The 57,671-nt window shown below is 53.6% G+C and carries 48 protein-coding genes (1 of these 48 running past the window's edge); 21 read left to right on the top strand and 27 right to left on the bottom strand.

From position 1 onward, the window contains the following. The first annotated feature begins 192 nt into the window (after positions 1-192). From ruvB to M3090_RS11120, 9 genes are all read left to right on the top strand, one after another. The gene (ruvB, locus tag M3090_RS11080) at positions 193-1,230 is read left to right on the top strand and encodes a Holliday junction branch migration DNA helicase RuvB (RefSeq protein WP_249056237.1); all 1,038 of its coding nucleotides are present in this window, start codon (positions 193-195) and stop codon (positions 1,228-1,230) included. Between the two features lie 333 nt (positions 1,231-1,563). Beyond that, a complete protein-coding gene (locus M3090_RS11085; protein WP_249056240.1) occupies positions 1,564-3,024 on the top strand; it encodes a lipopolysaccharide biosynthesis protein in 1,461 nt (486 codons plus the stop codon). 30 nt (positions 3,025-3,054) lie between these two features. Further along, the gene (locus M3090_RS11090; protein WP_249056242.1) at positions 3,055-5,193 is read left to right on the top strand and encodes a S46 family peptidase; all 2,139 of its coding nucleotides are present in this window, start codon (positions 3,055-3,057) and stop codon (positions 5,191-5,193) included. 331 nt (positions 5,194-5,524) lie between these two features. Then, positions 5,525-6,340, top strand: a complete 816-nt coding sequence (locus M3090_RS11095; RefSeq protein WP_249056245.1) for a MotA/TolQ/ExbB proton channel family protein — start codon at positions 5,525-5,527, stop codon at positions 6,338-6,340. Between the two features lie 87 nt (positions 6,341-6,427). Then, complete coding sequence (locus M3090_RS11100; protein ID WP_249056247.1) at positions 6,428-7,039, top strand: ExbD/TolR family protein; 612 nt, start codon at positions 6,428-6,430, stop codon at positions 7,037-7,039. Positions 7,040-7,056: 17 nt separating this feature from the next. Next, a complete protein-coding gene (locus M3090_RS11105; protein WP_249056249.1) occupies positions 7,057-7,707 on the top strand; it encodes an ExbD/TolR family protein in 651 nt (216 codons plus the stop codon). A 25-nt stretch (positions 7,708-7,732) separates the two neighbouring features. Beyond that, complete coding sequence (locus M3090_RS11110) at positions 7,733-8,545, top strand: energy transducer TonB (RefSeq protein WP_249056252.1); 813 nt, start codon at positions 7,733-7,735, stop codon at positions 8,543-8,545. A 15-nt stretch (positions 8,546-8,560) separates the two neighbouring features. Then, positions 8,561-9,508: a PstS family phosphate ABC transporter substrate-binding protein gene (locus M3090_RS11115; RefSeq protein ID WP_249056254.1), complete on the top strand. Its 948-nt coding sequence runs from the start codon at positions 8,561-8,563 to the stop codon at positions 9,506-9,508. A 24-nt stretch (positions 9,509-9,532) separates the two neighbouring features. Beyond that, positions 9,533-10,984: a tetratricopeptide repeat protein gene (locus M3090_RS11120; RefSeq protein ID WP_249056256.1), complete on the top strand. Its 1,452-nt coding sequence runs from the start codon at positions 9,533-9,535 to the stop codon at positions 10,982-10,984. 238 nt (positions 10,985-11,222) lie between these two features. Here the strand turns inward: M3090_RS11120 and M3090_RS11125 are convergent, their stop codons facing one another. The 4 genes from M3090_RS11125 to M3090_RS11140 all read right to left on the bottom strand — a co-directional run bounded on the left by M3090_RS11125 (position 11,223) and on the right by M3090_RS11140 (position 16,049). Further along, a complete protein-coding gene (locus M3090_RS11125; RefSeq protein ID WP_249056258.1) occupies positions 11,223-13,064 on the bottom strand; it encodes a DEAD/DEAH box helicase in 1,842 nt (613 codons plus the stop codon). A 71-nt stretch (positions 13,065-13,135) separates the two neighbouring features. Continuing rightward, the gene (locus M3090_RS11130; protein ID WP_249056259.1) at positions 13,136-14,212 is read right to left on the bottom strand and encodes a tyrosine-protein phosphatase; all 1,077 of its coding nucleotides are present in this window, start codon (positions 14,210-14,212) and stop codon (positions 13,136-13,138) included. 305 nt (positions 14,213-14,517) lie between these two features. Continuing rightward, on the bottom strand, positions 14,518-15,453 hold the full coding sequence (locus tag M3090_RS11135) for a carbohydrate kinase family protein (RefSeq protein WP_249056262.1): 936 nt from the start codon (positions 15,451-15,453) through the stop codon (positions 14,518-14,520). Then, positions 15,441-16,049 (bottom strand): SIS domain-containing protein, encoded by a 609-nt coding sequence (locus M3090_RS11140; RefSeq protein ID WP_249056263.1) that lies wholly within the window; start codon positions 16,047-16,049, stop codon positions 15,441-15,443. Before M3090_RS11140 ends, M3090_RS11135 begins: the two co-directional genes overlap by 13 nt. A 137-nt stretch (positions 16,050-16,186) precedes the next feature. Between M3090_RS11140 and M3090_RS11145 the strand changes: the two genes are divergently transcribed. The 3 genes from M3090_RS11145 (at position 16,187) to pfkA (ending at position 19,411) form a co-directional block, all read left to right on the top strand. Further along, positions 16,187-17,428: a M16 family metallopeptidase gene (locus M3090_RS11145; protein WP_249056265.1), complete on the top strand. Its 1,242-nt coding sequence runs from the start codon at positions 16,187-16,189 to the stop codon at positions 17,426-17,428. A 664-nt stretch (positions 17,429-18,092) separates the two neighbouring features. Then, entirely contained in the window at positions 18,093-18,284 is a 192-nt protein-coding gene (locus M3090_RS11150) for a hypothetical protein (RefSeq protein WP_249056267.1), read from the top strand. A 140-nt stretch (positions 18,285-18,424) separates the two neighbouring features. Continuing rightward, a complete protein-coding gene (gene pfkA, locus M3090_RS11155) occupies positions 18,425-19,411 on the top strand; it encodes a 6-phosphofructokinase (protein WP_249056269.1) in 987 nt (328 codons plus the stop codon). On the opposite strand, the gene M3090_RS11160 is transcribed toward pfkA, so the two are convergent. Continuing rightward, the gene (locus M3090_RS11160) at positions 19,404-19,994 is read right to left on the bottom strand and encodes an epoxyqueuosine reductase QueH (RefSeq protein ID WP_249056270.1); all 591 of its coding nucleotides are present in this window, start codon (positions 19,992-19,994) and stop codon (positions 19,404-19,406) included. The genes pfkA and M3090_RS11160 overlap by 8 nt on opposite strands. 189 nt (positions 19,995-20,183) lie before the next feature. On the opposite strand from M3090_RS11160, the gene M3090_RS11165 reads away from it, so the two are divergent. Then, on the top strand, positions 20,184-22,406 hold the full coding sequence (locus tag M3090_RS11165) for a glycoside hydrolase family 3 C-terminal domain-containing protein (protein WP_249056272.1): 2,223 nt from the start codon (positions 20,184-20,186) through the stop codon (positions 22,404-22,406). Positions 22,407-22,574: 168 nt separating this feature from the next. On the opposite strand, the gene M3090_RS11170 is transcribed toward M3090_RS11165, so the two are convergent. The 4 genes from M3090_RS11170 to dapB are packed head-to-tail and all read right to left on the bottom strand — an operon-like array spanning position 22,575 to position 26,502. Continuing rightward, the gene (locus M3090_RS11170; RefSeq protein ID WP_249056273.1) at positions 22,575-23,243 is read right to left on the bottom strand and encodes a WbqC family protein; all 669 of its coding nucleotides are present in this window, start codon (positions 23,241-23,243) and stop codon (positions 22,575-22,577) included. A gap of 19 nt (positions 23,244-23,262) precedes the next feature. Further along, positions 23,263-24,189, bottom strand: a complete 927-nt coding sequence (gene lepB, locus M3090_RS11175; RefSeq protein ID WP_249056275.1) for a signal peptidase I — start codon at positions 24,187-24,189, stop codon at positions 23,263-23,265. Between the two features lie 2 nt (positions 24,190-24,191). Continuing rightward, positions 24,192-25,718, bottom strand: a complete 1,527-nt coding sequence (locus M3090_RS11180) for a S26 family signal peptidase (protein ID WP_249056277.1) — start codon at positions 25,716-25,718, stop codon at positions 24,192-24,194. A 19-nt stretch (positions 25,719-25,737) separates the two neighbouring features. Continuing rightward, positions 25,738-26,502, bottom strand: coding sequence for a 4-hydroxy-tetrahydrodipicolinate reductase (gene dapB / locus M3090_RS11185; RefSeq protein ID WP_249056279.1), 765 nt, complete (start codon positions 26,500-26,502; stop codon positions 25,738-25,740). 373 nt (positions 26,503-26,875) lie between these two features. Here dapB and M3090_RS11190 point away from each other — a divergent pair, with 373 nt between their 5' ends. From M3090_RS11190 to M3090_RS11200, 3 genes are read left to right on the top strand one after another with little or no spacing between them, the layout of a single operon-like run. Beyond that, positions 26,876-28,144 (top strand): DUF2851 family protein, encoded by a 1,269-nt coding sequence (locus M3090_RS11190; protein WP_249056281.1) that lies wholly within the window; start codon positions 26,876-26,878, stop codon positions 28,142-28,144. A 40-nt stretch (positions 28,145-28,184) separates the two neighbouring features. Continuing rightward, complete coding sequence (locus M3090_RS11195; protein ID WP_249056283.1) at positions 28,185-29,270, top strand: phosphotransferase enzyme family protein; 1,086 nt, start codon at positions 28,185-28,187, stop codon at positions 29,268-29,270. Between the two features lie 16 nt (positions 29,271-29,286). After that, positions 29,287-29,937: a carbohydrate-binding family 9-like protein gene (locus tag M3090_RS11200; protein ID WP_249056285.1), complete on the top strand. Its 651-nt coding sequence runs from the start codon at positions 29,287-29,289 to the stop codon at positions 29,935-29,937. A 145-nt stretch (positions 29,938-30,082) separates the two neighbouring features. Here M3090_RS11200 and lpxA read toward each other — a convergent pair whose 3' ends face one another. From lpxA to M3090_RS11220, 4 genes are all read right to left on the bottom strand, one after another. Next, positions 30,083-30,850, bottom strand: coding sequence for an acyl-ACP--UDP-N-acetylglucosamine O-acyltransferase (gene lpxA / locus M3090_RS11205; RefSeq protein ID WP_249056287.1), 768 nt, complete (start codon positions 30,848-30,850; stop codon positions 30,083-30,085). An 18-nt stretch (positions 30,851-30,868) separates the two neighbouring features. Beyond that, complete coding sequence (locus tag M3090_RS11210; protein ID WP_249056289.1) at positions 30,869-32,251, bottom strand: TolC family protein; 1,383 nt, start codon at positions 32,249-32,251, stop codon at positions 30,869-30,871. A 111-nt stretch (positions 32,252-32,362) separates the two neighbouring features. Continuing rightward, positions 32,363-35,791 carry an efflux RND transporter permease subunit gene (locus tag M3090_RS11215; RefSeq protein WP_249056291.1) on the bottom strand — a complete coding sequence of 1,143 codons (3,429 nt, stop codon included), beginning with the start codon at positions 35,789-35,791 and terminating at the stop codon, positions 32,363-32,365. Between the two features lie 122 nt (positions 35,792-35,913). Continuing rightward, complete coding sequence (locus M3090_RS11220) at positions 35,914-37,089, bottom strand: efflux RND transporter periplasmic adaptor subunit (RefSeq protein WP_249056293.1); 1,176 nt, start codon at positions 37,087-37,089, stop codon at positions 35,914-35,916. Between the two features lie 414 nt (positions 37,090-37,503). On the opposite strand from M3090_RS11220, the gene M3090_RS11225 reads away from it, so the two are divergent. Further along, the gene (locus M3090_RS11225; RefSeq protein ID WP_410553241.1) at positions 37,504-39,465 is read left to right on the top strand and encodes an Ig-like domain-containing protein; all 1,962 of its coding nucleotides are present in this window, start codon (positions 37,504-37,506) and stop codon (positions 39,463-39,465) included. After that, positions 39,392-40,306 carry a DUF3108 domain-containing protein gene (locus M3090_RS11230; RefSeq protein ID WP_410553242.1) on the top strand — a complete coding sequence of 305 codons (915 nt, stop codon included), beginning with the start codon at positions 39,392-39,394 and terminating at the stop codon, positions 40,304-40,306. Before M3090_RS11225 ends, M3090_RS11230 begins: the two co-directional genes overlap by 74 nt. 51 nt (positions 40,307-40,357) lie before the next feature. On the opposite strand, the gene M3090_RS11235 is transcribed toward M3090_RS11230, so the two are convergent. Further along, complete coding sequence (locus M3090_RS11235) at positions 40,358-40,765, bottom strand: hotdog fold thioesterase (RefSeq protein WP_249056298.1); 408 nt, start codon at positions 40,763-40,765, stop codon at positions 40,358-40,360. Between the two features lie 4 nt (positions 40,766-40,769). Further along, a complete protein-coding gene (gene cysS, locus M3090_RS11240; protein WP_249056300.1) occupies positions 40,770-42,245 on the bottom strand; it encodes a cysteine--tRNA ligase in 1,476 nt (491 codons plus the stop codon). Positions 42,246-43,080: 835 nt separating this feature from the next. On the opposite strand from cysS, the gene M3090_RS11245 reads away from it, so the two are divergent. Further along, complete coding sequence (locus tag M3090_RS11245; protein ID WP_249056301.1) at positions 43,081-43,788, top strand: dihydrofolate reductase family protein; 708 nt, start codon at positions 43,081-43,083, stop codon at positions 43,786-43,788. Between the two features lie 48 nt (positions 43,789-43,836). Here the strand turns inward: M3090_RS11245 and M3090_RS11250 are convergent, their stop codons facing one another. The 3 genes from M3090_RS11250 to M3090_RS11260 form a co-directional block, all read right to left on the bottom strand. Then, positions 43,837-46,128: a sensor histidine kinase gene (locus tag M3090_RS11250; protein WP_249056303.1), complete on the bottom strand. Its 2,292-nt coding sequence runs from the start codon at positions 46,126-46,128 to the stop codon at positions 43,837-43,839. Between the two features lie 158 nt (positions 46,129-46,286). Then, positions 46,287-47,219 (bottom strand): DMT family transporter, encoded by a 933-nt coding sequence (locus tag M3090_RS11255; protein ID WP_249056305.1) that lies wholly within the window; start codon positions 47,217-47,219, stop codon positions 46,287-46,289. Next, on the bottom strand, positions 47,216-48,742 hold the full coding sequence (locus tag M3090_RS11260) for a GH3 auxin-responsive promoter family protein (protein WP_249056308.1): 1,527 nt from the start codon (positions 48,740-48,742) through the stop codon (positions 47,216-47,218). The genes M3090_RS11255 and M3090_RS11260 overlap by 4 nt, the downstream gene beginning before the upstream one ends. Before the next feature lie 125 nt (positions 48,743-48,867). Here M3090_RS11260 and M3090_RS11265 point away from each other — a divergent pair, with 125 nt between their 5' ends. Beyond that, a complete protein-coding gene (locus M3090_RS11265; protein WP_249056311.1) occupies positions 48,868-49,878 on the top strand; it encodes an ATP-dependent 6-phosphofructokinase in 1,011 nt (336 codons plus the stop codon). Here M3090_RS11265 and M3090_RS11270 read toward each other — a convergent pair. The 4 genes from M3090_RS11270 to M3090_RS11285 are packed head-to-tail and all read right to left on the bottom strand — an operon-like array spanning position 49,837 to position 52,594. Then, positions 49,837-50,172, bottom strand: coding sequence for a hypothetical protein (locus M3090_RS11270; RefSeq protein ID WP_249056313.1), 336 nt, complete (start codon positions 50,170-50,172; stop codon positions 49,837-49,839). The two genes, M3090_RS11265 and M3090_RS11270, sit on opposite strands and share 42 nt — an antisense overlap. 39 nt (positions 50,173-50,211) lie before the next feature. Then, entirely contained in the window at positions 50,212-51,066 is an 855-nt protein-coding gene (gene rnc / locus M3090_RS11275) for a ribonuclease III (RefSeq protein WP_249056337.1), read from the bottom strand. A 4-nt stretch (positions 51,067-51,070) separates the two neighbouring features. Next, entirely contained in the window at positions 51,071-52,336 is a 1,266-nt protein-coding gene (gene fabF, locus M3090_RS11280; protein ID WP_249056315.1) for a beta-ketoacyl-ACP synthase II, read from the bottom strand. A gap of 21 nt (positions 52,337-52,357) precedes the next feature. After that, complete coding sequence (locus tag M3090_RS11285; RefSeq protein ID WP_249056317.1) at positions 52,358-52,594, bottom strand: acyl carrier protein; 237 nt, start codon at positions 52,592-52,594, stop codon at positions 52,358-52,360. Positions 52,595-52,743: 149 nt separating this feature from the next. Between M3090_RS11285 and M3090_RS11290 the strand changes: the two genes are divergently transcribed. Next, positions 52,744-53,319, top strand: a complete 576-nt coding sequence (locus tag M3090_RS11290; RefSeq protein ID WP_249056318.1) for a phosphoribosylglycinamide formyltransferase — start codon at positions 52,744-52,746, stop codon at positions 53,317-53,319. Between the two features lie 771 nt (positions 53,320-54,090). Here M3090_RS11290 and M3090_RS11295 read toward each other — a convergent pair. The 5 genes from M3090_RS11295 to dinD form a co-directional block, all read right to left on the bottom strand. Continuing rightward, positions 54,091-54,993 (bottom strand): ATP-binding protein, encoded by a 903-nt coding sequence (locus M3090_RS11295; protein ID WP_249056319.1) that lies wholly within the window; start codon positions 54,991-54,993, stop codon positions 54,091-54,093. 139 nt (positions 54,994-55,132) lie between these two features. Continuing rightward, a complete protein-coding gene (locus tag M3090_RS11300) occupies positions 55,133-55,777 on the bottom strand; it encodes a GIY-YIG nuclease family protein (RefSeq protein WP_249056321.1) in 645 nt (214 codons plus the stop codon). 22 nt (positions 55,778-55,799) lie between these two features. Then, positions 55,800-56,381: a hypothetical protein gene (locus M3090_RS11305; RefSeq protein WP_249056323.1), complete on the bottom strand. Its 582-nt coding sequence runs from the start codon at positions 56,379-56,381 to the stop codon at positions 55,800-55,802. 21 nt (positions 56,382-56,402) lie between these two features. Continuing rightward, positions 56,403-57,512, bottom strand: a complete 1,110-nt coding sequence (locus M3090_RS11310) for an HNH endonuclease family protein (RefSeq protein WP_249056326.1) — start codon at positions 57,510-57,512, stop codon at positions 56,403-56,405. Between the two features lie 3 nt (positions 57,513-57,515). Then, positions 57,516-57,671, bottom strand: the 3' end of a protein-coding gene (gene dinD, locus M3090_RS11315; RefSeq protein ID WP_249056328.1) for a DNA damage-inducible protein D. It continues 702 nt past the right edge of the window; the window shows 156 of its 858 coding nt (coding positions 703-858); its start codon lies beyond the right edge, outside the window — the gene reads right to left on this strand; its stop codon occupies positions 57,516-57,518.

The raw sequence follows: 57,671 nt of genomic DNA on the forward strand, positions 1-57,671 counted from the left end.
TATAAGCAGAAGTGTTTTCTTGCTATATTGTTTGGAATGGCGGTTGTTGTTACATGACCGCCATTTGATGTGTTGAGGCTATGGGAAGTTCTAAAGCTTTCTTTTCCTGACCGGGAATCTGCCAAAATGCTTGCCTGCATGATACGAATATGAAAATAAATTCGTTATTTTGCAGGCAAAGTAGACCAACGAATGGAAGAAGAGAATTTCGACATACGCAACCAACATCCTTTGACCGGGCGTGAACGTGACTTTGAGAACGCCTTGCGTCCATTGCGCTTCGAGGATTTCAGCGGGCAGGACAAGGTGGTGGACAATCTGCGCATCTTTGTCAAAGCGGCCCGGTTGAGGGGAGAGGCACTGGATCATGTGTTGTTGCACGGGCCTCCCGGGCTGGGAAAAACGACGCTGTCAAACATCATAGCCAATGAGCTGGGGGTGGGTTTCAAGGTGACTTCCGGGCCTGTATTGGACAAACCCGGTGACTTGGCAGGTATCCTGACGAGTTTGGAGACGAATGATGTTTTGTTTATCGACGAGATACATCGCTTGTCGCCCGTGGTCGAAGAGTATTTGTATTCGGCCATGGAAGATTATCGGATTGACATCATGATAGACAAGGGGCCTTCGGCACGCAGCATCCAGATAGACTTGAATCCCTTTACACTGGTGGGGGCTACGACGCGCAGCGGGTTGCTGACTGCACCGTTGCGGGCGCGTTTTGGCATCAACCTGCATCTGGAGTATTATGATGACGAGGTGTTGACGGGCATCATCCTGCGTTCGGCGGGCATCCTTGATGTGCCTTGCTCGCGTAAGGCGGCTCAGGAGATTGCCTCGCGCAGCCGGGGAACGCCCCGTATAGCCAATGCCTTGCTGCGCCGCGTGCGTGATTTCGCTCAGGTGAAGGGGTCGGGCAGTATTGATACGGAGATTGCTATCTTTGCCCTTGAAGCCTTGAACATCGACCGTTATGGGTTGGATCAGATAGACAATAAGTTGCTGACAACGATTATCGACAAGTTCCGTGGCGGGCCGGTGGGACTGACAACCATCGCTACGGCTTTAGGTGAAGACCCGGGTACGCTGGAAGAGGTTTATGAGCCGTTTCTCATCAAAGAGGGCTTCTTGAAGCGCACTCCCCGAGGACGTGAAGTGACAGAACTGGCTTACCGCCATTTGGGCAAGAACAGGTATGAGGAGCACAGGGATTTGTTCGGTAACTTCTGAACGTATATATATGGATGTGGATATTTGGTTGGCTTAAATGGAAATTAGTGGCACACAGATGACGCAGGTGGAACAGATTTACACCGTTCTTTCTAATCTGTCTGTTAGAGCTTGTCGTTTAAAAAATCGCTCTCTTTGTCATGTTGAGCGAAGCGGAGTCGAAACTTCTCCTGAATACTTTTATCGCATCGGGAGATTCTTCACTTCGTTCAGAATGGCGGTGCAAATGAATATTTAAACAAGTTCTTAAAATCTGCGGTCATCTGCTCTATCAGCGTCATCTGTGTGCCATCGTGATAAATTATCAGTTATTTGCTTAGATAATAAAAAATTATGGCTGGTTTGAAATCGCTGGCAAAAGATACTGCCGTGTATGGCCTGAGCAGTATCGTAGGCCGTTTCTTGAACTATTTGTTGGTGCCTGTCTATACGTTGGCACTGCCGGCACAAACGGGTGGATATGGCGTGGTGACCAATATCTATGCTTGGGTCGCGCTGGTGTTGGTACTGTTGACTTGCGGTATGGAGACGGGCTTCTTCCGTTTTGCCAATCGTGAGGGAGAGGAGCCGATGCGTGTCTATTCTACCACTTTGTTGGCTGTGGGCGGTGGCGCGCTGGTTTTCCTGGTTTTGGGATTGGGATTCTTGCATCCCATTGCCGGTTGGTTGGGATATGCCGAGCATCCTTGGTATGTGGGTATGATGATGCTCGTCGTGGCCATGGATGCGGTGCAGAGCATTCCTTTTGCTTATTTGCGTTACCAACGGAGGCCCTTTCGGTTTGCCGCCCTGAAGTTGCTGTTCATTCTTCTGAATATTTTGCTTAACTTGGTATATTATGTAGTGTTGGACGGCGACGACGTGGCTTATGCCTTTTTGTTCAACCTGGTGTGTACGTCGACAGTGATGATTTGCATGTGGCCTGAGCTTCATGGCTTCCGCTACGTTTTGGATCGTGCTTTGCTGCGACGCATGCTGGGCTACTGCCTGCCTCTGTTGGTGCTGGGCCTGGCCGGCATATTGAACCAAGTGGCCGATAAGATTATTTTCCCTTATGTTTACCCTGACCCGGAGGCTGCCCCCGTGCAACTGGGTATCTATGGCGCTGCTGCCAAGATAGCCATGATTATGGCCATGCTGACACAGGCTTTCCGTTATGCCTACGAGCCTTTCGTTTTCGGGAAAAGCCGTGATAAAGACAATCGCGAGGTTTATGCTCAGGCCATGAAATTTTTCATCATCTTCACCTTGCTGGCTTTCCTGGCTGTTATGTTCTACCTGGATGTGCTTAAATACCTCATTGGTCCGGATTATTGGGAGGGGTTGCGCGTGGTGCCCATCGTTATGGCTGCCGAAATATTCATGGGAATTTATTTTAATTTGTCGTTTTGGTATAAACTGATAGATCAGACCCGCTGGGGGGCCTGGTTCTCGTTGGCGGGCTGCGTGGTGTTGGTGGCCGTCAATGTTCTGCTGGTACCGCGTTACGGCTACATGGCCTGTGCCTGGGGTGGCTTTGCCGGCTACGGGGTGGCCATGCTGCTGTCTTATTTCGTGGGGCAGCGGAAGTATCCTATCCGTTATGACCTGAAATCTATCGGTGGCTATGTCCTGCTGGCCGCCGTGCTGTATGCGGCGGGCGAGTATCTGCCGGTGGACAATGTGGTGTGGCGTCTGGTTTGGCGCACATTCCTGTTGCTGCTCTTTATGGCATTTGTGATGAAGCGTGACCTGCCATTGTCGCAGTGGCCGGTGATAGGAAGCCATTTCAGGAAAAAGTCCGGCCGGGAATAGCTTGATGTACAGAAATCAAATAAATCATATATGAAGTTGAGGAAAACGTTGGTGGTTTTGTCTTGTCTGTTGTTGGCCGTAGGAAGTCGGGCCGACGAAGGCATGTGGATGCTGGGCAACCTGAACAAAGAAACGCGCCGCACCATGAAAGAGCTGGGCTTGCAGTTGTCGGCCAAGCAATTGTATCACCCTCGCCGTCCCTCGTTGAAGGATGCCGTGGTCAGTTTTGGCGGTTTCTGTTCGGGTGTTGTCGTGAGCCACGAGGGGTTGGTGCTGACTAATCATCATTGTGGCTTTAGCAGTATCCGTCAACGCAGCACCATGGAGCATAATTACCTGAGAGACGGTTTCGTGGCGCATAACCGGGACGAAGAAATTCCTTGCCCTGAGCTGTTCGTCCGTTTCTTGATTCGGCAAGAGAATGTGACCCGCCGCGTGCTTTCTGTTGTGAAACCCGGCATGGATGAGGCTGAGCGTTCATTGGCTATTGATTCTGTGATGTGGACTATCGGGCGTGAGGTGATGATGCATGATTCGACCACGGTAGGTGCTGTCGATGCCTATTATGGCGGCAATGAGTTTTGGTTATCTGTCTATCGGGATTATTACGACGTAAGACTGGTGTTTGCACCGCCTTCGTCGGTCGGTAAGTTCGGCTGGGAAGAAGATAATTGGGAGTGGCCGCGTCATACAGGAGATTTCAGTGTCTTCCGTATCTATGCCAATCAGGAAAACTTGCCTGCCGAGTATTCGGCCGATAACGTGCCTTATCGGCCTGCCTATGTCGCTCCCATTTCGTTGGGCGGTTATCGCGAAGGTTCGTTTTGCATGACATTGGGCTATCCGGGTACGACAGAACGATATTTGTCTTCTTTTGGAATTGAAGAGATGATGCTGGGGGCCAACCAGGCACAGATAGATGTGCGTGGCGTGAAGCAGGCTATCTGGAAGCGTGAAATGGAGCGTAATGACAGTATCCGTCTGATGTATGCTTCTAAATATGACGAGAGCTCGAACTATTGGAAAAACAGCATTGGAATGAACCAGGCCATCCGTCGCCTGCATGTGTTGGATAAGAAAAGAGCGATGGAAAAGGAACTGCGCCGTTGGATAGAAAATACGCCACGCGAGCGCAAAAAATTGTCTACTCTTTTTACGGATTTGGAAACAAATTATAAGGAACGGAGAGAGGCTGACCGGGCGAACGCTTATTTTACGGAGGCTTTTTTCAATGCTCCTGAACTGGTACAGTTGGCACTTTCCATCCTGAATTTCGATTTCGAGGGAGAACGTGATGCCGTAGTAGCCGGTCTGGAGAACATCGTGGAGCAGTATGCCAATTTGGACGTGGATATTGATAAAGAGGTGTTCGCTTCCATGATAGACGTTTATCGTGCGCGGGTGGATTCGACCTATTGGCCTGTGTTCTTCCAAGAGATTGACACATTGTATGGAGGCAACTCGCGTGCTTATGTGGACACGCTTTATGCCCGTTCGGATTTGACTTCGCCCCGAGGGTTGAAACGTTTCTTAGAGCGGGACACTACTTATCATATTTACGAAGACCCGGCCATTACGTTGAGTATCGATTTGTTGGCACAGCTTTTTGAAATGAATTATCAAGTCCGTGAACCTTCGCGCGAAATCAGGCGGGGTGAACGTCTGCTCAATGCAGCCGTACGGCGTATGTATGATGAGCGCAATTTTTATCCCGATGCCAATTCTACCCTTCGCCTCAGTTTCGGCACCGTAAGTGGCTACCGTCCTCAAGATGGAGTCGAGTATGATTACTATACTACCGTGCGGGGGATATTGGAAAAGGTAAAGTCGCATGCCGGTGATACCGATTTTGCTCTTCAGCCCGACTTGTTGAAACTGTTTTTGTCCGGTCACTTCGGACGCTATGCTGATAAAGATGGGCAGATGAGGGTATGTTTTATTTCTAATAATGACATTACCGGTGGCAACTCTGGCAGTGCAATGTTCAATGAACACGGTGAACTGTTGGGGTTGGCTTTCGACGGTAACTGGGAGGCAATGAGTGGAGATATCTGCTACGAACCTCAGTTACAGCGGACAATCGGAGTGGACATCCGCTATGTCCTTTTCATTATTGAGAAATATGCACATGCCTCCCATTTGATTCATGAACTGCTTTTATCCGACTGAAGTAAATTTTCTTACATGAAGCAGGTTGGTGTACACTCTTAATCTCACCTCGTAACAAAGCAGAAAAGCATGCGGAGAGCTTGGATTCTTTGTCTCGAAAGGGTGTTGGTAGCGTTAAAATATCCTATAATAACAGATTTTATGCAATACTTTGTTTGACATATATGAATTAATAGGTTAAATTTGTCGCGTTTTTAGATGCTGTATATGCCGTTTCCTCATGCCTGGCAAGTATTGCACACTATAAGCATTTGTTAAGAGGAAATGTCAAAGAGTGAAAAACAAAAGTTCCTATATTTATTTATTAATTAATTTCATTATCTTATTTGTTATGGAAACAAAAAACAAAAAAAAGAACGTGGGCTTCAGAGGTATTAAGTCTGCGTGGATTGTAATCGTTTGCTGCTTCATCGTAGCCGTTTTGATTTACACTCAGGTGTTGGGTAACCCTGCCAACTTTATGAACAACGACCCGAACAACCACCCGCTGCCCGGTAACTTCCTGGGAACTATCTATAAAGGTGGTGTGATCGTGCCTGTGATCCAGACTCTGTTGCTGACAGTTATCGCTTTGTCTATCGAGCGTTTCTTCGCTATCCGTGCCGCTTTCGGTCATGGCTCTTTGGCTAAGTTCGTTGCCAACATCAAGGTGGCTTTGGCTAACAACGATATGGTTCAGGCTCAGGCTCTGTGCGACAAACAACGTGGTTCTGTAGCTAATGTTGTAGGTGCAACTCTGCAGAAATATTCTGAAATGGAAAACAATACCGTGCTGTCGAAAGACCAGAAGCAATTGGCTATCCAGCAGGAATTGGAAGAAGCTACTGCATTGGAATTGCCTATGATGCAGGAAAATCTGCCTATCATTGGTACTATCACTACGCTGGGTACGTTGATGGGTCTGCTCGGTACGGTTATCGGTATGATTCGTTCATTCGCTGCCTTGGCTGCCGGTGGCTCTGCTGACTCTATGGCTCTGTCACAAGGTATTTCTGAGGCCTTGATCAATACGGCCTTCGGTATCTTGACTGGTGCATTGGCTGTAATTGCTTATAACTACTACACGAATAAGATTGATAAACTGACATTCGCTCTCGACGAAGTAGGCTTCTCTATCGTACAGACATTTGCCGCTACGCATAAGTAAATTGTAAAGGAGAGGCCGGAAGACGCATCTTTTGCTGTGTCTTTCGCCGACTTCCAGTCTTAGTTTCTCATTTTTTAATTTACAATTATGGGTAGAGTCAAAATCAAAAAGAAAAGCACATTCATCGACATGACCGCGATGAGTGACGTGACAGTATTGTTGCTGACATTCTTCATGTTGACTTCTACATTCGTTAAACCGGAACCCGTCAAGGTCAATGTGCCGGGCTCTGTGTCCGAAATCAAGATTCCTGAAACCAATATTCTTCAGATCTTGATTGCACAGGATGGAAAAGTCTTCATGAGCCTGGATAAACAGGGCGACCTGGAGCAACTGCTGGGTGCCATGGGACAGGAATATGGAGTGCAATTCTCGGCTGAGGAGACTAAGAAATTCATGGTGGCAAGCACTTTCGGTGTGCCCATGAAGAATATGAAAGCCTTCCTTGCCCAGCCGGAAGAAAAGCAAAGCGAATTGTTGAAGAGTGCCGATGCGGGTATTCCCACTGATAGCTTGGACAACCAGTTCAAGGCGTGGGTACGCAATGCACGGGCTATCAATAAAGATTTGCGAATCGCCATTAAAGCGGATGCCACCACTCCTTATTCAGTTATTAAAGATGTTATGAACTCTCTTCAGGATCTTCGCGAAAACAGGTATAACCTGATCACTACGCTGAAGACAACTTCTGAAGAATAAATTGGAAAGGATCGAATATGGCAGAAATACAAGAAAGTGGCGGTAAGAAGAGCAACAGCAAACAGAAAAAGATGACCGTCCGCGTGGACTTTACGCCGATGGTGGACATGAACATGTTGCTGATAACCTTCTTCATGCTGTGTACTACGCTGAGTAAGCCTCAGACAATGGAAATAAGCATGCCGAGTAACGACAAGAATATCACCGATGAGCAGCGTTCGAAAGTAAAGGCTTCGCAAGCCATTACGCTCTTGCTGGCGGGTGAAGACAAGTTGTATTACTATGAGGGGGAACCTGATTACAAGGACTTCAACTCGTTGAAGCAAACTTCGTATCAGGCTGATGGCCTCCGTGCCATGCTTCTCCGTCGTAATCGCGTTGCTGTGCAGAAGGTGAATGAATTGAAGCAACAAAAAGCTGATTTGAAAATATCGGAAGATGATTACAAGAAACAACTCTCTGATATCAAAAGCGGTGATGATACGCCTACGGTTATCATCAAAGCCCAGGGAGAGGCTTCTTATAAGAATCTGATCGATGCGCTGGATGAAATGCAGATTTGTAATATCGGTAAGTATGTAATCGCTGACATGGCTGATGGTGACGAGTTCCTTATTAAGAATTTCGAGAGCCAAGGTGCCTATGGTGCGGAGAATCTTGCCCAATAATGTGTAACACCTAAAGAAGTAGATTATGGCAAAAATAGATTTGACCTCTCGCGAATGGTGTGACCTCATTTTTGAAGGCAGAAATAAGGAATACGGTGCGTATAAGATGCGTGCCCGTGCACCGAGACGTTTGACGTTCTCCGTCATATTGGTTGTTGTGATTGCATTGGTTGGGTTCTCCATCCCGAAGTTGATTACGATGGTTACTCCTGAGAAGAAGGAGGTTATGACCGAAGTAACTACACTTTCTCAGTTGGAAGAACCTGAAGTGAAACAAGAAGAAGTACAGAAAGTACAGCCTGTGGCTCCTCCTCCTCCTGCATTGAAGAGCTCCATCAAGTTTACGGCTCCTGTCATCAAGAAAGATGAGGAAGTGGCTGATGAAGATGAGATGAAGAGCCAGGAAGAACTGACGGAAAGTAAAGTGACTATCTCTATTGCGGACGTGAAAGGTACTGACGAAGAAGGCGGCGTGGATATTGCTGACCTGAAGCAAGTGGTTACTGAAGCTCCCGTGGAAGAGGAAGTGTTTGATATGGTGGAACAAGCTCCACAGTTCCCCGGTGGTCCTGCTGAATTGATGGCTTATCTGAGCAAGAATATCCGTTATCCGGTTATTGCACAGGAAAATGGTATTTCGGGCCGTGTTATCTGTCAATTCGTCGTAGGTTCTGATGGTAGCGTGCGCGACATTAAGGTGATGCGTGGTGTTGACCCCTCCTTGGATAAGGAAGCCGTGCGTGTGATTCAGTCCATGCCGAAGTGGATTCCGGGCCGTCAGAATGGTAAGGCAGTTTCTGTAAGATATACGTTGCCTGTAACGTTCAGATTGCAGTAAATTAGGCGTATGCATATGAAAAGAGGTAGACAGTTTGGACTTTTGTTCCTTGTGTTGGCTGTGTCGTTTGCCGCTTGCAGGCAAGCACCGAAAGACGGACGCACGGATACTTATACGTCTGGGACAGTAGCTATTGCTGCTGATGAGAGTTTTCAACCCATAGTGGAGGAAGAAATCTTTGTCTTCGAGTCCCTTTATCCGTTGGCTGATCTTGTCCCGCACTACGTGACTGAGGTAGAGGCTGTCAACCTCTTACTCAAAGACAGCCTGCGACTGGCCATAACCAGTCGCAGGCTGACACCTGAGGAATTGTATTCTTTCAATAGCCGTAAATTTTTCCCTCAACAGATTAAGATCGCAACGGATGGATTGGCTTTGATTTCCAATCTGAGCAATCCGGACACTTTGATTAGTGTAAGTGCTATCCGTGATATATTGACCGGAACAAAGACCCGATGGAAAGATATTTATCCAAACTCCCGGCTGGGTGATATCCAACTGGTGTTTGATAATAAAAATTCAAGTACGGTGCGGTTTGCCATAGATTCCATTTGTCATGGTAAAGAGCTGGCTGGTAATGTAAGTGCTTTGAAGACAAATAAGGAGGTTATTAATTTCGTAGCAAAGACGCCGGGTGCCATAGGCATTGTTGGTGTGAATTGGCTGAGCGACCGGAATGACAGCACGGGGCTTTCTTTTAATAAGGAAGTGCACGTTATGTCGGTCAGCCACTCCACACAGCCGACGGTACTGAATAGCTTCAAGCCCTACCAGTATTATCTGTACAATGGCGACTATCCGTTGGCGCGTGACTTGTATGTGTTGGTGAATGACCCGCGTAATGGGTTGTGCTGGGGATTTTCGGGCTTCCTCACTTCTTACCGGGGGCAGTTGATTATTCAGAAATCGGGCCTGCTGCCGGCAACGCAAGCGGTGCGGGTGGTGAACGTGAAAGATGAATGAATTGTTTTTTTATAAGAGAGAAATATGAAGATTAAAAGTAGATTTGTGTTGTGCTGCGTAGGTTTACTGTTCGCAGGTATGGTTTCCGCGCAGACGCCGGCTGCCGAGTGGCAGGCTGGTGTGAATCAGGTGAAAGAACTGATTAAAACTGACCCGAAACAGGCGTGGGATATGACCGAGGATTTGGTGAAGGGCAAGAACAAGAAGAATGTCGACTTGATTCTGGCTTTGACGCAGGTGTATCGGGAAGCACAGAAGGATGAGCAAATGAATGAACTTCTTGAAAAGGCCAAGAAGGCTGATAAGCAAGACCCGCGTATCTCTTTGTTGGAAGGTGATATTGCTTTGGACAAGAAAGACGTTGGTAAGGCTTGCCAGTTGTATGAACAGGCTATTTATTTCGATCCCAACTGTTACGAGGCATATTTGAAGTATGCGAGAGCTTATAAGTCGGCCAGCCCGTCTCAAGCTATTGCCAAGTTGCAAGAGCTGAAGCAGATTGCTCCGGATAATTTGGAGGCTGATAAGGCATTGGCAGAGGTCTATTATGCGAATAACCGTTTCGGTGACGCTGTGAAGGCTTATGCTAATTTTATTCACACGGATCTCGCTACTGAGAACGATATCTTGAGCTATGCATTTGCTCTTTTCTTGAATCATGATTTTGAGGCTTCTCTGGAGATTGCACGCAAGGGCTTGGAGCAGAACCCCAATCATACTGCTTTCAACCGCTTGGCCATGTATAACAACATCGACCTGAAGCGTTATGACGAGGCTGCTACTTATGCAGACGTATTCTTCAATAAGCTGAAAGATGTTAACTATTCCGGTCTGGATTATCGTTATTATGGTGCTTTGTTGAATGCACAGCAGAATTACGAGGGTGCCGTGGCTCAGTATGAGAAGGCTTATGAACTGGATTCGGCGTCGGTTGAGCTGTTGCAGCAAATTTCGGATGCGTATGCCAGCAACGATGATTACGAAAAGGCTATCGATGCATATAAGAAGTATTGCGAAGCGTTGCCTGCCGAGGAAAGAACGATGGAGAACACTTTCCAGTTAGGTCGTTTGTATTACAGCGAAGGTACTGCTACGGATACTATCAAGGTTACGCGTGAAATGCGTCAGGCTGCTTTGATTCAGGCTGATACGATTTTCGCTGAAGTAGCTGTGGAAGCTCCTGACAGTTACCTGGGTAACTTCTGGCGTGCGCGCACAAACTCGGCTATCGACCCCGAGACGACGCAAGGTCTGGCTAAGCCTTATTATGAGAAGGTGGTAGAAATGTTGCTGCCGAAGAATGATGCTCGTTATAACCGGGTGATCATTGAGTGCTATAAGTATTTGGGTTATTATTTCCTGTTGCAGAGCGATTATGAGACTTCCAAGGATTATTGGAACAAGATTCTTGCAATCGACCCGAATGACACGTTAGCTAAGACTGCCTTGGAAGGCATTGAAAAGGAAGGACACTAATAGTAAAGCAGGTACTCTTTGTGAAGAAGAGTTTTTAATGGTAAATATGACGGATGAGGGTGCACCGGAACAAGGGTGCACCCTCTTTTTTATGGCGTGGATGGGGCAAGCTGTCCGGATGTGGATGCTGTTGTGTTTAGCCGTGTATGGTATGTAGCCTTTGCCTGTTTTATGCAAAAAAGAGAGTCCGTTGCCATAGGGCGGGGACTCTCTTGGGGTATGTGGTGGGGGAAGGGTTTTACTTCTTTTTCTTCTTAGAGGGTTTGACCCAGCCTTCTTCTTCAAAGTCGGGCTCTTTCCAGCGCGTGTCGTTCTCGTCGTGCTGGAAGAATTGTTTCCAGTCGTCTTTACGGCCGCGCGGGCGTGTGTAGCCCCGTTCTTCCCGGCTGGGTTTATCTTTCTTCTTGCTGCTTTTCTTCGTCTCTTTGGCGGGAGCTTTTTCGCCTTCTTCGCCGGCTATTTCGACGGTCACCTTACGTCCTCTCCAATTGGCGCGTTTCAGTCCCTTCAGGACGCGGGCTGTGGCCTCTTCTTCCACTTCGAAGAAGGAGAAGTTGCGCATCAAGTCGATACGGCCGATTTCCACGTGGCCGCGTACGTTTGAGTTGATAAGCCCGATGAGTTCGTTGGGGAAGAGGTTGTCGTTCTTGCCCAGGTTGATGAAAAAGCGGGTGAAGCCCGGTTCTGCTTGGCGGTTGCCTTCGTTTCCGGCGCCTTTTTTGCCTTTTTTCTCCTTTCTTTCCTTGGGGTCGGTGGCTGTTTCAATGTCTTTACGGTCGCGGTAGTAGTCCGAGAAGCGGTTGAACTCGTGGCTGACCATGCGTTTGATAAGGTCTTCTTTGGAGAGCCAGTCCAGTTTGCGGTAGACGTCGGGCATGAAGTCGGCTATTTCTTCTTCGTTGACCTTTACTTTCTCCAGGTCATCGATGACCTTCAGCAACTGGCGTTCGCAGATTTCCTTGGCTGTGGGCATGCGTCCTGCTTCGAATTTCTTGCCGATGACGCGTTCTATCTCGCGCATGCGTCCTTTCTCGCGCAGGTTGATGATGGCTATGGAGGTGCCTGTCTTTCCGGCTCGTCCGGTGCGCCCGCTGCGGTGTGTGTAGCTCTCCGTGTCTTCCGGCAGGCCGTAGTTGATGACGTGCGTCAGGTCGTCCACGTCCAGTCCGCGTGCGGCTACGTCGGTGGCTACGAGCAGTTGCAGGTTGCGGATGCGGAATTTCTGCATCACGGCGTCGCGTTGCGCCTGGCTCAGTTCGCCGTGCAGCGAGTCGGCGTTATATCCTTCCTGCATCAGTTTGTCGGCTATTTCCTGGGTTTCTTTGCGGGTGCGGCAGAAGATGATGCCGTATATCTGCGGGTTGTAGTCGACGATGCGTTTCAGGGTTTCGTATTTGTCTTTGGCATGTACCACGTAGACGATGTGCTTGACGTTAGCCGTTCCTTCGTTTTTGCGGCCTATGGTGATTTCTTTGGCGTCGTGCAGGTAGTTCTTGGCGATGCGGGCTATTTCGGCGCTCATGGTGGCCGAGAACAGCAGTGTGTTGCGTTCTTGCGGCACTTCGGCCAGGATGGCGTCGATGCTTTCGCTGAATCCCATGTTCAGCATTTCGTCGGCTTCGTCCAACACGACGTTTTGCACCTGTGCCAGCGACACGGTCTTGCGTCGCATCAGGTCGAGCAGGCGTCCGGGTGTGGCGACGATGACGTGTACGCCTTGCTTCAGGGCGCGTATCTGGCTTTCGATGGACGAGCCGCCGTAGACGGGCAGCACGCGCAGGCCGTCGATGTATTTGGAGTAGTCGTTGAGGTCGCCTGCTATTTGCAGGCAGAGTTCACGTGTGGGGCTGAGGATGAGTGCCTGAGGGGCGCGGAGGCTGACGTTGGTCTTTTGCAACAGTGGCAATCCGTAGGCGGCGGTTTTCCCGGTGCCCGTTTGGGCCAGGGCCACGACGTCGTTGTTTTCTCCCAGCAGATAAGGAATCACTTCTTCTTGTACCGGCATGGGCTGCTCGTAGCCCATTTCTTCGATGGCGCGGCGTATCTCCGGCGACACACCGAGCTCTTCAAATGTCTTCATTCAGTCTAATGTATCTCTTGTTTCCGGGTGCAAAGATACGGATTATTGGCGGAATGGCCGCGTGGGTCACGTTATTTCTCTTGGTTGACCAGCAGAATGTCTCGCAGTTGCTCTTGTTCGTCTTTGGTCAGTCCGACGGCTTTCCGCAGGTATTTTCCCACGCTTCCATAGTTTCGTTCTATTTCGTCTTTGGAGGCGTTCAGGAAGGTTTCGCGGGCCGAATAGACGGTGGTGAGTGCTTCTTGCGAGGGTGCGGGCAGTTGGTAGGCATAGCTGGAGGCGGCGGGGATGTTGAAATAGCGGTTGCTCAGGCTGTAGTCGTACAAGATGGACTCTTCGTCCACGCCCAGGGCTGCCAGGATGAGGGCCGAGGCGATGCCGGTGCGTCCCTTGCCTGTGCTGCAATGGATGACGGCAGGGTAGTTCTGACGGTCCAGCAGGACGTCGAACAGTTGCCGGAACTGAGGTGCGTGGTCCAGCACGATTTGGCGGTTGATGCGTTCCACGATGCGGTAGACCGTGTCGCTCTGTATCTTGCGTTTATCTATCCCGTCCAGCAGGTGTGCCAGGTCGCCCGTGTGGATGGGGATGTTGATGCGCTGTAATCCCGCTTGCGGCTTGATGCTGGGGTGGGCCAGCAGTTCGGACGAATCGCGCAGGTCTATCACGGTGCGTATGCCGATGTTGCGCAGTTTGTCGGCGGTGGCGGTCTTGTTGAGGTCTAACTGGGCCGAACGGTAGAGCATGCCCCAACGGATGCGCTTGTGGCAGGAGTAGACGGAATATCCGCCCAGGTCGCGGAAGTTTTGCGTGCCGGGCACGTTGACGCTGCGCGAACTGACCTTCATGCGGTATTTGTTGTTGAACAGCAGCGTGTAGTAGTAGCGCTTCGTGGTGTCGTTGTTCATCACCATGAGGCATTGGCTGGCGATGGGGGCTATGGCCACGGGTTGGCTTTCGGGCACGTTCTCGGGGTCGGTAGAGGCATATACCTTTACTTCGCCGTCGATGGCGGGTTTGGTCTCCCATTTCACGGTGTCGTTGCCCGCGCTGTTTCCTTCGCACACCACAACGATGTGCGGTGTCACCCCGCCACAGGCCGAGAGTATGATTGATAAGAAAAATCCGTTCAGCAGATTCTTGCGCATAGACATAGTCTGGGTAATAATTTACTGGCCGGTGGCCGGTACCTCCCTTGGCGGGCTCCGTCGTTGTGGACAAGAGATTTCTTTCCTTCGGACGGTAGCCTTGCTTCTTTCGGATGACAGGCCGACCTGCCGTCCGGAAGAAGCAGAGCCGGGGTACCCGGGCTGCCGGATTGAGCAAATATATAGCTTTTTTGCTTGTAGCGGTGCGCTCTGGCGGGTGCTTTTAGGCTTCTTTTGAATTAATAAACACTTCCGTTGAAATGTCCGTTAAAGAGCATAAAAAAGGCTCTATGGACCAACGCCTGTCAGGGGCGCGGCGCGTAGCGGTGGGCGGCGGCAAACTGGGGGGAGACGGAGTTGCTGAAGCTGAGGCAGACGTCGGCGGCAAACTCCATGCCGCGGCGCACGATGGCGTCCCACGTGGCCTCGTCGGTTTCGTTCAGGGTCTCCAGGCCGACGTTCTGTTCCAGCAGGCCGAAGATGATGCCGGCGTTGAAGTTGTCGCCCGCGCCGATGGTGCTTACGGGCTGGAGCGGGGTGGCGGGATAGTCCTTGGCGAAGCGTGCCGTGCGCAGGCAGACTTGTCCGCCGCCGCTGGTGCACAGGAAGTTGGGACAGTAGAACTTGATTTTCTCTTTGTACACCCGGTCGGCGTCTGTCAGCCCGTACATGTAGAAGAAATCTTCTTCCGAGCCGCGCACGATGTTCGCATACTCCAGGTTTTCGATGATGGTCGGTGCCAGCTTGATGGCCTCTTCCTTGTGGGGCGCGCGGAAGTTGGGGTCGTAGTAGACGATGGCCCCTGCCGTGCGTGCCCTGTCCAAGAGTTCCAGCACCTTATCGCGCAGCACCGGGTTCAGTGCGTAGTAGGAACCCAGCACCACCACGTCGTCCTTCTTTACCTCGGGGAATGTCACATCCAGCCGTTGGGCGGGATAGTTCTTGTAGAAGATGTATTCCGCATCGCTGTGCTCGTCCAGGAAAGCCAGCGATACGGGCGACTTGCCGTCGGGAAAGACATTGACGTGGTCCGTCGGGATATGGTTCTCCCGCATGAAGCGCAGAATCAGGTTGCCCACGCGGTCATTGCCCGTCTCGCTGATGAAACATACCGGGACGCCCGTGCGCCCCAGCGACACGATTCCGTTGAACACCGACCCTCCGGGCACTGCGGCCGAGGGCTGCTCGTCGCGGAAGATGATGTCGAGGATGGTTTCGCCGATACCGATTACTTTTCGCATAACAGTGATCTTGATTTTTCGCCCAGATAGCCCCCGTGGTGACGTTTGGAGTAGTCTTCGATGGTGAACCCGGTCTGCTTCATCGTTTCCACCACCAGGATGTCGCCGATGACGGTCATCACCGTGGTCGACGTGGTAGGCGTCATGCCCAGGGCACATACCTCGGCCGGATGGCCGGTGGCCAGGCACACGTCGGCCTGCAAGGCCAGCGGGCTGTCGGGGTTGCCCGTGATGACGATAGATTTCAGCCTCGGGTCCAGGTTACGGGCCAGTTGGGTCAGTTCTACAATTTCGCGCGTTTTGCCCGAGTTGGATATGAGCAGCAGCAGGTCGTTCTCCTGCAAGATGCCCAGGTCGCCGTGCTGCGCCTCGCTGGGGTGCAGGAATACGGCAGGGATGCCTGTCGAACAGAACGTAGTGGCTATGTTCATGGCTATCTGTCCGGCCTTGCCCATGCCCGATGTCACCAGTTTGCCTTTCCGGCGGTGCACTTGTTCCACAATCAGTGCCACGGCCTTTTCGTAGGCGTCCGTCACCGGTATATTCAGCACGGCCTGTGCTTCTTTCTTCAACAGCTCTTTGATGTCTGCGGTCATTGTCTCGAGTTTTATTTATTCCGGGTGTCGGCCCCGCAGGGGCGTTCCCTTGGTTACTACCTGCAAATATCTGCAATTTTCCATAAACGGCAATAGCTTTTATTGTATTTTTGCGCGACAAATCATTAACTGTTCTCATGGATACTCAGATAGAAGACATTGCTCCGGGCGTGCACGTGCTGCCCAACGGCCTCCGTCTGTTGCACGAGCCGGTGCGCTCGAGGGTGGCTTATTGTGGATTCGCCATCGACGCCGGCACCCGCGACGAGCGGGACGAAGAGCACGGCATGGCCCATTTCGTCGAACACCTCCTGTTCAAGGGCACCGCCAAGCGGAAGGCCTGGCACATACTGAACCGCATGGAGAACGTGGGAGGCGACCTCAACGCCTACACCAACAAGGAGGAAACGGTGGTCTACTGCGCCTTCCCGGTGGAACACTTCGCGCGGGCGTTCGAGCTGCTGGCCGACATCGTGTTCCACTCCACCTTTCCCCCGCGCGAGATGGAGAAGGAGGCAGAGGTCGTCATCGACGAAATCCGGTCGTACGAGGACACGCCTTCCGAACTGATATACGACGACTTCGAAGACCTCCTCTTCCGGGGCCATCCGCTGGGGCGCAACATCCTCGGCACGCCCGAACGTCTGAAGGCTTTCGCTCCGGCCGACGTGGCCGCCTTCACGGGGCGGCTCTATGTCCCGGCCAACATGGTCTTCTTCGTGCGCGGAGACGTGGACTTCAAGCGGGTGGTCCGCCTGGCCGGCAAACTGCTGGCCGACGTGCCTGCCGGTACGGGCGCGCACGCGAGGCTCGCGCCGCCGCCCTACGTGCCCGAACGCCGCACCTTGCACCGGGACACGCACCAGGCCCACGTCATGGTGGGCGGGCGCGGATACGACGCCTACGACAAGCGGCGCACCGCGCTCTACCTGCTGAACAACCTGTTGGGCGGCCCCGGCATGAACAGCCGCCTGAACGTGGCCTTGCGCGAGCGGCGCGGATTGGTCTACACGGTGGAGTCCAACCTGACGTCGTACACCGACACGGGCGCGTTCGCCATCTACTTCGGCTGCGACCCCGCCGACGTGGATACCTGCCTGCGCCTGACCCGCCAAGAACTGCGACGGCTGCGCGACAGGCAACTGACCACGCTCCAGTTCGAAGCCGCCCGCAAGCAGTTGCTCGGGCAAATCATCGTCGCCTCGGACAACAACGAGAACAACGCCCTCGGCATGGCCAAGACCTTCCTGCACTACAACCGCTACGAGACCCTGTCCGAACTGTTCCGCCGCATCGAGGCCCTGACGCCCGCCCAACTGCTGGACGTGGCGGGCGACGTGCTGGCCGAAGAGCGGCTCTCCGTGCTGGTCTACGATTGAATCCCCTCCGGCGGCCTGCCGGAAACGGCTTTTTGCAACCTGTTCAGGATGAACGGCTTGCTTCTTCCGAACAAGAGCCGCGCCCCGTCCGAACACGAAGCGCGCTTCGTCCGGACAAGAGGCGCGGCTCTTCCGCACGCGGGCCGGCGGCCTGTCTCCGGCGACGCCGGGCGGCACGGCGGGGCAGAGGCGGCGGAAAACTAATTTTTGTGAAATCCGCTCCCGCCGCTTGCTACTTTCTTTTTTATGCTTACATTTGCTACAGTTTAATCAAAAAGACAAGAAAAAGCGTTTTAGCATTATCCAGCGTCCAGGAAATCCCCAATTTCAACAGACGACGACACCGGATAATACAAAGACGCTCCACGGACTATATCCTCATCTACTGCATGAAAATATAGGCGTGGGGCTTTATGTATTACCACGTTTGTTGTCAAGTATGGGGATACTTCTGGGCGGGTGATACTAAAGTTCCCCACGCTTAACTCTTACTATCTCATCTTAAAAAGGCTTGGGAGGAACAGCCGCCGGAGGCCGAAACGATGCGGACATTCATCACACATTCCTTTCCGACAGGCCGGGGAAACCGCTGCGGTCCGTCTTGTCCCCAGCAAATTACATGCCGACAGATTCCCTGATTTCTTATAACCTAACCCTGACCAGTATGAAAAATGAAGTTCAATCCCCCCGTGTCGGAAGAGACGAGGCACGGGGGAAGACGGCAGAATCGGAAAAGAAAGACGCCACGACGCTGCACCCGGTCGTCCGGCGCGACAACCTGCGCGAATGCTACGCCCGCCTGGAGCGGATGGAAAAGAAGTTGGACGCCGTACTGACACTGCTGGCGGGAGGGTGACATTTTGACGGAATATCTGCCGCAATGCTTGACAATAGATGTCCTTCAAGGAAGAAAACTTGGCCGACGGAGACCGTTTGAACGATTTTTGTAAGCAACAGATGAACCTACTATTAACACGGAAAAAAGGAGGAAAAGCAATGGAAACGACTGAAAAGAAATACATCGGAATCCTGACGTCCGGGGGCGACGCCTCGGGCATGAACGCGGCCATTCGCGCCGTGACGCGCAGCGCCATCTACAATGGCTTCGGAGTGAAAGGCATCTACCGGGGCTACGAAGGCCTGATAGCCGGCGAAGTGAGGGAACTGACCACGCAAGACGTCAGCGGCATTATCTGTCGCGGCGGAACCATCCTGAAGACAGCACGCTCCGAAGCCTTCACCACCCCCGAGGGCAGGAAGAAGGCTTATGAGACGCTCGTGCGCGAGCACATCTCGGCGCTCATCGTCATCGGCGGCGACGGCTCTCTGGCCGGGGCGCGCGCCTTGGCCGAGGAATACGACGTGGTCTGCATAGGCTTGCCCGGCACCATCGACAACGACCTCTACGGCACGGACAGCACCATCGGCTACGACACTGCGCTGAACACCATCGTGCAGTGCGTCGACAAGATCCGCGATACGGCGACTTCGCACGACCGAATCTTCTTCGTCGAGGTCATGGGACGCGACGCGGGCTTCCTCGCGCAAAACAGCGCCATCGCCTCCGGAGCCGAGGCGGCCATCATTCCCGAAGACCGCACCGACGCCGACCAATTGGAACAGTTCATCAGCCGGGGATTCCGCAAAACGAAGAACAGCAGCATCGTCATCGTTTCGGAAAGCCCGAAGGACGGAGGGGCGATGCACTATGCCGAACGGGTACGCAAGGAGTACCCGGGTTACGAAGTGCGCGTCTCTATCTTGGGGCACTTGCAACGCGGCGGCGCGCCCAGCGCTTACGACCGCATCTTGGCCAGCCGTCTCGGCGTGGGAGCCATCGAGGCCCTGATGGAAGGACAGCGCAACGTCATGGTCGGCATACACAACGACGAGGTGGTTTACGTCCCCTTCGTGCAAGCCATCAAGGACGACAAACCGTTGGACAAAAGCCTGATTCGCGTGCTCAACGAGCTTTCTATCTGACCGCCGGGTCCTGCTCCAACCTGCGCATGCTGAACTCGCAGCCGCAATACTGCTGGTTGTAGAATCGGTATTCGCGGAGCAACTGGTTTCGCCGTTCCTGCAGCCCGCCCTTGCGCCAGTTCTGTTCCCAAAAGAGGGTGCCGGGGTGGCGCGCGGCGGCGGCCCGTCCTGCTTCGTTGATTTGGTCGAGGCTCTTCCAGCGCGAAGAGGCAAGGGTGGTGGTGAACAGGCGGAAGCCGTGCTCGGCGGCATAGGCGGCCGTGGCCTCCAGACGCAGCGTGAAGCAGCGCAGGCAGCGGCGGCCGCGTTCGGGCTCGTCCTCCAGACCCTGCATGGCGGACAGCCACCGGGCGTGGTCGTAGTCGGCGTCCACAAAGTCCAGGCCCTGGCCGGTGACGAAGCGGATGGCCTCCTGTTTGCGCGTTTCGTATTCCTCGCGCGGATAGATGTTGGGGTTGCAGTAAAAGACGGTGGGGCGTATGCCGTTGGCCAGCATACACTCTACTATGGCGGAAGAACAGGGGGCACAGCACGAATGCAACAGCACGTGCCTGTCCCCGTTGGGTGTTTGTAGGGACAACATGAGCGTCGGATGCTTGATAAACCCTGCAAAGATACGCAACAATCCGCTTCCCTGTTCGCCGGGGCGGGCGGTTTTGTGCGATTTTTGTAGTTTTTCTCCGCAATCTTCCTTACCTTTGGGGGAATGAAACGGGAAGACGGTTTTCTGCTTCCCCTGCCTGATTGTTCATGAATCATCCAACTATATCGTATGAAGAAAATTCTGTTTACGCTGGCTATGGCTGCGGCTCTCCCTCTCTCGGCCCAGCAGAAGCCCGTCTACTTGGACGACAGCAAGCCTATCGAGGAGAGAGTGGAAGATGCGCTGGGACGCATGACGTTAAGGGAAAAGATCGACGTGATTCACGCGCAGTCCAAGTTCAGCAGTGCGGGCGTCCGCCGCTTGGGCATTCCGGAGTTGTGGACAGACGACGGCCCCCACGGCGTTCGTCCGGAAGTGCTGTGGGACGAGTGGGATCAAGCCGGCTGGACCAATGACTCTTGCGTGGCCTTTCCCGCACTGACGTGTTTGTCCGCCACCTGGAACCCCGACATGGCCTTGCTCTACGGCCGGAGCATCGGCGAAGAGGCGCGCTACCGCGAAAAGGACGTGCTCCTGGGCCCCGGGGTGAACATCTACCGCACGCCCCTGAACGGGCGCAACTTCGAATACTTTGGAGAAGATCCTTATCTGACTTCCAGGATGGTGGTGCCTTATGTGCAGGGCGTGCAGAGCAACGGCGTGGCCGTCTGCGTCAAGCACTATGCGCTGAATAACCACGAAGTGAACCGCCACAACACCAACGTCATCGTGGACGACCGCGTGCTCTACGAGATTTACCTGCCCGCCTTCAAGGCCGCCGTGCAAGAGGGAAAGGCTTGGAGCATCATGAGCGCCTACAATCTTTACGAGGGCAAACACTGCGGACAGAATCCCCGCCTGCTGGATGAAATCCTGAAAGGCGAGTGGAGCTTCGACGGCGCGGTCATTTCCGACTGGGGCGGCATACACGATACCGGTCAGGCCATCGCCCACGGCGTCGACCTGGAGTTCGGAAGCTGGACGGACGGACTGAGCAACGGCGCCGCGAATGCTTACGATAACTACTATTTGGCTCTGCCGTACCTGAAGCTCATCCAAGAGGGCCGGGTGACGACGCGGGAGCTGGACGACAAAGTGCGCCGTGTGTTGCGCCTCATGTTCCGGACCAGCATGAACACGCGCAAGCCCTTCGGCTCGATGTGCTCGCCGGAACACTACGCTGCCGCCCGGCAGATTGGCGAGGAGGGCATCGTGCTGCTGAAGAACGAAGGAGACGTCCTCCCCATTAACCTCGAAGCCGTGAAAAAGATTGCTGTCGTCGGCGAGAACGCCGTGAAGATGATGACCGTCGGAGGCGGAAGCTCGTCGCTGAAAGTGCAGCGCGAGATTTCCCCGCTCGAAGGCATCCGCCGGCGCGTGTCCGGACGGGCCGAGGTGGTGTATGCACGCGGCTATGTGGGCGATGCCAGCGGAGAGTACAACGGCGTGGTGACGGGGCAGGACTTGCGCGACGACCGCACGCCCGAAGAACTCATTGCCGAGGCCGTGGAGGCGGCGCGCGACGCCGACTGCGTCTTGTTCATCGGCGGGCTGAACAAGAGCGCGGGCCAGGATTGCGAGGACTCCGACCGCGCCGGGCTGGAACTGCCCTACGGGCAAGACCGCGTGATAGAGGCGCTGGCCCAGGCCAACAAGAATCTGATTGTAGTTAATATCTCGGGCAACGCTGTCGCCATGCCGTGGCTGGACCGGGTACCCGCCGTCGTCCAGGATTGGTACCTCGGGTCGGAAGCAGGCACGTCGCTGGCCGCCGTGTTGGTGGGCGACGTCAATCCCAGCGGACGATTGCCGTTCACCTTCCCCGCAAGGCTGGAGGATGTTCCCGCGCACCAACTGGGCGAATATACCGGCACGCGCACGCAGGACACGGTGAACGTCCGGTATAACGAAGGCATCTTCGTGGGCTACCGCTGGGCGGACAAGCAGAAGAAGACGAAGCCGCTCTTCCCCTTCGGTTATGGATTGAGCTACACCACCTTCGAATACGGCAAGCCCACGGTGGATAACGCGGTGATGACTGCCGACGGCTCGGTGACTGTCCGCGTCCGCGTGAAGAACACCGGCTCGCGCGAGGGCCAGGAGGTCGTCCAACTCTACGTCAGCGACGTGAAGGCTTCGCTGCCCCGTCCGGTGAAGGAATTGAAGGGCTTCCAAAAAGTCCGCTTGGCTCCGGGAGAGGAGAAAGAAGTCGTCTTCACCCTGCGCAAGGATGCCTTGAGTTTCTTCGACGCCGACCAACACCGGTGGGTGGCCGAGCCGGGCAAGTTCGAGGCCATCGTGGCCGCTTCGGCTGCCGATATCAAGGGAAAGGTAGCTTTCGAACTGGAATAAGGTATTGACAGATAGAACGATGCGTTCGGAAAAGCGCGGCTCTGCGGCCGCGCTTTTTTTGTGCTTCGACGGGGCGTTGCTTCTTGTTCGGAATGGGCGCGGCTCTTGTTCGGAATGGGCGCGGCTCTTGTTCGGAACGGGTACGGCTCTTGTCCGGACGGGGCACGGCTATGGTTCGGCGGGGGCGGAAGCGGGGGCGGGGAGAGGGTCGTGGCTGTCGCGCAGCACCAACAGGCTTTCCGGGCCCATGTTGAACAGCAAGTCCACGATGCTCAGGTTGGGCAGGAAGCCCAGCCGCGACTGGAACACCTGGTAGTAGGGGAGGGGATGAAACAGCGGGTCTTCCGTGCGGAAGTCTTTCTTCGGATGAATGCGTTCGCGGAAGTCGTCGGCCCGGGCGGGCGCGGCCTCGTAGGCGGAGGTGCGTTCCATGCGGGGAGAAAGGTCGATGAGCGAGCACACCAAGCGGCAGAGGGCCTCGTTGAAGTCGATGAGGAACTCGTACTTGTGCTCGTAGAACGGGCGAAACTCGTCTTTGTAGTATTCGAAGAACGGCGTGTGGTTGTAGGCCGATTCGAGGGCGTTCCAATGCAGGTGACGCCAGTTGCCGTGGTCGGAGATGCGGATGTCCCTCGTGGAACATTTCGGCGTGTCGGGCTTCACGGTGGGTACAGTCAGTGCCAGCGGGCCGTCGGGCGCGGCAATGGTGCAGCGGTTGCGGTACGTCTGTTTCACGTAGTGCTCGTGCTGCTCCACGCAGGCGCGGTCATAACGGTACAATTTCGCGTAATACTCCACGGGGGCTAAGTAGGCGGTAGATAGCAATACGGTGTTCATGTCAGAGGAGATGGTAGAGTTATTGCACGCGCATCCCGATGCGCTCCCAGCGGTAGCCGCTGAAGAGCGGGGTGCCTTGTTCTTTCGACAACCAGATGCGGGCCGCCCGGCCGATGACGTGGTCTTGCGGCACGAAGCCGAAGAGGCGCGAGTCGGACAGGTTGGCGTCGTTGTTGGCTGCGACCCAGTAATAGTCTTGGCTGAAAGAGCACGAGTCTGCCGGTTGGCCGTCCACGTAGAGGGTGTCACCCTTGATGTAGGCGTCGCGCCCCTCGTGCAGCAGCAGGGTGTTGCACAGCAGCGTGCGGTTCCAGGGGCGGACGCGCACGCCGTGTCCGCGTCCGGGGATGACGAGCGGGTAGAGCTTCGTGTCCGTGCCGGTCTGCGGCGTCAGTTGCAGGTCGGTGTCGGTGGCCTGTTCCAGCAGGTAGCGTTCGTAGCGGCTGAAGCCCCGGATGTGGCGTGCCGAATCGCTGCCCAGCAGGGGCGAACGGATGTCGAGCACAGCCAGTAGCGAGTCTATCTGGCCTTCCAACTCCAGCGGATAGGCGAAGAGGAACTTCTGGTCGGGGGCAAGCCTTTCGGACGATACGGCATTGAACAGCGAGTCGACCAGCAGCGTGTCGCCCGGCGTGCCGATGCACCGCCCGATGAAGGCTTCGCGGCGGCTGATGAGCGGTTGGCGGAGATTGCCCGGGTTGTTGAAGACGATGATGTCTTCCCGTTCGACAGGGCGGGAGGCCCAGCGTTGATAGCCCCACCACTGCATGAAGGGCAGGCGCAGCCCGTAGCTCCATTTGTTCACCACGATGCGCTCGCCCTGGTAGAGCGAGTTCTCCATGCCGGTCGAGGGGATGAGGTAGGAAGTGACCACGCACGTGCGCAGCAGTGCTCCGACAAGCACCGCCGCGGCCAGGGCTATCAGTGTCTTCCGTACCCGTTTCATGCTTAGTTGTTGTCTACCCACTTAAACAGGCGGTCCCAGCGTATCTTTCCGTCGAACCAGTCGCGGTCTTTGTCCAGCGAGAGCCATACCACCAGCGGCTTGCCCACCACGTGGTCTTCGGGCACGAAGCCCCAGTAGCGCGAGTCGAGCGAGTTGTGGCGGTTGTCGCCCATCATCCAGTAGTAGTCCATCTGGAACGTATAGGTGTCCGTTTTCTGGCCGTTGATGTAGATGCCGTCGGCGCGTTGCTCCAGCGTGTTGCCTTCGTAGGCTTCGATGCAGCGGCGGTAGATGGGCAGGTTGTCTTCGGTCAGGCGGATGGAGGCGCCTTTGGCGGGAATCCACACGGGGCCGTAGTCGTCGCGCGTCCACCGGGTGTAGAGGTTCAGCGGATAGACGTCGCCCCCGTAGGCGGCCGGTTCGCGCACGATGCGGGCAACGAGGCGTTTGTTGCCTGCCAGCGTGTCATACATCTTCTGCGTCAGAGGCAGGTGGTAGACCGGTGCGGGTCGTCCCTGCGTGTCGGTGGCGTCGAGGCCCATCGAGACCAGTACGGCCAGGCTTTCCGCGTCGTTGGCCGGGAAGAGCCATTGGTCGTCCTTGCTGATGCCCAGTTCGCGGAAGATGGTCTCGGGGATGAGCGGCCCGGTGGTCTGCACGAAGTAGTTGAATTGCAGGTTCTCCGGATTGGGGACGGCGTTGCCGTTCAGGTACAGTTGCCCGTCGATGATTTGCAGCGTGTCGCCCGGCAGGCCCGTGCAGCGCTTCACGTAGTTCTCCCGTCGGTCGACAGGGCGCACTACGATGTCGCCATACATCTGCGGGTTGTCCAGCACGTACTTGCGCCCGCCTTCGTAGTAGAGGTCATAGATGGCGCGTTGCTGCGTGCGCGTCAGGCTGTCCATCTGCACGGGGTTGGGGTAGAGGCGCCGGCCTTCGCGGTAACAGAGCGAGTAGAAGTCCTCCATCTGGTGGTTCAGCGCCACGGTATCGCCGGCAGGGAAGTTGAACACTACGATGTCGTTCAGCTTCACCCGTCCGAAGCCCGGTACGCGCTTGTAGTCCCAGTGCGGCCAGTCCAGGTAGGACTTGCAGTTGAGCAGCGGGAGCGTGTGTTGCGTCAGGGGCATGGACAGCGGTGTCTGGGGCACGCGCGGGCCGTAGCTCAGCTTGCTGACGTAGAGGAAGTCGCCCACCAGCAGTGACTTTTCGAGCGAGGACGACGGTATCTGGTAGTTCTGGAACCAGTATAGGTTGACGAAGTAGACGGCCACCAGGGCGAAGACGATGGCGTCTACCCAGCTCATGACGCTGCGCACGGCTGCGTTCTTCGACCGTTTCCAGAATCCCCAGGGGATGAACTTCGTGATGTAGGCGTCGAAGATGAAGGGCAGGACGATGAGTCCCCACCAGCTACGAATCCAGATGAGGAAGAGGAGGTAGAGCAGGGTGACGACGGTGAACTTTATCCACGCGCTCTTGCGGCGTGTCTTGGGGCGGTCGAGTTTAGGATTGTTGGTGAATTCCATGCGTTTTTCTTATGTGTCGTTATTCTTTCAGAAAGGGGAAGAGGTCTTCCATGGTCAACATACCCGTGTGCTGCGCGGTGTATTCGGCGGCCAGCACGGCTCCCAGGGCAAAGCCGCTGCGGTTTTTGGCATCGTGGGTGATGGTGATGCTGTCGGCGGCCGAGTCGTAGCGGATGCTGTGTATGCCCGGCACTTCGTCGCGGCGTACGGAGCTGACGGGCAGCTCGTCGGGGGCGCACTGCGTGGTGCCGCTCAGCGTGCCGTCGGGCGCCGTCAGGGTGCCTTTCACCCAGCGCGTCTTGCGGTCGAGGTTCTGCACGATGCTTTCGGCCAGGGTGATGGCGGTGCCGCTCGGTGCGTCCAGCTTGTGGATGTGGTGCGTCTCTTCCATCGCCACGTCGTATTCGGGGAATTGGTTCATGATGCGTGCCAGGTACTTGTTGACGGCCGAAAAGATGGCCACGCCCAGGCTGAAGTTGGACGACCAGAACAGTGTCTTCCCTTCGTCCGTGCAGAGGCGGCGCACCTCGTCGCCGTGTTCGTCGAGCCATCCTGTACTGCCCGACACTACCTTGACTCCGGCGCGGAAGGCCCGGAGGTAGTTGCCGTAAGCGGCGCGGGGGTTGGTGAACTCTATGGCGACGTCGGCGCTGCGAAAGGCGTCCGACTCAAAGTCTTGCTGGTTGTCCAGGTCGATGATGCTGACGATTTCGTGTCCACGGCTGCGGGCGATGCGTTCTATCTCTTTGCCCATCTTGCCGTAGCCTATCAATGCTATTTTCATTGTCTGTCGGTTGTTTATAGGTTGTTTAACTATACAGTATGTCGCAAAGATAATGCTTTTCTCACCATGCGGGGCAAGTTTTCTCATTTTTTAACCGCCCGCCGCCTGCCTGGAGCGTTCGGGCGGGGGTGCGGCGGGCGGTTGCTCCGTGTCCGGACGGGGCGTGCTCCGTGTCCGGCAGAGGCGCGGCTCTTGTCCGGCGTGGGCAAAGATACGTCGTTCTCCGCTCGTCGTACGTTAACGTTAGGTTATCGTTAGGTTAACGTGCCGGCCGTGAGCGATGAGTGAGCCTCCGTCGACTAAAATACGGCGTAAAAGTTTGCAATCCGCATTATTTCTCTTACCTTTGGCAACGATAAACCGATTGGATGCCATGGAACAACTGCTGCATTACGTTTGGCGACACCGCATCTACCCGTTGCAGCCTTTGCGGACGACGGGCGGCGAGGCGCTGGAGGTCATTGACCCCGGTCTGCCCAATTGCCATGCAGGGCCCGACTTCTTTAACGCCAAGGTGAAGATTGGCGGGACGCTGTGGGCGGGAGATGTCGAGGTGCACGACCGTGCTTCGGACTGGCTGCGCCACGGGCACGACCGCGACCGGGCTTACGACCGCGTGGTGCTGCACGTGGTGGGGGAGGCCGACTGCGACGTGTGCCGCACGGACGGTGAGCCCATCCCGCAACTGCTTTTGCCTTGTCCCGACAGTGTGCGCCGTCGTTACGACGAGTTGTGCCTGTCCGATGCTTGTCCGCCCTGCCGCCGGTTGCTGTCGGAGCTGCCGCTCCTGAAGGTGCACAGTTGGCTGGCTTCGTTGCAGACCGAGCGCCTCCGGCAGAAGGCGCAGGCCGTCGGCGAGCGTCTGAAGCGTTGCGACAGCCGTTGGGAAGATGCTTTCTTTGTGACCCTGGCCCGCAACTTCGGTTTCGGCCTGAACAGCGATGCCTTCGAGGCGTGGGCCTTGCGCCTGCCGTTCCGTGCCGTGGACAAGCACCGCGACAGCCTCTTCCAAGTGGAAGCCCTCTTTTTCGGCACGGCGGGGCTGCTGGACGAAACGTCCGCTGACGACTACGCCCGCTCTTTGTGCCGCGAATATGCCTATCTGAGCCGCAAGTTCAGCCTGTCCGAACCGTTGCCGCGCGAGCAATGGCGTTTCCTGCGCCTGCGTCCCGCCGGTTTCCCGCACGTGCGGCTGGCACAGTTGGCCAGTATTTATCATCGGGAACAGAGCCTGCTCTCGCGCGTGCTGGAAGCAGAACAGCCCGATGCGGTGAGAAGCCTGTTCAACGTCCGTCTGGCAGACTATTGGACGGTGCATTACAGTTTCGGCAAGCCCTCTGCCCGCCGGACGGGCAGCCTGAGCCGGGCGACGCTGGATTTGCTGGTGCTGAACACGGTGGTTCCCTTCTTCTACGCCTATGGGCTGTATCGGGCGGACGATGCCTTGTGCGACCGGGCTTTGCGCTTCCTCGAAACGTTGCAGCCCGAAAACAACCGCATCATTCGGAGCTGGGCCGAAGCGGGACTGGCCGTGCAGTCGGCTGCCGACTCGCAGGCCGTGCTGCAGTTGCAAAAGGAGTATTGTGACAAGCGCGACTGCCTGCGCTGCCGCTTCGGCTACGAATACCTGAAGCTGGGCTGACTGCCTGCTGTCGGAAGAAACTTTTTATGAATCAATGGATATGAACGAACTCTTAAGCATCGTAAGCCACTTTCATCCGCAAGGGACGGTGAGCGATATCCGCCCCTTGGGGACGGGCTTGATAAACGACACCTATCGGGTGACGACGGGCGAGCCCGACGCGCCCGACTATGTGCTGCAACGCATCAACCATCGCGTCTTCCGCGACGTGGACGGGCTGCAGCGGAACATCGAAGCCGTAACGAACCACATCCGCCGCAAGCTCGAGGCGCGTGGCGAGAAAGACGTCGACCGCAAGGTGCTGCGCTTCCTGTCCACGGACGAAGGGAAAACGTATTGGCACGACGGCACGTCCTACTGGCGACTGTCGGTCTTCATTCCCCGCACGCGGACGCTCGACGTGGTGAGCCTTCATTCTGCCTACGCCACAGGCCAGACATTCGGCAGGTTCGAAGCTATGCTGGTCGACCTGCCCGACCCCCTCGTGGAAACCATCCCCGACTTCCACAACATGGAGCTGCGCCTCCGCCAACTGCACCAGGCCGTCGAGGCCGACGCGGCCGGACGGGTGAAGGAGGTCGGACGATACTTGGACGAGATAGAGCAGCGCGCCGACCGGATGTGTCTGGCCGAACGCCTGCACCGCGAGGGAGCGTTGCCCAAACGCATCTGTCACTGCGACACGAAGGTGAACAACATCTTGTTCGACCAGGAGGGAGACGCGCTTTGTGTCATCGACCTGGACACGGTGATGCCGTCGTTCGTCTTCTCCGACTACGGCGACTTCCTGCGCACGGCGGCCAATACCGCTGCCGAAGACGAACGGGACCTGGACCGCGTGGACTTCAATCTGGACATCTTCTACTCCTTTACCCAAGGCTACCTGGACTCGGCGACTCTCTTCTTACAGCCCGTGGAAATCGAGAACCTGCCCTATGGGGTAGCCCTTTTTCCTTACATGCAATGCGTGCGCTTCCTGACGGACTATCTCAACGGGGATACGTACTACAAGACGGACTATCCCGGGCATAACCTGGTGCGCACAGCTACCCAGTTCAGGCTGCTGGAGCGTGTGGAGGCCAACCAAGAGAAAATGCGCGCTTTTATCGACCGATATATGAAGTAAATTAGTTGTGAACATCATGAACGAACTGACCATCAAGAGAGTGAGCGCGGCCCATCTGCCCGTCGAGGCCATCCCCGCGCTGTTAGACCAAGAGAAGATAGATTTCCAGCCCGTAGCTACGGTCAACTGGGAGGAGTTCCCGTACCGGCCTTCCGTGCAGTTCCGCCTGGCGCACACGGATGATTCGCTGTTGCTGCACTTCCAGGTGCGCGAAGCCTCTGTCCGGGCCACGGCGCCTGCCGACAACGGGCGGGTGTGGGAAGATTCCTGCGTGGAGTTCTTCTCCGTCCCTGCCGGCGACGGCGTGTACTATAATCTGGAGTGTAACTGTGCCGGTACACTGCTGGTGGGGGCCGGTGCTGCCCGCGAGGGACGTCAACGGGCACCGCAGGCCGTATTGGACCGCGTGCAGCGTTGGGCCAGCCTGGGGCGTGAACCTTTTGCCGAACGCATCGGCGCGTGCAATTGGGAAGTGGCGCTCATCATTCCTGCATCCACCTTCTTCTTGCACGAGCTGGGTTCATTCGCGGGGCGCGACATCCGTGCCAACTTCTATAAGTGCGGAGACTTGTTGCAGACGCCCCACTTCCTGTCGTGGAACCCCATCGACCTGCCTAAGCCCGACTTCCATTGCCCGCAGTTCTTCGGGCTGCTGCACCTGGAGTGAAGGGTCACCGTGACCCCTGGCGACGAGTCACCGTTACCCTTGACGAAGGGTGTCTGTGCCCCCTGACGACGGGTCACAGCGGGTACAAAAAGAAGAGGCTATGCCACTGTCGGCATAGCCTCTTCTTTGGAATAATCATCTTGGCTTACTTCACAATGCCTTTCGAGTTCTTGATGAAGTCTACGATGTTGTGGATTTCATCGCTCATCGGAATCTGGTCTTGAATCTTCAGCACCGCGTCTTGTATGCTGAAGTTGCCTTGATACACCAGCCGGTAAGTGTTTACAATGTGGCGCAACACACGTTCCGTCACCTGGCTCTTGTGCTGCAGCACGACAGCGTTGATACCGTGGTACTGCACCGGATTCCCGGCCATGATGACGTAAGGCGGCACGTCTTTCGAGATGCGGCAGCCAGATTGTATCAGCACCCAACTGCCGATGTGACAGTGTTGCTGCACAATGACGTTGCTGCTCAAGATGGTGCAGTCGTCCACCTGGCTCTCGCCGGCCACCATGCTGCGGATGCCCAGCACGCAGTGGTTGCCTATCTGGACATCGTGGCACAAGTGCGTGCCGTCCATCAGGAAGTTACCGTTTCCGATGCGTGTTCCGCCTTCGGCGTATGTGGCACGTGCCACAACCACGTTCTCGCGGATGTCGTTCTCGTCACCAATAAGCAACAGGCTGTCTTCTCCCTCATAGTGGAAGTCTTGAGGCACGCTGGCCAGCACGGCTCCGTGGTGTACGGTGTTTTTCCGTCCCATGCGGGTACCGTTCAGGATGTGCGCGCCCGACATGATGATACAGTCGTCGCCGATTTCTACATCGCCTTCAATATAGGCGAAAGGTTGTACTGTTACGTTCTTGCCGAGCTTTGCGGCAGGATCAACGTATGCTAAAGGACTAATCATGATATTGAAAGGTTAAAGTTATTCTCTTCCTCCGCCCAATGCTTGATACAGGTTGATGACGGCCTGCATCTGGTCGAACGTATCAGCTACCTCGGACAATTGGGCGCTGAGATAGCTTTGCTGGGCCGACAGCACCTCCAGGTAAGTTGACGTGCCTAAGTTAAACAATTCCCGTGTATCTTCCGCAGCTTTGCGGGCAGAATTTACTTGCAGGGTACGCATTTCGGTTTTTTGGCTTGTATTCTGGTACAAGGCAAGGGCGTTGCTCACCTCGTTGCCGGCATTCAGCAGAGCCGTTTGGAAACTGATTTTGGCTTGTTCCTCAAGAGCACGTGCTTGGCGCAGGCGGGCGATGTTCGTCCCCCGGTAGAACAGCGGTTGCGTCAGCGAACCGATGACCGAAGCCAGCAGCTTGCCCGGGTTGACGATGGCCGAACCGGCACTGTTGGTCCATCCGGCCGAACCACTTAGGGTTATTTGCGGATAGAAAGCGGCGCGGGCGCTGTTGGTGTTATAGTAGCATGCTGCCAGCGACATTTCTGCGGCCTGCACGTCCGGACGATTGGAAAGAAGCTGCAGCGATATTCCGGCCGAAAATTCGGTGGGCAGTTGCTGGTCTTCCAGCACGCCACGCTCGACATGTTGTGCAGGCTGGTTCAGTATCAGGCAGAACGAGTTTTCCGTTTCTGTGATGCTCTGGCGCAGGTCGGACAGCGAGGCAACCACCTGTGCGTAAGCACTGCGGCTCTGCTCAATGGCGGCACTGGTCACGTTGCCATACTCGTTCATCGCAATCATGGTCTCCAGATTGTCTTTCAGCACATCGGCAGTTTGTTCCGTGATGCTCAGTTGGCGGTCCAGCATGAGCAATGTGTAGTAAATGTACGCCGTGTTGGCGATGAGCTGCGTCTGCACGGCCTGTTGCTGGTACTTGGCTTGTCTCAGCGACACTTGTGCATTTCGTTTCGGATTCAGAATTTGGCCGAATAAATCGATTTGCCAGCTCGCGGTGACAGGAAGCGAGTAAGTCTGTGAAGCCTTCCCTTTGTCCCAACTGCTGATGGTGCCTTGCGGCGAAAGTGCCAGTTGCGGCAGGTAGGCCAGGCGGGCAGACATGAGCGCAGCTTGGGCTTGCTCTACATTAAGTGCGGCACTGCGCAGGTCGGCATTATTGTCCAGAGCTTGCTCTATATAGTTTTGTAACTGCGGGTCAGTAAAGACTTCCCGCCAAGGCAGGTTCCCGAAATTGCTCGTGTCCGAGGCCAGCGTGTCGTTCACCAAAGCTGTGTCACGATACAGTCCCTCGGCCATGATATCTTCCGGCCTGTCGTATGCTTTATAGATATGACAACTGCTCAGCAGAGCCGTCGCACACATCAGGGTGATAATCTTTCCTTTCATATAATATAATTCTTTTTGATGAAGAACTTAAGGATGAAGAATGAAGAGCGGAGCTTGGGCAAAGCTTTTATTGGGCTTTCCGGCAACGGTTCTTCATTCTTCATGGAGTTATTATTTGCTGTATTGTTCTATCTCAGCTTCGGCATCCGAGTTGTCTACGTCGTCCCATTCCATTGGCTTGAACTTCTCTTGCAAGTATTGGAAGGCTACGAACAAGGCCGGTACAATAAAGATTTGCAGTATCATACCGATTAACATACCACCGATGGCCGAAGTTCCCAGTGTACGGTAGCCATTGGCACCGGCACCGCTGGCGAACATCAACGGCAACAAACCGATGACCATAGCCAGTGATGTCATCAAGATAGGACGCAGACGGGCACCTGCACCAAGCACGGCGGCCCACGTGATACTCATACCCATCTTGCGGCGGTCGAGAGCGAACTCTACGATAAGGATGGCGTTCTTGGCCAACAGGCCCATCAACATGATCAAGGCAATCTGCATGTAGATGTTGTTAGACATGGTTCCTATGATCATTTGCAAAGCAGGTATGCCTCCGATGAGGCTGGCACCGTTTACGAAGATGAAGCTACCCATCAGACCGAACGGCACGGACAGCAATACGGCCAACGGCAGGATGTAACTTTCGTACTGGGCACTCAGCAACAGGTAGACGAAGACGAAGCAAAGCAGGAATATTAATCCTGTGGTACTGCCGCTCGTCTCGGCTTCTTCACGTGCCATACCGCCCAATTCGTAACCGAAACCGGCTGGCAGATTCTGTTCGGCTACCTCGGTAATGGCCTGCAATGCCTGACCGGAAGTATAACCTGTGGCCGGAGCTACCATCACTTTCATGGATGTGTAAAGGTTGAAACGGTTGATTACATCCGGGCCGTACACCTTGGTCAACTTCACGAACTGGCTGACAGGTGCCATCTCGCCGTCTTCGTTGCGTACTTTGATGCTTTCCAGTGACTCCAAGTCTTTCGTTGCGTCACGTTCACCCTGAATCATGACACGATACATCTTACCGAAACTGTTGAAGTTGGACGCATACAAACCGCCGTAGTATCCCTGCATCACGCTCAGGATGCTGCTGGGGCTGATGCCGGCGCGCTTACAAGCGGCTGCGTCGATATCCAACTGGTATTGCGGGAAGTTCGGGTTGAAGTTAGTAGCAGCCGAAGTAATCTCCGGACGTTCCTCCAAGGCAGCCATGTAATCCTGTACCACCGAATAGAAGCGGTCCAAGCTGCCGCCCGTCTTATCCTGCATGTTCAACTCAATGTCTGTGGATACTGAGTAACCCGGAATCATAGGCGGAGCGAAGAACAGAACTTGTGCTTCTTTAATAATCTTCTGTGCACGCATGAACAAGGTAGCGTAGACGATGGTAGAGTTCTGCATGGTCGAACGTTCTTCCCATGGCTTCAGTTTGATGATGATAGAGCCGTAGCCGGGACCCTGACCGCCGATGAAGCTGTAACCCGAGATGACGGTGCGTGATGCCACAGCGGGCTCGGCAGCTACCAGGCTATCTACACGGGCCAGAATCTTCTGGGCGCGTTCCTGCGAGGTGCCGGGAGGCAGTGTGACTGCACCCATGATAGTACCCGTGTCTTCATTGGGCACCATGCCTGTCGGGGTGATTTGCATGAATACCACCAGCAAGACGATGGAGCCTACCACCATGCCGGCGCTCAGCCAACGCTTCTGGATGAACTTCAGCACTTGTTTCTTGTACTTGCCCAAGATGGAGTCGTAGTCTGAATTGAACGTCTGCTTGAACTTGTCTGTGGTCATGCCGGCTACGGCCAAGACGCTGATGACAATGAAGATGGGGCAGAGTATCGGGTGCTCACTGAAGCTGAACAGACCGAATATCATGCCTATGATGGCCACGACAGTGAAGAGGATGGTGAGCTTCGGCTTCATGAATTTGCCGAGGCCTTGCGCGTAGCGCTGTATCCAAATCTTGCGGGCTTCTTTGGTAGCGGTGCCGATGCGTTCTTTCAACGGTGCATTATGTCCGTCGGCATTGTGGGGCTTCAAGAAGATGGCGCACAATGCGGGACTTAGTGTCAAGGCGTTGACAGCCGAGAAGAAGATGGCGATGGCCATGGTCAGACCGAACTGCTGGTAGAACGTACCGGCCGTGCCGCCCATGAAGCTCACGGGGATGAACACGGACATCATGACCAGCGTAATGGATACCAGGGCGCCGCCCAGTTCGTGCATGGCGTCGATGGCTGCCAGACGGGCCGACTTGTAGCCTTGGTCCAGCTTGGCATGGACGCCTTCGACGACGACTATGGCGTCATCGACGACGATGGCGATGGCGAGCACCATGGCCGAGAGTGTCAGCAGGTTGATACTGAAACCGATAATCTTCAGTACGAAGAATGTGGCAATCAAGGCCACGGGAATAGCGATGGCCGGAATCAGCGTAGAGCGCATGTCCTGAAGGAAGATGTACACTACGATGAATACCAGTATGAAGGCCTCAATCAATGTCTTCACTACTTCGTGAATGGAGGCGAAGAGGAAGTCGTTGGCGCTCTGGGCGATGTTGACTCCGATGCCGGCAGGCATGTTCTTTTTCATGTCATCCAGCACCTTTTCCAAGTTTTGGATTGTTTCCGTAGCGTTGGTACCAGCCATCTGGAACACGATACAACTGACACCCTTGTGACCGTCCACGGTGGCGTCGAAGCCATAGGTGTTACGTCCCAGTTCGATGTCGGCCACGTCTTTCAGGCGCAGCAGTTCTCCGTCGGGCAGTGACTTGATGACGATGTTCTCAAATTCTTCGGTCGTTTGCAGACGTCCGCGGTAGCGGATGGTGTACTGGAAGGTCTGGTTGCTGCGTTCGCCGAACTGTCCCGGTGCGGCCTCGATGTTTTGTTCGGCCAGCACACTGCTGATGTCCGAGGGAATCAGACCGTATTGTGCCATCACGTCCGGCTTCAGCCAGATACGCATGGAGTAGTCGGCACCCATCACGAAGGCATCGCCCACGCCGGACACACGCTTGATTTCGGGGATGATGTTGATGTTGGCGTAGTTCTCGATGAACTCGATGTTGTACTTGTCCTCCATGTCGTAGATGGTGAAGATCATCAGCATGGACGACTGACGCTTACGGGTGGTCACACCGATTTGCGTTACTTCCTGTGGCAGCAGACCTTCGGCGGCGGTCACACGGTTTTGCACGTTCACCTGTGCCATGTCCGGGTCCGTACCCTGGTTGAAATAGACGGTAATGGTGGCCGAGCCGTTGTTGGAGGCGTCGGAGGTCATGTACATCATGTTTTCTACACCGTTGATTTGGTCTTCCAACGGCGAGACGACCGCGTTCAGCACGGTCTGGGCATTGGCGCCCGTATAGGTGGCGCTCACACTGATGGTAGGTGGCGCGATGTCCGGGTACTGGGTGACGGGCAACGTGGCCAGGCCGATGAAGCCCAGGATGACCAACAGGATGGAGATTACTGTTGACAGTACCGGACGGTTTATAAATCTAGCTAAGTTCATACGTTACTTATATTTTTTTATGGACAAGTTGGCAGTTAACAAGGCTATGGGGCGGGAATCTGTTCCCTTGCCGCCTTGTGGGCTTGTTGACTTGTCTGCTTGTTCCCTTGTCAACTTATTGTTTATTGGAATGCGGTTTGTATGTTTCCGTTCTTCTGGTCTTCCAAAGCTTTCTGGTAGGCAGCTTCTTTTTCGGCAGGAGTGATGGGGGTGATGGCCTGTCCGTCGTTCAGTGCCTGTACGCCTTCTATCACCACTTTGTCGCCGGCCTTCAGTCCGCCTGTCACGTAATAGTTCTGTCCGTCGTTCAGGCTATACACCTGGATTTCGGTGTTCTTCACCGTGTTGTCGGGCTGTACGACAAAGACGAATTTCTTGTCCTGGATTTCCGTAGTAGCCGATTGCGGAATGAGGATGATGTCTGTCAGCAGGTTCGGGAAGATGACTTTGCCCGTGGAGTTGCTGCGCAGCACGTTGTGTGTGTTGGGGAACATGGCGCGCATGCTGACCGAACCCGTGGTGGGTTCGATGACGCCGCTGATGGTTTCCACGCGTCCACTGTCGGGATAGATGGTGCCGTCGATAAGGCTCAGGTTGAGCTTGGGCAGTTTGGCCAGGATTTCTTCCATCGAGCCGCCTTCGCGAATCATGGTGAGCAACTGGCGTTCGGTCATGGAGAAGTAGGCGTACATCTCGGAGATGTCGGACACGGTGGTCATCGGGGTGGACATCGAGGCGCTTACGAGGCTTCCTACACGGTAAGGGATTTGCCCTACCACGCCGTCGCTGGGGCTGGTCACTTCGGTATATTCCAGGTTGCGCACAGCGTTAGTCAGGTTTGCTTGAGCCTGAGCTAGCGAGGCTTTGGCTTGTGCCAATTGATTCTCAGAGGTGCTCAGTTGGTAATCGCTGACGATGCCTTTTTTGTTCAGTTCGCGGTTGTTCACCGTAGTCAGCTCTTGGGTTTGCAGGGCGGCTTTGGCTGTTTCGACAGCGGCTTTGGCTGTTTCGACAGCGGCTTTGTACTGCACTTGGTCGATGGTGAACAAGACTTGCCCTTTCTTCACGACGGAGCCTTCGTCTACGTGCAGTTTCGTGATGAATCCGCTGACCATCGGTCTGATTTCGACGTCTTGCTTGCCCCTGATGGTGGCCGGGTAGCTGTTTGTCAGGTGGGCAGTGGTGGCCTGTGTGGTAATCACTGCGTACTCGGGTGCTTTCGCTTCACCGTTGTTGCCGTTTTTGCAACTGCTCAGCAGTGCCAGGCAACAAGCCAGTAATACTAATCTACTCTTCATAATCATTTTTTGTTCGCTATAATCTGATATAATTCACACTTTTGGCTTTTTCCCGTCGTACGGGAAGCGTATGACGAAATAAGAAAACTGATTTCGCTATTTCAGTTTTCGGCCGCAAATTTAGGCTTTTCTTCTTATATAAGTGATGGGTTCCCCTTCTTTTTTAACTATGTTTTGAAAGAGAAAAGATTCTTTTTCGGATAAACTCCTTTGGGAACATTTTGTAAGCATTTGTTTGACAAAAGATTGTAAATGCCCCGAAAGGACGTTGCTTTTTGTCCGTGCGGAGTGTGCTTCTTGTCCGGCGGAGGCACGTTTCCGGTGCGGAAGAAGGAAAGAAAGCGCTCTTGGGTTAAAATTACGTAATTCCGTGTCCCTTATTGCGCGATTAGCTTTATTTTTGCACTTTGTTGAATGGTTATGTTACGAATGAGCAAGAGAACGAAACTTTTCTTTCGCCGTGGGGCGGGATTATTGCTGGCAGCGGGCATCTTGTACTCGTGTGCCAGCGTGGGACGCATTGAAGGAGGGCCTATTGACGAAGACCCGCCCGTTTTTGTGCGCAGCACACCGCAGCCGGGCGGATTGAACTATGACCGCAGGCGGGTGACCATTGAGTTTGACGAATACATCAAGCTGGAGAACGCCAGCGAGAAAGTGGTGATTTCGCCTCCGCAGGTACAGCAACCTGACATCAAGACGCGCGGCAAGAAAGTGGTGATTAACCTGCAAGACACGCTCAAACCGGACATGACATACACCATCGACTTCTCCGACGCTATCGAGGACAACAACGAGAGCAATCCGCTCTACGATTTCGCCTTTACCTTCGCCACCGGCGAGCGCCTCGACTCGATGGTCGTCTCGGGCACCCTGCTCAATGCCTCCAACCTCGAGCCGGTGAAAGGCATGCTGGTAGGCCTGCACGCCAACCTGGAAGACTCGGCTTTCACTGCCTTGCCCTTTGACCGCGTGGGGCGAACCGACAGCCGGGGCCGTTTTTCCATCCGTGGCATTGCGCCCGGACGCTACCGCATCTATGGCTTGCAGGACGCCGACCAGAACTACTTCTTCTCGCAACCGTCGGAAAACATCGCTTTCAACGATTCACTGGTCATACCCACCAGCGAACCCCGCGTAGCGCAGGACACGATGTGGATAGACACGCTGACCTATGACACCATTATCCCACGTGCCTACACACACTATCTGCCGGACGACCTCCTTCTGTTCGCCTTCAAGGAACACACCACCCGCGCCCAGCGCTTGGCCAAGGCAGAACGTTCCGTCATGCACAAATTCACCCTGTGCTTTACCGCACCGGCCGACACCCTGCCCTTGCTCGAGGGCCTGAATTTCGATGCCACGGACGCCTTCATCATTGAAAAGCCTACCGGCCGCATCGACACGTTGGACTATTGGATAAAAGACTCGCTCATCTACCAGCAGGACACGCTGAAGATGCGCCTCTCCTATCTCTACACCGACACCCTGAACCAATTGGTGCCCCGCACCGATACGCTGGCCCTTGTGTCGAAAGTCAAGCCCAAGAGCGAAGAAGAAAAAGCCAAGGAACGCGAGAAGAAAGAAAAAGAGCGGAAGAAACGCCGCAAGAAAGGCGACGAACCCGAACCGCCCGACACCGAGTTCCTGTCAATGGAAGTCTACGCTCCCTCGGCTATGGACATCTATGACTACCTGACACTGACCTTCACCGAACCCGTGGCCAGCATAGACACGACCGCCATACACCTCCGGCAGAAGGTCGATACGTTGTGGACAGACATCCCCTTCGAGCTGCAACAAGACACGGCCGACATCAAACTCTACAACATCTTTGCCGACTGGACGCCCGGCGAAAGCTATGCCTTCGAGGTCGACTCTACCGCCATACACGGACTCTACGGCCTCTTCACCGACAAAGTGAAAAAAGAATTCAAGGCCAAGAAACTGGAAGACTACGGACAGATATTCTTCGACGTTGTCGGAGCCGATTCCGCATCTTTTGTCGAGCTGCTTGACGCACAAGACAAAGTCCTGCGCACCGTGCCTCTCACCCAAGGGCGGGCCGACTTCTATTACCTCAATCCCGGGAAATACTGTGCCCGCCTCATTGAAGACACCAATCACAACGGACAGTGGGACACGGGCGACTATGCACGCAAGCTGCAACCCGAGTCTGTCTACTATTACTGGCAAGTGATAGAAGTGAAAGCTAATTTCGACTTGACGCAAAGCTGGGATATCAAGGACCGGCCTCGCGATAAACAAAAACCTGACGAACTGAAAAAACAAAAACCGGATGAAGACAAACGAAACAAAAACCGGAACAACCGTAGCAGCTCGGGCAACAGTGGCCGGGGCTATAGCTATTAGTGAGAGAATGGGCAAACGCATAGGCGCTGTCCTCCTGATGATGCTCTTGACGGCCTGGGTTGCCACAACCGAGGCGCAAGCTCAGTGCACGGCCAAAAACACAGCCTTTTTGCCCGGCGAACACATTTCCTACGATTTGATGTTCAACTGGAAATTTATCTGGATAAAAGTAGGATATGCCGAACTGACCACCGACTCCACCGAGTATCAAGGAAAGCCCGGATACTGCTTCCGGCTGAAGTCGCACACCAGCAAGCGCGCCGACTTCTTCTTCAAGATGCGCGACACGCTGACCTGCCATGTCACCGACCGCCTGGAACCGCTCTACTTCTGCAAAGCCGCCGAAGAGGGCAAACGCCACACTCGGGACGAAGCCTGGTTCTCGTACAAAGACGGGACATCCTATGTCAAGCAGCGTCGCACCTGGTATAAACCCGCCGACCGCGAAACGCAAGAAATGGAATACAGTGACAGCCTTTGCATTTTCGACATGCTCAGCATCTTGGGACAAGCTCGCTCCTGGCGTGCCGAAGACTACCAGGTGGGCGACAAGATACATTTCCCCATGGCCACCGGCCGCCGTGTGGAACAGCAGACACTTATTTACCGGGGTGTTGAAGACGTAGAGGCCAAAGATGGACACACGTATCGCTGCCTCGTCTTCTCCTTTGTGGAATACGACGAGAAAGGCAAGGAAAACGAAATCATCACTTTCTTCATCTCCGACGATGACAACCATCTGCCCATCCGTCTGGACATGTATCTCAGCTTCGGTTCGGCCAAGGCATTCTTTACGGGCGTCACCGGCAACCGCTATCCCCTGACTTCGTTGGTGAAATAAAGCCGCGCGACAGTCGGCTGCATGGACACGAAGATGCCTTCCCCTCCTGCGCTACGGCAGCGTGAAGGGAAGCGCATCGCCTTTTCGGAATACGCTGGATTCGAACACAGCAATCAATTCTCCCCGTTGGTTGGTGATGTCCACCTGGTAACAGCCCGTCGTACGCCCTACGTAGCGTTCGCGGGCTTCGGCACAGAGCGTGTCTCCTACGCCGCTGGTGCGCAAAAAATGGATATGCGACGAAAGCGACAGAGCCAACTCCCCGTATGAGTTGGCCGCTGCCGCCAATGCCAAGTCTGCCAGTGTGAAGAGCACTCCGCCTTGCGTACATCCTCCCGCATTGAGATGCTCGGCGGTAATGGTGATGTGCGCTTTGGCATACCCCCTTTTTACCTCCAGCAGTTCGATACCTATCCGGCCGGCGAAGTGGTCTCCCTTGAAAAATTCTTGTGGAGTCATGAACCTACTTGTTCAGTTTCCATTCCGTACGTTCTTTTCCATCCTTTATCTCGAAGCCCAGGGCAGTCAGCTCGTTGCGGATTTTGTCGCTGGTAGCCCAATCCTTGGTGGCCTTGGCCTTGGCACGTTCTTCCAGCAACATGTCCACCACGTGACCGAAAGCCTCTTCGCGGGCAGCGTTAGACGTATTGTCAGCCTGCAAGCCCAGGATGTCGAAGGCAAAGAGGTGGAAAGTGTCCTTCAGTTCCTGCAAATCTTCTGCGCTGATGGTATCGTTGCCGGCGGCGATGTTGTTCACCATCTTAGCCGCGTCAAACAAGTGGGCGATGACGATGGGCGAGTTGAGGTCGTCGTTCATGGCCTCGTAACACTTGGCTGCCAGCGTGTGCACATCTACCGACGAAGTGGCCGACGGCTTCAGGTTGTCCAGCTCATGGATGGCATCCATCAGGCGGGCCAGTCCCTTTTCGGCGGCTTGCAATGCCTCGTTGCTGAAGTCCACCGTGCTGCGGTAGTGCGCCTGGAGGATGAAGAAGCGGATGGTCATGGGCGTGTAGGCCTGTGTCAGCTTCTCGTGCTGCCCGGTGAAGAACTGCTCCAGCGTGATGAAGTTGCCCAATGACTTGCCCATCTTCTGTCCGTTGATGGTAATCATGTTGTTGTGCATCCAGTAGTGTACCATGTCGTCGCCCTGCGAGGCCACGGCCTGTGCAATCTCACATTCGTGGTGCGGGAATACGAGGTCCATGCCTCCGCCGTGTATGTCGAAGTGCGCGCCCAGATACTTGCGCCCCATGGCCGTACATTCACAATGCCAGCCCGGAAAACCGTCGCTCCAGGGCGAAGGCCAGCGCATGATGTGCTCAGGTTGTGCTTTCTTCCACAAGGCAAAGTCGGCAGGATTGTGTTTCTCTTCCTGGCCGTCCAGCTCGCGTGTGGTGTTCAATACGTCTTCCAGGTTGCGGCCGGACAATTTGCCGTAGTGATGCTCCTTATTATACTTGGCTACATCAAAATAGACGGAACCCTCGCTTTCGTAGGCATAGCCGTTTTTCAGAATCTCCTTCACCAGTTCGATTTGCTCGATGATGTGTCCGCTGGCCTGTGGCTCGATGCTGGGTGGCAGGACATTCAGCGCACGCATGGCGTCATGATAGCGGTTGGCATAGTATTGTGCCACCTCCATCGGCTCCAACTGTTCCAGCCGTGCCTTTTTGGCAATCTTGTCCTCGCCCTCGTCGGCATCGTGTTCCAGGTGTCCCACGTCGGTGATGTTGCGCACATAGCGCACCTGGTAGCCCAGATGCTTCAGGTAGCGGAACAGCAGGTCGAACGTGATGGCAGGACGTGCATGTCCCAGGTGCGGGTCACCATAGACGGTAGGTCCGCAGACATACATCCCCACGTGGGGGGCGTGCAAGGGTTTGAAAACTTCTTTCTGCCGGTGCAGGGTATTGTAGATGAGTAAAGGTTGTTCCATATCGTTTTGTGTTTTTTATCCTTCATCAGTGCTGCCGAAAAGCAGTAGCGCGCAAATATACGTATTATTCAGAAATATCTTTTACTTCGGTCTCCATTTTCTTGTGTGGATTCTCCGGAAAAACATGATTCTGGTTGATACTTCCTGTCATCCCGAGCGCAGTCGAGGGACCTCACTACGCGCCTGGAAAGTATTAGGGAGATGTTTCGACTGCGCTTCGCTTGCTCAACATGACAAAGAGAGCGATTTCTGGACAGGCTCTAAGTTGGAAACGTAGGAGATTCAAGTGCAAAGGAACCTTCTTTTCTTGCCGAACACGATTTCCTAAATGCCGTCAGACATACAGAAAACGGTTTGGAACAGTCGCGGTTATGGGGCGGAGACAACTATGCCAAGCAAAAGGTTATGTGAATGAACAATTCGTATCCGACAATCGTATCGTAACGGCCAACGCTACCGGCTACCCGAAAGCAGTTATGTCGTTTGTAGATAAATATTACTCCCCTCACCGCCATTCACCGAAATCCTACCAAATTCCTACCAAAGTCGTACCAAAGTCGTTCCAAGTTCGTCTCCTTAGAAACGAACAAAATACGAATTTGGAACGACTTTGCAAGCAATAAGTATTGGGATATTTTACTGTTGCCGGTCAGTCTGGTTCTGCCTGTGTATTCTTTCGTTTTTCTCCTGTCAAGGCATGAATCTGTATTTCGGGTAATGCAAACCGGGATATGGATACCACTGTTTTTGCCCGGAAAGCCTATCTTTGCCGTGTCATCGGGGGGATTCGTGCAAGCCTCCTGTTGGAAAGAACTTTAACGTAACATCAGAAAGAATGAAACCTTACATTGTTTGCCACATGATGCAATCTGTCGACGGGCGCATCGCCTGCGACATGGTCGACAAAATCAGCGGGGATGAGTATTACACGGCCCTGGATAGTTTGAACTGCCCCACCATCGTCGAAGGGAAGGTGACCCTTCAACTGCACGTCACCGGCTTTGCTCCCTACACGCCGGCCGATGCTACGCCCGTGGGTCGGGAAGAAATACACGTCGCCTGCCGGGCGGACGGCTATGCCGTCTCGGTCGATTCGGCGGGCACCCTTTTGTGGACGGCCGAGAATTGCCGGGAGGAGAGGCCTCGCCTCTGCCTCGTCAGCGAACGTGCCCCGCGCGAGTATCTGACCCGCTTGCGTGCGCTTGGCCTGTCATACATTGCCACCGGCAAAGAGCAGGTGGACCTGCGCCGTGCCGTAGAGATTCTGGCGGAACACTTCGGCGTGAAGCGCATGGCCGTGGTGGGAGGCGGAAAACTGAATGGAGGATTCCTGGATGCAGGCCTGCTGGACGAAATCAGTGTGATGACGGCTCCCGGCATAGATGGGCGGTCGGGACAGCCTGCGCTTTTTGACGGAAGGGCGGACGGTGATGCCTTCCTGCCCCTCCGGCTGACGTATCAGAGTTGCCGAGTGTTGGACAACGGGGTGATTTGGACCCGATATACGTTGCCCGATGCCGGCGGTGCGGAAAAGATGGGATAAGGAGTACGGGCAGCGAAACAGGCTTTGCCGCCTTCGTCGCGTCTCTTCCTATTGTTCCGGCAGTGTGACGGTGAATGTGCTGAAACTTTTCCCGTCGCTGTCCACCGTTACTGTGCCGCCGTGCGCCTGCACCACTTGCATCACAAAGTTCAGGCCCAGGCCGAAGCCCGAAGCCCCTGTGCGCCGGTCGCCTGCCTGTATGCGTTCGAAGCGGTTGAATATCCTCTGCTGCTCGCTTCGCGGGATGCCTATGCCATTGTCGCGCACGCTGAGGCTGAGGCTGCCTTCGCTGGTTTGCCGGGCAGTGAGGTGGATGCAGACTTCCTCGCCGGAGTATTTGATGGCGTTGTCTATCAGGTTGGAAAGCATCTCGCGCAGGCAGAAAGCATCGGCATGGGCGATTGCCTTGGCGGTGCAGTCAATGTGGAAGATGACAGGTTTGGCGGCTTTGAGCCGGAATTGGGTGGCCAGCTCCTCGAAGAGAGGGCGCAACGGCACGGCAGTGCGGTGCAGTTGCAGTTCACCCCGGTCTATCTGCGTCAGTGTTACTACACGGGCCGAGAGGGCAAGCAGGTGGTTGCACTCGTCACACATGGTCGTACAGATGCGGGCGGCTTTTTCGGGCTTGTCGTCCAGCTTGCCGCTTGTCATGATTTGCGTGCCCATCAGGATGGATTGCAGGGGCGACTTCATGTCGTGTATCATCGAGTAGGTGAAATCCTTGCGGAACTGTTCCAACCGGCGCTGGCGCCGCCATACAAACCAGTGGCCTGCAATGCACAGCAGGCAGAAGGCGAACGTCAGTGCCAAGGGCAGGAAGAGATACCAGGCCGAGTGGAAGACGTGTCTCTGCGGCGAGGGAACGATGCCTTGCACGCACACCGAGCCGCTTTCGTCCAGGCGCAGGGCCGTGCTGACGAAGCTGCCCCGGCGGGGGAGGGCGCAGCCTGTTTGTTTCAGTACTTCGCCGGAGTCAGGGCGCAGGATGCGGATGCCGCAAGGCAGGTTCAGGCCCGTCTGCATCAGTTCATGGCGGAACAGCGAGTCCAGGCGGAATGTGTCGAGCGGTATGGCGACAGGGCGTTCGTTGACTATCTGCTGGGTGCCATAGGCTCGGTAGAGGCGGATGCCTTCTTTCAAGTTCATGGTCTGGTGCAGCACGTACACTTCTTGCCGGGTGCCATGGAAGCGGGGTTCGTAGAACGTATTGCCTTGCTCGTCGGTTGCTTTCCGGTAGAGTAGGGGGAACAGCGAGTCCACTTGTTGGTGGAAGTAGTCTGTGCTCCCGGTTACCCACGCTTTGCGGGTGCCGCGCAGGTGATTGGCTTCGATGGACTGGAGGTAACGTTGGTCGTTTTCTGCCACAAATGCCTTTTCAAAGGCCACTTCTGTTTCGTGGTTCAGTGTTTTCCACTGTGTGCGGTAGATGTAAGCTCCCCACAGTACAGGCAGCAAGAGAGCCAATGGCATCAGCCCCCACGACAGGCGGTCCAGCCAGAGGACGCGGTGCGAGTGTTGGCGTGCATTTTCCTGTTTGGCACGGGTCAGTACGGCTTCCGTATCGGCCAGTATTTGCCGGCCTGTCTCTCCGGCCTGCGTCCAGCGGGAGGTCTTCAGGTCGTCTTCCATCTGCTGGACAGACTGTGCCATCTGTCCGGCCAGTTGATAGTAGCTCTTGCATTGGCTGTCGATGTCGTGCTGGAGATGGCGTAGCCGGTGGATACGCAGGGTAATGACTCCTGCCAGCAGAATGGCCAGGAGGAGCGTAAGGCTCGGAAACAGCAGGCTGGTGGGGTAGGCAAGGTAGTGCATGTCCAAGATGGCTTCTACGGCAATGCCTTTTTGCATGTGCACGAAGGCACGGGGCGAAGTCAGTATGCCGATGCCTGTGTGGGGCAGGTCAGCTTTGGCGGGTGAGGTCTGCAAGGTGCACCCTGTATGGACATTGAATTTGCGGATGAACACACTGCCTTCCACTTCTTCGTATCGAAGGAAGCCGGTTAGCATCTGCCGTAGCGAATCGAGCGAGATTTCGGGTTGACCGTATGCATCTTGCAGCACGACCGATGTCTGTTCCGCGTAGTAGAGCAGCCGGTCTTCATCCTCCAGATGCAGGCTGTCGGGCGCGTAGACCATGTGGGTGACGGTTCCTTCGGGATAGGGCAGACGGTTCACCTGGGCATCGGTTGTCAGTGTAAAAGCATTCTTGAAAGCCGAAGCCAGCGTAGCCTCTGTCTTCTGCATCTGGCTACGGTAAGCATACGACATGCCTGCTGCCTGAAAAAGCGCCAGTAATAGGAATGTGCAGACCGACAAGAGCACGATGTGTTTTATCTTCATTCTTCTTTCCTTTTCGGGAGATGTTTTACGGTCTGCAAAGGTAATGAATAATCCGTTCGTCTTGTCCGGTAGCAGGATGTTTTTGCGCTTCAAAGACAGGCTGTTCCCCTCTGTGGATTTATATCGGAAGACGGTATCTCAAGAAGTAGTCTTCCTTGTTACGCTCCGTGTTCGTGCGCCTCCATCTCCTGCCGGCTCTTGCTGATGGTCACCAAATAGACACCTCCGAAGATGAATACCACGGCCATACCTTTCATCAGATTGAATGAATCCAACCCCAGGCAGATGCTGACAATGCAGGCCACGACGGGTTGCACGTAGTTGTACATGCCTGCCACGGTAGGCCGCAGGTTTTTCTGTCCCACCAGGATGAGCATGTAGCTCAGGAACGTGGCACACACCACGATGAAGGCGATGCTGCCGATGGCAGGCAGTTCCAGCGCACTCCAGTCTGTGGCTATCAGGCTGTTGTAGGAGAAGGGCAGGGCGAAGATGAAAGCGTAGGTGAACATCCATTTCATGATGGTGACCAGTGAATACCGCTGCACGAAGTTCTTGAACAGCACGATGTAAAGCGCATAACTCAATTGGGCGCCCAGCACCAGGATGTCACCCAGGATGGGATTGTCTCCGCCAGACGCAGGGGCACTGCCGCTCTGACTGCCCATGATGAGCAACAGCGCGCCGCCGGCCCCCAGGGCAATGCCCAGCACCTTCTTTCCCGTGATAGGTTCTTTCAAGAAAAAAGCCGCCAGCACCATAGCCCAAAGAGGCATACTGGTCGTGATGATACTGGCATCGGCGGGCGAGGTTAGTCCCACGCCGAAAATGAAGCAGCCTTGGTTGAACACGATGGCCAACAGCGAGGCGGCCAGCAATTTGGCCATGTCCTTGTGGTGCACATGCTCAGGCTTCTGGAAGAAAGAGATAATCCAAAACAGTGCCATCGCACCGAAGATGCGGAGGTCTGTCAATACCAGCGGGGTGACGATACCTCCCGCCATGACAATTTTGGCCAGTGGAGACATCAGCCCCCACGTTGCGTTGGCCGTCAGCATGGCGGCATGGCCTTTGAAATGGAAGTCTTTCATTGTTTCGACATTCCTTTGTTCAATTCCAGCATTTCTTCCATGTATTCCCGCGTATTGCTCAGTCGGGGAATCTTGTGCTGTCCGCCCAGCTTGCCTTTCTTGGCCAACCAGTCGTGGAACAATCCTTTGCGGGCTACGATGACCTCCAGCGGTTGCAGGGCCAGGTTGTTTTGCCGTTTAGCCTCGTAGTCGGAATTGATTTCCTTCAGTGTGTCATCCAAAATGCGCGCGAAGCGCGTCACATCGTCCGGCATCTGGGCAAACTCTATCAGCCACTGGTGGCGGCACTTGGCGTTGGCATCCATGAATACCGGCGCGGCCGAGTATTCCAGCACCTGTGCGCCTGTCTCTGCGCAGGCCCGTGCCAGGCCCTTTTCGGCATTGTCCACGATAAGCTCCTCGCCGAAGGCATTGATGAAGTGTTTCGTGCGCCCTGTGATGATGAACTTGTACGGATGTTTGCTGGTGAAGCGTACTGTGTCGCCTATCAGATAGCGCCACAGGCCTGCCGACGTAGAGATGACCACCGCGTAGTTCTTGCCCAGTTCCACTTCCTCCAGGCAGCAGGCGTGCGGGTTCTCCTTGCCCACTTCTTCCAGGGGGATAAATTCGTAGAAGATACCGTAGTCTATCATCAGCAGCATCGACGGGTCTGTCGGGTCGTTCTGCGTGCCGAAATAGCCTTCGGAGGCGTTATACGTCTCCACGTAGTGCATCTGTGGGTTTTGGATAAGCTGCTTGTATTGTTCGCGGTAGGGCGTGAAGGCTACCCCTCCGTGGAAGAATACTTCCAGGTTGGGCCATACCTCTTCCAAGGTCCGTTTGCCGGTCTTGTCCAGGATGTGCTTGATGAGTACCAGCATCCACGAAGGCACGCCGGACAGGTTGGTCACATTCGCGCCAATGGTTTCCCTTGCGATGGCTTCCATTTTCGGTTCGAAGTCGCCCATCAAAGCGGTTTGCTTGCTGGGTACGCGGATAAGGTTGACAAGCGAGGGAATGTTCTCGATGAGAATGGCAGAAAGGTCACCTACCAGACTGTGGTTGGAGTTGAGGTTCGGAGCATGGCTGCCGCCCAATATCAGGCCCTTGCCCGAGAAAAAACGGCTCTTGGGATTCTGCCCCAGGTAAATGGTCACGGCATCTTGTCCCCCCCGGTAGTGCGTGTCTTTCAGCGATTCCCGGCTGACGGGGATGAACTTGCTCTTGTCGTTTGTCGTGCCCGATGATTTGGCAAACCAGCGTATCTCCGACGGCCAAATCAGGTTCTGTTCGCCCTGGCGCAGACGGGCCACATAAGGTTTCACCTCTTCGTAAGTCTGTATGGGGAGCCGTCGGCGGAACTCGTCGTAAGAATGTATGCTTGTATAATCATATTTCCTGCCCCATTCCGTTTGTGCTGCCAAGTGTAAGAGACGTTGCAGTACCTGATTCTGCAAAGCCTCTGAACGAGTGGCATATTGCTCGATTTCTTTTAAACGTGGGGCCAGAAAAGCCTTGTTCAGTAATCTTGTGATATTCATCGTTCCTGTTGAAATCTGTTTGGCAACGCAAAAGTAAGGTTATTTCTTGGCATCTCTATCTTTTTTCCTGCTTTTTTCTTACCTTTACCGCTGTTTAGGACATAAATTATTATTAAAAAACGTTTATGAAAATTGGCATACTTACTTCAGGGGGCGATTGTCCGGGCATTAATGCCACCATTCGTGGTGTGTGTAAGACAGCCATTCATCATTATGGGATAGAGGTGATAGGTATTCATAGCGGCTTTCAAGGCTTGCTGACCAAAGACACGGAGGTGATTACCCGCGACTCGCTTTCCGGATTGCTCAATCTTGGCGGTACTATGCTGGGCACTTCACGAGAGAATCCCTTCAAGAAGAACGGTGTGGTGTCCGGCGTCAATAAACCGGCGCTTGTCGAACGGAATGTGAAAGAACTGGGTTTGGATTGCATCGTCTGTATCGGAGGCAACGGAACCACCAAAACGGCTGCCTTGCTGGCTGAACGCGGGCTGAATGTGGTGTCTGTCCCCAAGACCATCGACAATGACATCTGGGGCACGGACTTCTCTTTCGGTTTTGATTCTGCCGTAAGCATTGCCACCGACGCCATAGACCGCCTGCACTGTACAGCCAGTGCGCACAAGCGCGTGATGGTCATCGAAGTGATGGGGCACAAAGCCGGTTGGATAGCCCTGTATGCAGGCATGGCTGGTGGAAGCGACGTCATTCTTCTGCCTGAAATCCCTTACAGCATCCATCACATCGGCACTGCCATCCTCGACCGCCTGAAGCGGGGAAAACCCTATTCCATTGTCGTAGTGGCCGAAGGAATCCATACCGATGGGCGTAAGCGTGCCGGCGAATACATTGCCCAAGAAATAGAATATGAAACGGGCATCGAGACGCGGGAGACCGTGTTGGGATATATCCAGCGGGGCGGTTCACCCACACCTTTCGACCGCAACCTGGCCACCCGTATGGGCGGACATGCCACGGAGCTGATAGCCAACGGGCAATTCGGACGTATGATTGCCTTGCGGGGAAATGAGATAACCTCTATTCCCTTGGCCGAGACTGCCGGAAAGCTGAAGCTGGTGACGGAAGACCACGACTTAGTGGTTCAAGGCCGCCGCATGGGCGTTTGCTTCGGATAGGGTTATGAAGGCACAGGCAATGAGCAGCATGCTGAGTGCGTATCGCCAGCAGAGTCTCCATACCATCTTCCCGGTCAAAGGTGATTCTTTCCCTTTGCGGCAAAAAAGAACAGTAAGGTAGATGTTATACCCCAATAATAGGAAGGCATAAGGTACGGCACTGTACAATATGAACATACTGTCGAGCCATTTGCCCAATGTCATGTACATGTAACCGCCGATGTACCATGCCACATCATCCCAGGTGTCGCGGGCGATTTGTTTCTCCATGTAACGGTTGATTCGTGCTAACATAACAGGTATAAGATTTATAGTTCAGTATCTTGGATAATGTTAATTAACAGACAATCCGGAGCTTGCTTGGCTTTCCATGTCTTCGACAACCATGACTGCATCCGTCAGTTGTTTGTCCTCTTGTTTTTGCTGCTTGGCGGCAGCAATCTCCTCTTTGAACCGGGCGTCGTTCCTCAACTTTGCCAATGCCATCTGCGCTGCGTTCTGTTGGGATTCTTTTTTGGAATAGCCCTTCCCGTAGCCTGCCGAGATGCCTTCCAGTTTGACCTCCGTGTGGAAGACGGGGCTGTGGTCTTTGTCTATTTGCTGCTCAATCAGTTCGAATGACACCGTATGTTTGTATTTCTGGCTCCATTCGATGAGCTTCGACTTGAAGTTCACCTCCTTGCGGGACATCTTCTCCAGGTCGATGTAGTCTTTCAGGATTTTTTTCTCCATGAACTCTTTGCAGCGTGCGTAGCCTTGGTCCATGTAGATAGCGCCGAAGAATGCCTCGAAAGCGTTGCCGTACATGTAACTGTTGTGCGCCTGCGAGCGTGTGGTGTATTTCACCAGCTTGTCCAGTCCTATTTCGATGGCCAGCTTGTTCAGTGTCTCGCGCTGCACGATTTTAGAGCGCGTATTCGTCAGGAAGCCTTCGCGGCAGCCTTCGAAATGGCGGAAGACGATGTCGGCCACCACAGCATCCAAGATGGCATCCCCCAGAAATTCCAGCCGCTCGTTGTTCAGCGGCCTGCCTGCTTCGGAGCGCAGGAAAGTAGATTTGTGCAGGACGGCCTGCTGGTAATACTTGATGTTGCGGGGAAAGAATCCCAGGATTCTGTAAAAACAAAAATAAGACTCTCTGTCCTTATGGAACAGGAGCCTTATTCTGTCTATCAGGTTGCGCAACACGACTTTATTCTGCGTATTTTTTGAAGATGACACATGCGTTGTGCCCACCGAACCCAAACGTGTTGGACAGTGCCGCATTCACTTCGCGCTCTTGAGCTTTGTTGAACGTGAAGTTCAAGTCGTAGTCGATGTCCTCGTCATTGTCACCCTCTTCGTGGTTGATAGTGGGCGGAACGATGCCGTTCTTGATGGCCAGGATGCTGGCGATGGCCTCTACGGCGCCTGCTGCACCCAGCAGGTGTCCAGTCATGGACTTCGTCGAACTGATGTTCAACTTATACGCATGGTCGCCGAACACTTCCTTGATGGCCTTTGCCTCGGAGATGTCGCCCACGGGCGTCGATGTGCCGTGCACATTGATGTAGTCGATTTCTTCCGGGTTCATCTGTGCATCTTCCAGGGCGTTCTGCATCACCAGTTTGGCACCCAGACCTTCCGGATGAGAAGCCGTCAAGTGATAAGCATCGGCCGACATGCCTACGCCAGCTACTTCGGCGTAGATTTTCGCGCCGCGAGCCTTGGCATGTTCCAGTTCTTCCAATACGATGCAACCGCCGCCTTCACCCATCACGAAACCGTCGCGGCTGGCGCTGAAGGGGCGTGAAGCCGTCTCCGGAGAGTCATTGCGGGTAGACAAGGCGTGCATGGCGTTGAAACCGCCCACGCCGCAGGCGGCGATGGCAGCCTCCGAACCGCCCGTCACAATGGCGTTGGCCTTGCCCAAGCGGATGAGGTTGAATGCGTCTGCAATGGCATTGGTCGAAGTGGCGCAAGCCGAGCAGGTCGCATAGTTGGGGCCGTGGAATCCGTACAGGATGGAAATCTGTCCGGCTGCGATGTCCGAAATCATCTTGGGGATGAAGAACGGATTGAAGCGCGGACCTTTTTCCTTGCCGGTCAGTGCATAGTTGCCGGCCTCTTCTTCGAAGGTACGGATACCTCCGATACCGGCGCCGAAGATGACACCGATACGGTTCAAATCTTCTTTCTCCACATCAAGACCCGAATCGCCCACGGCTTGTTTGGCCACAGCGATGGCATATTGCGTGTACAGGTCCATCTTGCGGGCCTCTTTGCGGTCAATGTATTGGGATGCGTCGAAGTTCTTCACTTCGCATGCAAACTGTGTCTTGAAAAGGGATGCATCGAAATGCGTAATAGGTCCTGCCCCGCTAACCCCGTTGACCAGGTTCTCCCAAAATTCGGAGACCGTGTTTCCAATGGGAGTAACGGCGCCAAGACCTGTTACAACAACTCTTTTTAATTCCATGTGCAAAACGGATGGATTAAATTACTTGGAGTGTTCCTCGATGTAGTTGATAGCGTCGCCCACAGTGGCAATCTTTTCAGCCTGGTCATCGGGGATAGAGATGCCGAATTCTTTTTCAAATTCCATGATGAGCTCTACAGTGTCCAGAGAATCGGCTCCCAGGTCGTTTGTGAAGCTGGCTTCGTTCTTTACTTCAGATTCTTCAACGCCTAACTTATCGACGATAATCGCTTTCACTTTAGATGCAATTTCAGACATAACTTTTAGTTTTTAATTAATAATTAGGTTTATTTCTTTAATTTTGCCGTGCAAAGGAATGGATTTTTCTTTTTCCGCGCAAATATTTCGGACATTAAATGCAGAATTTTGCACATTTTTTATGGTTTTGTGCATTAAAAGTGAGGATTATGATGAAAAAGATTGCGATTTTGGCTTCGGGCAACGGCACCAATGCCGAAAATATCATCCGTTATTTCCGGGGTCGGGGGACGGCCGAAGTGTCTTTGCTGCTGACCAACAGGTCGACGGCCTACGTGTTGCAACGTGCAGCTTCCTTGCACGTGCCCGCTTGTGCTTTTACGAAAGAAGAATGGGCCGACGGGCAGAAACCGCTTGAAGCCCTGCGTGCCCAAGGGATAGATTTCGTGGTGTTGGCCGGCTTTCTGGCACGCGTGCCGGACAATGTGCTGCATGCCTATCCCGGCAGGATGGTCAACATCCACCCCTCGCTGCTGCCCAAGTTCGGAGGCAAGGGCATGTATGGCGACCGTGTCCACCAAGCCGTCATCGAAGCCGGCGAGACGGAGAGCGGCATCACTATACATTATACTAACGAGGTGTACGACGAGGGAGTCGTCGTGTGCCAGTATCATTGTCCAGTCTTGCCCGGCGATACGCCGGAGACCCTGGCACAGCGCGTCCATGCCTTGGAGTATGAGCACTATCCGCGCGTCATCGAAGAGTTGGTGCAGGCGCTGGACTGAGAACGTTTTTCCCAAAGTAATATTTCCGGATATTTATTGCTTCCAGATTCGTTCCAAAGTCGTTCTTTGTTCGTTTCTAAGGAGACGAACTTGGAACGACTTTGGAACGACTTTGGTAGGACTTTGGTGTGGGCTCGTTTCGGGATGGGCGAGACGGCGGAGTGATGTTGAAAAATGTTTAACTTGTATGCTGTGCAGCGCTTGTCGTGCAGTTTGGGCAAGGAACCGTATAGGGGAATGTCGTAAAATAGGGATTTGAACCGCAGATGGCGCGGATTAAACGGGATAACCGCAGATGTGTCTGTCGCCCGGGTGTAGTCGGTGGGGGGCGTATACGGTCTTTTCATGCGTCATGTAGGTGCGGAGACTGAATTGCGGTTGTAGCAGCGGATGTGACGGTAAAGTCTTTGATTTTGCGGTTTTAGGAAATGTTAATGTTATGTATGGGTCTGCATTATTCTGAAATAGATTCTGTATCCGGCGTAAGTCCGGTTGCACGGTTGGCTGCGGACGATATAGCTTTGGTAGAGAATTTTTATGACCTTCTTTAGACATCTATAAACGATGCCACCAGGAATCGAACTATTGATTCCTGGTGGCTGAATATCTTTGACTTATAAATCGGCAAGTAGTGTAATTTCCCGCTATTGCTCCACCGGATTGTTGCAGTGTTCTGCGTCAGGTTGCGTGGAGGTTTCCTTTATTGATTACAAATTTACAGCTTTCTTTTGAAAGTCAGGCATGTAATCATGAAAACTTCTCCGCCTTGGTTCAAAATCCTTTTTGGACTTCCCAATAGCCGCCTTTATTGGGGCCGACATGTCTGATTATCCCTTTTTCTTGGAGTGAAGCCAACCGACGCTTTACGCTGCTTTCATGTATACCTAAGCGATTTACCATTTCTTTTCTTTGTATATAAGGATTATCTTTTATCAATTCAAGTATGGCATCTTTTTGTTTTTGTTGGTCTGTTTCTGGCCGTTTCTGGGTCGTTTCCTGGGTCGATTCTGGGTCGCTTTGGATTGTCGCTCTTTCCGGGTACTCAAACTTAAAAGTTGTCCATATACCTGAAGCATCATAACGGAACTCCGGTGTGGAGAAACCATCATTCTTACAAGCCGTAATGATACGCTCGATGCTGCGTCCCCATGCCTCAATCTCACCTGCATGGAAGAAAGTATTGGCAATATCCGGGTTGTAAGGCATACTTCGGTGTGAGGACAATAAGGTTTCCACCGTCCACCCTTCGGGCAACACCCCTCCGTTTATTATCTCCAACTTGTTTTCATACACGCGGATTTGGATGGGAGAAGGTTCTGCGTTGTCTTTGTTAATGCAGGCATTCAGCAACGCTTCACGTAGAGCTTCACGGGGTATGGGTAAAGTTTCTATCCGTTGGATGCCTTCGTAGGTTATGATAGCTTTCATATATTTGGTACACAACAAGTCCATTAGCTTCACAATTTGCTGGAAAAGATTACCATGCACTTCATCCTGATATACCAAATCCATGCCTTCGCGGAAGAAACCGACCTTTACAAATGCCCCGGTCACATATTGTTCTGGGTCGGGATGGAACAACAAAGCGGCAGCACGTTTCAGGTAACTACCCTCATAAAGCCGGAGTTTCTCCAACAAACCGTGATTGTCGTCTATCAAGTCTGTTTCCTTCATACGTCCGCTCCGTTTGGCATACTTGCGGAATAACATAAAGGATGCCACCTTGAGCATTGGCAAAGCCACAAATCCATTTCTGGTATTCGTTGTGTAAAAATTCTTTAAACTCTATGTTTTGGTATTCGGTTGGTATATTTTAATCATCCAAAGTATAAGTTTCATCGTAAATATCTCTCAGGTTCTTGCCTTCAAACATCCAATAGCCTGTAGGTTGAATGGCATGAGTGGTATTGAGCATTTTTTTTGTAATTCCAGTCAATGAATAAACATCACCTTGATACATCACTTTCTTTTCATCAACTACCGATACTTCAATAGATGAATCTTTTACGAATACTAAAATATCACCTTTCTTCATTCCCATCTCAAAATAATTGAGGGGAGGACGGCGTGACGAATTGATTTTTTCCGTAGCGGATTTATCTTCTGTAGTCAGGTCGTTGTCTATCTCTTCCGTGATTTCTTGTGTCACATCTTCTCGATTAAACAATTCCAATATCGCCATCGCTTGCTCAGGTTTGATTTGAAAAAACTCACGGTTAGCATTGATACGGTTAGGAGCGAATGCCGTGTGCAGAGCCTTCTCAATCTTGGCACAATCTGAAGACTTCACTTTACAAGCATACTTACATTCAAAAGGAACAGGAACTCCTGTACCATAAAGTTCTTTCATTCGAGCATCCAAATTATCCCTTGTGGTCATGCCTATTTTTACCAATCCAGGCATTGCAGGATTAGTAAGAACATAAACGATTCCTGAATTATTTTGTTTTTGAGACATATATCACTTGTTTTTAAGCATGTTATTGACACAAAACTGCAGTTATAATATTTGAAATAATATTAGAAGTTACATCTACACCAAAACTTTTTATTTTATCAACTAACTTCGTTTTAGCCTGAGTAGGATTAGGCTCTGTTTCTACAATCTCTTTTATTTCCTTGTATTGTTTTCCTGTTAATTCATCCTTTATTATATCCATGAACTGGTCTAAAAATTGAGATTGTTGCTGGGATTGGGTTTGATTCACATGTACATTAACAGATTTATCTATTACATTGGAGTCTTTAATCACACTAATAATCTGGGGCATTTCCAAACATGCCTGCAATATTGCAAGCATATTATCAAAGACAGTGGGAGAATGATGGTTTTTAGTGAAGTCTTTAGCTGATTCTTCAAAATCATTAATACACCTATCTCCAGAAAAATTTATAGAAAGGAATCTTATAGATTTGTTTTTCCATATTTCATATTTGGAATTGTCTGCTAAACTATAAGCTGCATATGTACGAAAAACCCCCGATGGAGTATTGATATATGAGATTGTTTTTCTTATATCTTTTCCTTCTTCAATGAGTTGTTCAAGAGTTATTGTTTCCATCTTTTGAATTTTGTTAAAATATTACTTTCCTCCTTTAACCCGATTGCAATTCTTACAAAGCATTTGGCAATTCTCCGCCACAGTCGTACCGCCTTCTTTCCAAGGCGTGATGTGGTCGGCTTCCATTTCCTCCAGTTCGAAATGCTTGCCGCAATGAACGCATATGCCGTGCTGCCGCTCGTAGGCTTCGCGTTTCTGCTTTTTGTCGAAAGTTCGGAAACTGAGGTCGCGCAGGTCGCCGCTCAGCACGTAGCGATAAATGCCGGACTTCTTCATGATTTCATCATCCTCCATTAAGTCGTGTATCTGCTTTTCGAGGGCAACAGTATCATATACATTTTCACTAAACTCATCATACATGGCTCCCCAATCCAGACCTTTCATCTCGCGGCGGTATTTGGTAAATGTGGAACGTATCCATGTAATGATAGATACAAAGTAAGCCCATAGCTTATTGGCATTCGGGTCAAACTGATGCAATGCCATGTATTTGTCCACGCTTTCTACGCCGTCATGACGAGCCGCCCATTTCAAGATAGTAGCCAAGTATGCCTGCTCTATGGCGTTTCCGTTCAAAAAGTCGGCTCCCATCTTATAAGCCGGACATCCGTTCTTTGAGAAATGCCTGCGCGCATCTGTTACGAAAGGTCCGGCATAGACGGCGTTCAGCAGTTCTTGGTCGAGAAGTTTCTCTCCCGCAATGTTGATTACCCGGAACCAGTTAAGCTTTTCTTTGTCTGTCCCTTCGCAAAAGTACACAGTCAGTTCATAGTTGAGAAACTTGGCTTTCTCTTCCTCTGTAAGTGTGGAGAAATAGAGTGTTCCTCGGTCGTGGTCAACGATGTTAAAATCGTGAGTGTAGAATCCGCATATTGAGAGGGTGCGCTGTTGCCCGTCAATCATTTCAAAGTTTTCGTTTTTATCTACGCTCCAATACATGATGTTGAGAGGAAAGCCTTTGAGGATGGTTTCCACAACGGCTTGCTGTTGCTTCTCATCATAGCGAAATTCACGCTGATAAGGAGGGCGTATATCTAATTTTCCATGATAACCTTTTACTCCGGCATCGGGGTCGTTGACATATCCATCAATCAAATCACAGATTTTTATGGACTTCAATTCTATTTGCATATCTTACTCCTTTTCTCTTTTAGAAGTTTTCTTTGCGCTTTGCTTCTTAGTTAATGATTTTTCCTCAGACTTCAATCGCCGTTCCACCTTCTTTACATCCTCTCCTGGTGGCAACTGCTCAGGAACTATTCCACGTTGCAGCAGCATATTCCTTACGGC

Source organism: Bacteroides sp. ET71, assembly GCF_023336905.1.
In the GTDB taxonomy this organism is placed as follows: domain Bacteria; phylum Bacteroidota; class Bacteroidia; order Bacteroidales; family Bacteroidaceae; genus Bacteroides.

Coding starts and splice junctions, on each gene's coding strand:
- M3090_RS11150 (WP_249056267.1), top strand. CDS start 18,093: ATGAAAAATGAAGTTCAATCCCCCCGTGTCGGAAGAGACGAGGCACGG.
- M3090_RS11105 (WP_249056249.1), top strand. CDS start 7,057: ATGGCAGAAATACAAGAAAGTGGCGGTAAGAAGAGCAACAGCAAACAG.
- M3090_RS11130 (WP_249056259.1), bottom strand. CDS start 14,212: ATGCGCAAGAATCTGCTGAACGGATTTTTCTTATCAATCATACTCTCG.
- M3090_RS11270 (WP_249056313.1), bottom strand. CDS start 50,172: ATGTTAGCACGAATCAACCGTTACATGGAGAAACAAATCGCCCGCGAC.
- M3090_RS11200 (WP_249056285.1), top strand. CDS start 29,287: ATGAACGAACTGACCATCAAGAGAGTGAGCGCGGCCCATCTGCCCGTC.
- dapB (WP_249056279.1), bottom strand. CDS start 26,502: ATGAAAATAGCATTGATAGGCTACGGCAAGATGGGCAAAGAGATAGAA.
- M3090_RS11230 (WP_410553242.1), top strand. CDS start 39,392: ATGAAGACAAACGAAACAAAAACCGGAACAACCGTAGCAGCTCGGGCA.
- M3090_RS11100 (WP_249056247.1), top strand. CDS start 6,428: ATGGGTAGAGTCAAAATCAAAAAGAAAAGCACATTCATCGACATGACC.
- M3090_RS11195 (WP_249056283.1), top strand. CDS start 28,185: ATGAACGAACTCTTAAGCATCGTAAGCCACTTTCATCCGCAAGGGACG.
- M3090_RS11165 (WP_249056272.1), top strand. CDS start 20,184: ATGAAGAAAATTCTGTTTACGCTGGCTATGGCTGCGGCTCTCCCTCTC.
- M3090_RS11255 (WP_249056305.1), bottom strand. CDS start 47,219: ATGAAAGACTTCCATTTCAAAGGCCATGCCGCCATGCTGACGGCCAAC.
- M3090_RS11250 (WP_249056303.1), bottom strand. CDS start 46,128: ATGAAGATAAAACACATCGTGCTCTTGTCGGTCTGCACATTCCTATTA.
- M3090_RS11265 (WP_249056311.1), top strand. CDS start 48,868: ATGAAAATTGGCATACTTACTTCAGGGGGCGATTGTCCGGGCATTAAT.
- M3090_RS11170 (WP_249056273.1), bottom strand. CDS start 23,243: ATGAACACCGTATTGCTATCTACCGCCTACTTAGCCCCCGTGGAGTAT.
- M3090_RS11190 (WP_249056281.1), top strand. CDS start 26,876: ATGGAACAACTGCTGCATTACGTTTGGCGACACCGCATCTACCCGTTG.
- M3090_RS11305 (WP_249056323.1), bottom strand. CDS start 56,381: ATGGAAACAATAACTCTTGAACAACTCATTGAAGAAGGAAAAGATATA.
- M3090_RS11290 (WP_249056318.1), top strand. CDS start 52,744: ATGATGAAAAAGATTGCGATTTTGGCTTCGGGCAACGGCACCAATGCC.
- M3090_RS11090 (WP_249056242.1), top strand. CDS start 3,055: ATGAAGTTGAGGAAAACGTTGGTGGTTTTGTCTTGTCTGTTGTTGGCC.
- M3090_RS11140 (WP_249056263.1), bottom strand. CDS start 16,049: ATGACCGCAGACATCAAAGAGCTGTTGAAGAAAGAAGCACAGGCCGTG.
- ruvB (WP_249056237.1), top strand. CDS start 193: ATGGAAGAAGAGAATTTCGACATACGCAACCAACATCCTTTGACCGGG.
- M3090_RS11260 (WP_249056308.1), bottom strand. CDS start 48,742: ATGAATATCACAAGATTACTGAACAAGGCTTTTCTGGCCCCACGTTTA.
- M3090_RS11310 (WP_249056326.1), bottom strand. CDS start 57,512: ATGCAAATAGAATTGAAGTCCATAAAAATCTGTGATTTGATTGATGGA.
- M3090_RS11180 (WP_249056277.1), bottom strand. CDS start 25,718: ATGGAATTCACCAACAATCCTAAACTCGACCGCCCCAAGACACGCCGC.
- M3090_RS11245 (WP_249056301.1), top strand. CDS start 43,081: ATGAAACCTTACATTGTTTGCCACATGATGCAATCTGTCGACGGGCGC.
- M3090_RS11225 (WP_410553241.1), top strand. CDS start 37,504: ATGGTTATGTTACGAATGAGCAAGAGAACGAAACTTTTCTTTCGCCGT.
- M3090_RS11215 (WP_249056291.1), bottom strand. CDS start 35,791: ATGAACTTAGCTAGATTTATAAACCGTCCGGTACTGTCAACAGTAATC.
- M3090_RS11285 (WP_249056317.1), bottom strand. CDS start 52,594: ATGTCTGAAATTGCATCTAAAGTGAAAGCGATTATCGTCGATAAGTTA.
- M3090_RS11120 (WP_249056256.1), top strand. CDS start 9,533: ATGAAGATTAAAAGTAGATTTGTGTTGTGCTGCGTAGGTTTACTGTTC.
- M3090_RS11295 (WP_249056319.1), bottom strand. CDS start 54,993: ATGAAGGAAACAGACTTGATAGACGACAATCACGGTTTGTTGGAGAAA.
- pfkA (WP_249056269.1), top strand. CDS start 18,425: ATGGAAACGACTGAAAAGAAATACATCGGAATCCTGACGTCCGGGGGC.
- M3090_RS11115 (WP_249056254.1), top strand. CDS start 8,561: ATGAAAAGAGGTAGACAGTTTGGACTTTTGTTCCTTGTGTTGGCTGTG.
- M3090_RS11135 (WP_249056262.1), bottom strand. CDS start 15,453: ATGCGAAAAGTAATCGGTATCGGCGAAACCATCCTCGACATCATCTTC.
- lpxA (WP_249056287.1), bottom strand. CDS start 30,850: ATGATTAGTCCTTTAGCATACGTTGATCCTGCCGCAAAGCTCGGCAAG.
- M3090_RS11085 (WP_249056240.1), top strand. CDS start 1,564: ATGGCTGGTTTGAAATCGCTGGCAAAAGATACTGCCGTGTATGGCCTG.
- M3090_RS11110 (WP_249056252.1), top strand. CDS start 7,733: ATGGCAAAAATAGATTTGACCTCTCGCGAATGGTGTGACCTCATTTTT.
- M3090_RS11220 (WP_249056293.1), bottom strand. CDS start 37,089: ATGAAGAGTAGATTAGTATTACTGGCTTGTTGCCTGGCACTGCTGAGC.
- lepB (WP_249056275.1), bottom strand. CDS start 24,189: ATGAAACGGGTACGGAAGACACTGATAGCCCTGGCCGCGGCGGTGCTT.
- M3090_RS11125 (WP_249056258.1), bottom strand. CDS start 13,064: ATGAAGACATTTGAAGAGCTCGGTGTGTCGCCGGAGATACGCCGCGCC.
- M3090_RS11235 (WP_249056298.1), bottom strand. CDS start 40,765: ATGACTCCACAAGAATTTTTCAAGGGAGACCACTTCGCCGGCCGGATA.
- M3090_RS11145 (WP_249056265.1), top strand. CDS start 16,187: ATGGATACTCAGATAGAAGACATTGCTCCGGGCGTGCACGTGCTGCCC.
- cysS (WP_249056300.1), bottom strand. CDS start 42,245: ATGGAACAACCTTTACTCATCTACAATACCCTGCACCGGCAGAAAGAA.
- fabF (WP_249056315.1), bottom strand. CDS start 52,336: ATGGAATTAAAAAGAGTTGTTGTAACAGGTCTTGGCGCCGTTACTCCC.
- M3090_RS11095 (WP_249056245.1), top strand. CDS start 5,525: ATGGAAACAAAAAACAAAAAAAAGAACGTGGGCTTCAGAGGTATTAAG.
- M3090_RS11160 (WP_249056270.1), bottom strand. CDS start 19,994: ATGTTGTCCCTACAAACACCCAACGGGGACAGGCACGTGCTGTTGCAT.
- M3090_RS11210 (WP_249056289.1), bottom strand. CDS start 32,251: ATGAAAGGAAAGATTATCACCCTGATGTGTGCGACGGCTCTGCTGAGC.
- M3090_RS11300 (WP_249056321.1), bottom strand. CDS start 55,777: ATGTCTCAAAAACAAAATAATTCAGGAATCGTTTATGTTCTTACTAAT.